We start from the raw sequence: 48954 nt of genomic DNA, 5'->3' as shown, positions 1-48954 counted from the left end.
GGGCGGGAAGGCAGGGCTGGGAACTCTGCGGCCGTGGCCTTCGTGAAAGAGGTCAGCGGCATTCCTGCCCGCGCCGGTTTTTCAGGGAGACCTATGCTGATGGATCTTGTTGCGGCATGGCGCACTCAGCTGCGCACCACGTTCACCGCGGGTGATCCTGCAATTCCGCAGTGGCAGTTGGATCTGGAAGAGGGCGACGACGTCGGCTACTTCGTTCCCGGATCCGCCGTGTGGGCGGTGAACGGGTCAATGACACCGCTGGTCGCGGGGATCCGCGCACTGCTGCTCCAGGCCCTACATCCCGGCGCCATGGCAGGGGTCCATGCGCACTCATCCTTCCGCGAGGACCCGCTGGGGCGGCTGGCGAACACCATCCGGTGGATCTTCACCGTCACCTACGGATCCCGGCGCACAGCGCAGGAGGGATCCGCCTTCGTCCAGCGGCTGCACCAACGGGTCCGGGGGACGTACGTCGACAGTCACGGCACCATCCGCGAGTATTCCGCTGCTGATCCTGCGCTCGTTCGCTGGGTCCACCTCGCCTTCACCGATGCGTTCCTCGCCGCGCACAAGGCCTACGGGGGGCCCATTCCCGGCGGCGGCGACCAGTACGTCGCCGAATGGGCGCAGGCCGGTGAGCTCATGGGGGTCGAGTCGCCACCGCGTTCGGAAGCGGAGCTGACAGCACAGCTGAGCGCTTTCGACCCTGAGCTGACGAACAGCGACCAGGTCCAGGAGGCCCTCGCGTACATCAGGCGCCCTCCCCTGCCGGCCTCGCAGCGGCTCGGCTATCGGGTGCTGTTCGCTGCGGCGGTCGCGACCCTTGAGCCGCACCACCGGGAGATGCTCGGGTTGCGGGTGCCTGCCCTCGGGCCGATCCCGCTTCCGGTCAAGGCGGCAACCCATCTTGTCCTGAAGGTGGTGCGTCTCGGGCTGGGGCCGGAGGGGCCAAGCGAGGCCGCCGCCCGCCGGCGGATCGCGCGGGTACGGGCAGCGGGATCCAGCCGACGAACGGCGTGACCGAGACTCGTGATGACGGCTTCAGAACCGGGCCGGACACCGGGCCGAGGCCTTCAGTCCCGGACGCAGGCCACGATCGCAGGTTCGGGAGCAAGACTCCAGCTTCCCGGCTCCCGGCTTCCCAGCTTCCCGGCTTCCCGGCTCCCAGCTCCCAGCTCCCAGCTCCCAGCTCCCAGCTCCCAAGGATCTTCTCCCGAGGGCATGAAAAAAGCCCCGGCCGTTGAAGACCGGGGCTTATTTTCTGCGGAGGATGGGGGATTTGAACCCCCGAGGGCGTTAACCCAACACGCGTTCCAGGCGTGCGCCATAGGCCGCTAGGCGAATCCTCCTAATTTGGAGCAGATACCAGAATACCTAAACATGGGTCAGGTTCCGAATCGGCGCCCTCCGCCTGTTTTGTCAGAGGGAGGTGATGGACTATAGCCATGGTCCAGCCAGCACCGGAAACCAAGGCCGAAGAAGCCTTTGATCCCGAGTGGACGGCGCCCGATTCAGCCCTCGGCGACGGCTTGTTTTCCTCTCTCGAGGACGGCTTGTTCTCGCACCTCGAAAACGAGCCGCTGTGGCTCGCGCACGAGCTGACGGCTCTCGACCCTGCCGCCATCGCTGCACTGAATGCCGGTGAAACTGTGGACACCCTTGAGAAGGTTGCACGGTTGGAGAGGTGGCTTTCCGCCCTGAAGGCCCGGATCGTTCACCGCGTCGGCACCTCGATGACCGAGCGCGCACGCTCCGGAGTCGAGCACAGCCTGGCGTCGATGAACGCGGTCAGTGAGACCGCGTGCGTTCTCAACATTCCTGAAGGTACTGCCGGATGCCTCCTTAATGAATCCACCGCCCTGGTCAATGACTTCCCGCAGTCACTTGAGGCGTTGAATTCAGGGACGATCAACTACCAGCACGCGCAGGTGATCATCCGCGAAAGCACCGGCGTTCCTGCTGACGAGCGGGCCGGGTACGAGGAATCGCTGCTGAAGGTGGCCCCGGACCTGACCCGTCCGCAGCTCGCGGTCCGGGCCCGGCGGCTGCGCGAGAAAATGTGCCCCGGGGCAGCCGCCGAGCGACGCACGAAGGCCGAGGCCGATCGGGCCGTCTGGCTGGAACCGGCTCCGGACGGCATGGCCTACCTCGGCGCGTTCCTGGGTGCCGAAAACGCCGTCGCCATGTTCGACCGGCTGACCCGTGCCGCACGCGCCGCACAGGGGCCGAACGAGGCGCGGACCTTGGCCCAACTGCGTGCGGATGCGCTGGCGGGCCTGGTGATCCAGGACAACCCCTCGCTGCAGGAGGACGGGATCCTGAGTGGCATTCGGCCCCAGGTGCTCGTAACGGTTCCGGTGCTGTCCCTGCTGGGAGAGAGCGGAACGCCCGGCGACCTCGAGGGGTACGGCCCGATTCCGGCAAGTATCGCCCGGAGGCTCGCGGCGAATGCGCCTTCCCTGCTGCGGCTGCTCACCGATCCGGTGGATTCGGCGGTGCTCGACGTCGGCCGGCGCCGGTACCGGGTACCGACGGATCTGAAAACCTATCTGCGCGTTCGCGACAAGACCTGCAGGTATCCGGGATGTAACCGGTCAGCGGCCACGGCGGACCTCGACCACACGATCCCCTGGGAACACGGCGGAAGCACCCGGCACGGGAATCTCGCCTGCCTCTGCCCCAAACACCACCGCATGAAACACGAGGCCGGGTGGTCGGTGCGGCAGCATCCCGGAGGGGTGCTCGCCTGGACGTCGCCGACCGGGAGGAACTACTCGACACGACCGGAGGATCCCCCTGCCGCAGTGCCGTCCAATGCCGCGCAAGCACGGGTATCAGCGTGGGCCTCGGGGCGGACGCCCGGGCCGGCCTGGCGGCCACCGCCGTCGGCTGACGATCCGCCGCCGTTCTAGCCTCGTCACCCTCCGGAAGCGTACGGACGCCCGGCCTGGCGGTCACCGCCGACTGACGCCCGCCACAGTTCGTGTGTCCGTGCCCCCCGGAAGCGCATGGACGCCCGGCCTGGCGGTCACCGCAGTCTGACGCCCGCCACAGTTCGTGTCTTCGTGCCATTCCGAAGCACATGAACACCCGACCCGCGGTCACCGTCGGCTGACGCCCGTCACCGTCTTGGTTCTCGCTCCCGGTGGAAGAATAAAAACGCGCGTCCATGCCGGCGTCCGCGTTGCCCATTGAGGTGTCCGGATTGAATCGCAACGCGGGCCAACCCGGGGCTCAGGAGCAGTCCTGAAGTTCCTGTAGACTATTTCCCGGCCCCTCATGTGGTGTCATCCTGTGAACTCCCCCAGGACCGGAAGGTAGCAAGGGTAAGCGGGCTCTGGCAGGTGCATGGGGGGTCTTTACTTTAACCGTCGGCTGGATGGGCCGACCCCTTGGCAGGGAATGCGGCGAGGGAGCTAGACCATGGATACGATCTCAGGGGCGGGACGATTCGCGCCCAGCCCTTCCGGCGAACTGCACCTCGGCAACCTCCGGACGGCGATCCTCGCTTGGCTATTCGCCCGGTCCACCGGACGCGGTTTCCTGCTCCGCATCGAGGATCTCGACACTGCCCGCGCCGGCGCCGAGGAAGCCCAGATCAGGGAACTCTCGGACTTGGGTCTGGATTGGGACTCACCCCCCATCCGACAGAGCGAGCATCTGCCGCGGTACGAAGCAAGCATCGCGTCTCTGGGACAGGCAGGCCTGCTGTACGAGTGCTTCTGCACCCGCCGGGACATCGCAGAGGCGGCCACCGCTCCCCACGCATTACCCGGCGTCTACCCCGGAACCTGCCGGAACCTCACCGACGCCCAGCGTGAGCTTCGCCGCCGTGAGCGGCCGCCCGCGCTCCGGCTGCGCGCCGGCGTCGAAGCCCTCACCATTCAGGACCGGCTGCATGGCGAATACACCGGCCCTGTGGACGACTTCGTGGTGCGGCGGAACGATGGCGTGCCCGCCTATAACCTCGCGGTCGTCGTCGACGACGCCGCGCAGGGAATCGACCAGGTGGTGCGCGGCGGGGACCTTCTCAGCTCGGCCCCGCGCCAGGCGTACCTCGCGGGCCTGCTCGGAGTTCCGGTCCCCCTGTATGCGCACGTGCCGCTCGCGCTGGGCAAGGACGGGCGCAGGTTGGCCAAGCGGGACGGGTCGGTGACCCTTGAAGCGCTCGGTGCGGAGGGGCTCCCGGTCGAGGCCGTCCGCGCCGTCATCATGAAATCGTTGGACCTGCCGCCCGGTCCGCTGAGTTCCGTCCTTGAGGAATTCGACCCGGACCTGCTCCCGCGCGATCCGTGGGTCGTCGAGCCTTCCCTCTTCTCCTCCACCGGAATGCGTTCCGTCACCCCCAACCGATAAGGTTCATCTGTGAGTACAGCCCTTTACCGTCGGTACCGCCCCGAGACCTTCGCGGACGTGATCGGCCAGGAGCACGTCACCGACCCGCTGATGGCCGCCATCGAAAAGGGCCGGGTCAATCACGCCTACCTGTTCTCCGGTCCCCGCGGCTGCGGCAAGACCACCTCGGCACGCATCCTCGCCCGCTGCCTGAACTGCGCGCAGGGCCCGACGCCGACGCCCTGCGGTGTGTGCGACAGCTGCGTCGAACTGGCCCGCAACGGCTCCGGCAGCCTCGATGTCATCGAGATCGACGCCGCGAGCCACGGCGGCGTCGACGACGCCCGCGACCTCCGCGAGCGCGCTACTTTCGCCCCGGTGCGCGACCGCTACAAGATCTTCATCATTGACGAGGCCCACATGGTGACCTCGGCCGGCTTCAATGCCCTGCTCAAGATCGTCGAGGAGCCACCGGAGCATATCCTCTTCATCTTCGCGACGACCGAGCCTGACAAGGTGATCGGGACGATCCGCTCGCGGACCCACCACTACCCCTTCCGGCTGGTGCCGCAGGAACCGCTGATGGCCTACCTTGAGCTGCTGTGCCGGCAGGAGAACGTGCCCGTCGCTCCGGGCGTGCTCTCCCTGGTGGTGCGGGCCGGCGGCGGTTCAGTCCGCGACTCCCTCTCCGTGCTCGACCAGCTGATGGCGGGTGCCGGTGAGTCCGGCGTCGACTATGAGCTGGCCGTCTCCCTGCTCGGCTACACCCACGCGACCCTGCTTGACGACGTCGTCGACGCCGTCGCTGCCGGGGACGCTGCGACCGTCTTCACCGCAGTGGATCGGGTGATCCAGACCGGTCACGACCCGCGGCGGTTCGTTGAGGATCTCCTCGAGCGTTTCCGCGACCTGATCGTCATCAACGCCGTTCCCGAGGGGGCGGCCTCCGTCCTGCGGGGTATCCCCGAGGACCAGCTGCACCGCATGCGGACGCAGGCGAACCAGCTTGGCGCCGGGGAGTTGTCCCGTGCCGCCGACATCACCAACACCGCGCTCACCGAGATGACCGGAGCCACGTCGCCGCGGCTGCACCTTGAGCTGCTGTGCGCGCGGATTCTGCTGCCCGCCGCCGATGAGTCGGTCCGCGGAACCCTTGCCCGGGTCGACCGGATCGAGCGCCGGCTCGCCTACGCAGGAACCGAACCGGCGCCGGCAACGGCAGCCCCGCCGGCACGTCCAGCTGGTCAGGGCTCGGGCCGTCCCGCTGAGCCCGCCGCGGATGGCGCACAGAGTGCCGCGCGCGTGTCGGCCGGTGCGCCGTCGGCCCCGACCGGGGCTGCAACCCGCCCGGCAGCCGGTTCGCCGCCCGTCCCGGCATCACATACCTCAGCGCCAGGCTCTCCCGCACCGGGCAGTACGACACCGGGTGACCGCCCTTCGGACAGCCGGAATGCCGCTGCGGCGCCGGCCGCCCCGACGCCGGACACGGCGTCACCGGCGGCAGCGCACGGAGATGCAGCCCGAGCCGGTTCCGCGCCCGAGCCACGGCGCGGGCAGGACAATGACGCCGCGCCCGACGCGACGCCCACCGGAACCGCCCCTGCGGCTGCTTCGCCTGCACCGGCCGCCGCGTCGGCTGACTGGGGCAACAGCTGGGGCAGCGAACCACCCGCGCCAGCAGCGCCCGCAACTTCTCCCGCGGCACCCGCGGCTGCACCCTCCGCTGACCGCGCACCGGCGAATCGCTCCGCTGCAGACCCCGCCGCCCACGGTCCGGCCCCCGCCGTCGCTCCGGGCACCGGGACTCCTCCTGGAGCTCCGGGGCAGCCAGCCCAGGGCGCGCCAGCCGAGGCGCCTTCCGCCCCGGGCGGTTCAGGACAGATTGAGATGGTCCGCCGCGCCTGGCCGGAAATCATGGACGAGCTCGCGAAGATCAAGCGGATCACCTGGCTCAATGTGAATGTTGATGCGAAGCCGCGGTCGATGGAGGGCAATAAGCTCATCCTCGCCTTCACCACTCCGGGGAATGCCATAGCCTTCCAACGGGGGCCGCATATGGACAACGTGCGCCAGGCCATCCAGAAGGTCCTGGGGCTCGACTGCATGATCGAGGCCATCCTCGACGGTCCGGGCCGGGGTGAGTCGGACCCAAAAGTACCGGCCAGCCGGCCAACGCCGGCTAAGGGCACTCCGGCCCCCCCATCGAGTCCCGGGTCGAACCCCGGGGTTGGGTCGCCTTTGGCCGCAGCACCACTCCCCCAGAGTTCGGGCGCGCCCGTAACATCGCCGGCCGGCCCTGCAGCCGCGCCCAACCGCTCCGAGGCACAGCCTCCTGCGCAGTCGCCTGAGCAAGTCGCGCCAACGAGCAGCGCTCCGCGCCCGGCAGCCCCATCGGCGGGTCCCGCCGCGCCTAGTTCGCCGGAAGCCTCTGCGCGCCCCCAGCAGCCACGGGAGCAAGCGAGTCCGGTTGCCAACCCCGCAGGCCCTGCCGGTGGCGCAGCCGGCCCCGGCCCTCGACTACAGACATCGGACTCATCTGCACCGGGTTCACGCCCGCCTGTTTCACGTGCACCGGACTCAATCGCGCCTGGTTCGCCCACGCCGCCCCCACCCGCGCCCAGTTCACCCATGCCTGGTTCACCCGTGGCTGGTTCACCTATGCAGGGCTCGCCTAAGCAGGGCTCACCCTCACCGGAATCACCCACGCCAGGCTCGGCCGAGCCGGGTACGCGCATGTCGGACTCGCCAGCACCCGGTTCGCGCATGCCTGCTTCACCCGCGCCGGGTTCGCCCACGCCAGGTGCGCAGACGCCCGATTCACGCATGCCAGATTCGCCCATGCCAGATTCGCCCATGCCTGGTGCGCCTGTGCCCGGTTCGCCCGTGCCTGGTGCGCCTACGCCCGGTTCGCCCGTGCCTGGTGCGCCTACGCCCGGTTCGCCCGTGCCTGGTGCGCCTGCGCCCGGTTCGCACATGCCCGATTCACGCATGCCTGGTCCGCCCGCTCCCAGTTCACCCACACACGGCTCACCCCGAACCAGCGACATGCCTTCCCGGGGAACACGTCCGTCGTCTGGAGCCCCTGCGGTTCCGGCCGGCGACCGCACGGGTCCAACCGGCGGCCGCGCTGTTGCGCCGACCGGCCAGGGAAGACCGGCCGCAGGTCCGGGCGCGGGACAGCAGGGGAATTCCGCCAGCGGACCTTCCGCACCCCAGAGCGCACGGGATGACAGCGCCCCGTCATCGAGTCCTGAGCCGCCTCCGTACTGGCAGAACGCTGACCCCGATGACGACTCCTGGGCTTTGATCGAACCCCCCGAGGATGCTTACGATCCGGGTCCCGGACACTACGGAACCCCTGGTGCTCCTGGTGCTCCCGCCTCGCCGTCGCTGTCTCAGGAACCATCGTCAGCCCGCCGTGCACCGGCAGGATCACAGGCCCAGGCGCAGACCGCTGGTGCGCATGCCTCAGCCCACGCTCCGGCGCAGGGATTCTCCGGCACCCCGGCACGGTCGCAGTCACCCGCCCAGCCAAAGGATCAGGCGCGGGTGAGGACGCAGGTAACGCCGCAGGCAGCGCCCCAGGCACAAGGGGTACCGCCGCAGGCGCAGGGCCATCAGGCTCAGGCTCAGGCTCAGGCTCAGGGCCACCAAATGCAGGGATACCAGACACCGAATCGGCCACAGCCAGCCGTGTCGGCCCAGGCTCATGCCGGCGCCCCGGCGCGGACTCAGGCAGGTGCGCCATCAGAGGCACCGGCTTCGGCTTCAACAGCAACCTCCTTCTCTGGACCAGGCCACGGCCGGCCGCACGAACCAGCGCAGGGGGCAGTCCAACTCCAGACATCGGCCCAACCGCAGGCACCGGCACCGGTCCAGCCGCAGGCACTCGTCCAGCCTCAGGCTCCGGCCCAGCCACAATCACCAGCCCCGGCACAGGCCCAGCCACCGGCACAGCAACAGCCACAGACACCAGCGCCGGTACAGGCCCAGCCACAGTCGCCGGGCGCCGCTTCGCGTGGTTCCCAGGACGCCCCCGCCTCGGCCGGTGCATCCTCGGCCAAACCCATCAGCCGGTACCAGCGGTTGCTCGATGAAGCGGCCCGGAAGCGGGCCGAGGAGGCCGCGGCCGGGTCCGGAACCGTAGACTTGAGGTACGTCGAAGATGTACCCAGCGCCGACGATGAGACGATCGAGGAAACCGGTCTGGTGGGGCGGTCGGCGATCGAACGGATCCTGAACGGCCGGCTCGTCGAGGAGCGTAGAATCGACGCCCAGTAGCGGGCGCCGCACCCAGAAGATTCGGGGCGTAACAATGCATCGTTCGCCCACCCGCAACATCCAACAATGAAGAAGGTCACGTGTACGAAGGCGCGGTTCAAGAGCTTATCGATGAGCTCGGTCGCCTCCCCGGTGTAGGACCGAAGTCCGCCCAGCGGCTCGCCTTCCACATCCTTGAGGCCGACGGAGACGACATGAAGCGGCTCGTCAACGCCATCACCACCGTCAAGGAGCGCGTGAAGTTCTGCGCAATCTGCGGAAACGTCGCCGAGCAGGAAACCTGCGGAATCTGCAGGGATACCCGCCGCGACCCGTCGATGATCTGCGTCGTTGAAGAGTCCAAGGACGTCATCGCGGTGGAGCGGACCCGCTCCTTCCGCGGCCGCTACCATGTGCTCGGCGGCGCCATCAATCCCATCGCGGGAGTCGGACCCGATCAGCTGCGCATCCGGGAGCTCCTCAACCGACTGACGGACGAGCAGATCAAGGAAATCATCATCGCCACTGACCCCAACCTTGAGGGGGAGGCGACGGCGACCTACCTGGTGCGGATGCTCAAGACCATCGGCATCCCGGTGACCCGGCTCGCCTCCGGCCTGCCGGTCGGCGGAGACCTCGAATACGCGGACGAAGTGACCCTCGGGCGCGCCTTCGAGGGCCGCCGCTCCATGTCCTAGCCAGAACCAGGGAGCGTCCGGGTTCCGGCGGTCCCTGCGGGAGGGACCGCCAGAATCGTCAGGCGATCCGGGTGCCCTGCGCCAGTCTCCGTACCGGCGTCCGCAGACGACGGTACCCCAGCCCCAGCAGGCCCCCGGCCAGCAGCGACTGCAGCAGGAGCCCCAGCGGCCAGATCGGGAACTTGTCGTCGACGTCGCGGGCCAGTCCCTGCGACTCCGCACAGGTGACGTTGTAGTCGGGGCCCGCCTGGAAATCCCGGACCTGCTGGCTGATTCCCTCCATCACACCGGGAGGACGGTAGTTTTCGACGTAGCCGAAGTCACCGGACTGACCGGCATCCGGGGTGCTGCGCGAGTAGGGAACCGCGTCGGCCACCACCACGAAGGGGTTGGCGGCAAGCATCCACGTAATCCGTTCGGTGTGGGCCACCGGCTGCACGAAGGTTTCGGTGATGCATTCCGGGTCCCCGGGCTGCGGCTCCGGACTCTGGTCGTTGAACTCTTCATTCTGCATGGGGTAGCTGTAGTAGGAGGAGGTTACCTCGGCCTCCTCCATCACCAGCGCGGTGCTCAGCCCAAAGGTGATGAGCGTCCCCAGGGACAGCAGCGCCACCAGCATGTAGGTGGCCACAATGGAGAAGAGCGGCCGGTTCGCGATAGCGGAAACCCCGACGCCGATGGCACAGACGAGACCCAGCTCAAGGGCGAGCATGCCCAGCGAAATGAACGCCTCGGAGGCGGGCACCCCGCCCAGGGCCAGCGCCCAGAAGATGAACGGCGCGCTGAGCACGAGGAACGCCAGGGAACCGACCCAGGAGGCCAGCCACTTCCCGGCGAGCAACTGGCCCGGGGTCAGCAGGGTGACCTGCAGGACCGCCAGCGTCCCGGCCGCCCGGTCACCGTTGACCGCATTGGCGGAGAGTCCGGGCGCCACGAGCAGTCCGAAGAACAGCACGAACCCGACCACCAGGTCGAAGAGCATCGCGCCGATGTCCATATACGAGCCCATCGTGGCCAGGGCGAGGAGGAAGACCGCCCCGATCACCACAAACCACACGGCGAGCATGATGTACCAGGCCCGGCCTCGGAGGCGCTGGCGCATCTCAAGGCCAAACACCGTCCCGACGGCGGACCGGGTGGACAGGGTTCGTTCGTCCGCCGTCTGCGGCGGCTGCTGCATCTTCACGCTCATCGTCTGTCCGTATCCAGGCTCATGTAGGTTTCTTCGAGCGCGCCACCGGCAGGCGCGAAGGCGGTGACGGCGACGTCGGCAAGCACGAGGGTGCGCAGGAGCCACGCCGCCTGCTGGGTGCTGTCGAGCATCACCTGGTACTCGACCCGCCGGGAGTCCCCGCGCTCCTCGAACCGCATCCCATGGCCGGAGAGCTCCGCGGCGAGGGCATCCATCGGCTCAGCCTGGATGTTGTAGCGCCGCACCTGGTGTCCGGCCTCGTCAAGGGTCTGGCTGCGGACCGATTCGCCCCTGCTGACGAAGACGGCGCGGTCGGCGATCTCGTCGAGTTCCGATAGCACGTGGCTTGAGACAACAACCGTCTTGCCCGCGGCGGCCAGGGTCCGCAGCAGGGTCCGCAGGTCCACCCGGGATCCGGGGTCGAGGCCCGACGCCGGTTCGTCGAGCAGGAGGACCTGCGGGTCATGGATCAGGGCGCGGGCCAGGCTGAGCCGCTGCTGCTGGCCTCGGGAGAGCACCCGTGCCGGCTGGCGGGTGTACTCGGTGAGGCTCACCGTTTCAAGCAGTTCGTGGGCGCGGGCGGTCCGTTCCTCCGGAGACATCCCGTAGAGCGCACCGGTGGTGGTGAGCACCTCGAGCGCCGAGAGGGAGTCCCACCTGCCGAGGGAATCGGGCATCCAGCCGACAAGCCTGCGCACCCCCTGCGGGTCGGCCACCGGGTCGATCCCGCCCACGCGCACCGAGCCGGAGTCGACGGCAAGGAGTGATGCGAGGATCAGCAGGAGGGTTGTCTTGCCGGAGCCGTTGGGTCCGATCAGGGCGGTTACTTCACCGGGTGGGGCCTCGAAATCGATGTGCCGGACGGCCTGCACCGAGCCAAAGCTCCGTGCGGCGGCGTGCACAACGATTCCCCCAAATTCGTTGGTCATCCCGTGACCCTATGCCACCCGGCGCTGAATCGGTGGAGGTTCGCCGAGTTATTTTGACGGGCCGTCCATATTCGGTCATGCAATTGGGGAGCCGCTTCGGCCCGCCGCTAGACTGGCAGCGTGTGGCACTCCGCGGGCGAGGGCCGGCCCGGCCGATGTGCCGTGCACCGAAGCGCCGCACTGCAGCAGATTCCGACGATGTCAGTGAGCGAGTGCATGAGCCTTCTAGTCCAGAAGTTCGGTGGGTCATCGGTGGCGGACGCCGAAGGAATCAAGCGCGTGGCCCGGCGTCTCGTGCAGTCCCAGGCGGCCGGCAACCAGGTCGTCGCGGTGGTCTCGGCCATGGGCGACAGCACCGACGAGCTTCTCGACCTTGCCTCCCAGGTCTCGGAAACCGCTGATCCGCGCGAAATGGACATGCTCCTGAGCGCCGGAGAGCGAATCTCCATGGCACTGCTGGCCATGGCAATCCATGGCCTCGGCGCGTCCGCCCAGTCCTTCACGGGCAGCCAGGCCGGCATGATCACCGACGCCATCCACGGCAAGGCGCGCATCATCGACGTCTCACCCCACCGGATCCGCACGGCCATCGAAAAGGGCGACATCGCCATCGTGGCCGGCTTCCAGGGCATGAGCCGGGAGAGCAACGACATCACGACGCTCGGCCGCGGTGGCTCCGACACGACCGCCGTCGCCCTGGCTGCGGCCCTGAACGCGGACGTCTGCGAGATCTACACCGACGTCGACGGCATCTACACCGCCGATCCGCGCGTGGTGCCGTCCGCCCAAAAGATCGACACGATCTCCAGCGAGGAAATGCTCGAAATGGCGGCCTCCGGGGCGAAGATCCTTCACCTGCGCAGCGTCGAGTACGCCCGCCGGTTCGGGGTTCCCCTGCACGTGCGGTCCTCCTTCAGCGACCATGAGGGGACCTGGGTCCTGCCCAGCCCCGACGACCAGATCAAGATTCAAGAGGGAGAACCCTTGGAACAGCCAATCATTTCAGGCGTCGCACACGACCGCTCGGAGGCCAAGGTCACCGTCGTCGGCGTTCCCGACATCCCCGGCAAGGCCGCGGAAATCTTTGGGATCATTGCGGGCGCCCACACGAACATCGACATGATCGTGCAGAACGTCTCGACGCACGGGTCGGGCCGCACCGACATCTCCTTCACGCTGCCCATCGTCGATGGTGCGCAGGCCCTCGCCGCCCTGGGTGAGGCGCAGGCGGGGGTCGGCTACGAGTCCGTCGAATACAACGAGCAGATCGGGAAGCTGTCGCTGATCGGCGCCGGCATGCGGTCCAACCCCGGGGTGTCCTACAAGTTCTTCAAGGCGCTCTCGGACGCCGGCGTGAACATTGACATGATTTCCACGTCGGAGATTCGCATCTCGGTGGTCACGAGCGCCGAACTGCTCGATACCGCCGTCCGAGCCGTCCACGCGGCCTTCGAGCTCGACGGCGAAGCCACCGCCACTGTGTACGCGGGCACCGGGCGCTGACGGCCCGAACCGGACTGTCCTGAGCGGGGCATCCGCACTGTCCTGAGCGGGGCGCTGGGTTTTCTGCCGCGGCCCTACGTCTCGTCGGTCACGTCTCGTCGGTCACGCCTCGTCGGTCACGCCTCGTCGGTCACGTTTCCTCGGTCGGCCTCCGCACCGCGTAGTGGTGGCCTTCCGAGTCCTCCATCATCTCGATGCCGGCCAGCTGCTTTTCGCTTTGGTCCTCGGCTGCGTCGTGTCGATGGACCACCGGGGTTTCCGATCCGGTGCGGTCGGCGGGGCCGAGGAACAGCCGGACGAACGAGTCGAGGCGGCTGTAAGGGGGGCGCCGGACCCGGCGTCGCTTCTCTGGTTCCGGAAGATTTTCCATGATGCACCTTCTTCTGAGGTACATCTCATTTTACGCCGGGTGGGTGCGGAAAGCGCCGGTCAGGACGGCCGGCGGGGAACGATGTAGGTCGAGCCGTCGGCCCGGGTGATCGTCTCCCACTGATCCGCCTCGGACTGCCTTTGCTTCAGCAGCTCCTGGTTTTCGGCAGTCATTGGATGGTCGAGGGAGCTTGACTGCGCCGGGCCGAAGAAGGCCCGCGCCCGGCCGGTGAGGCGCATGAAGCGCTCGATGAAGCCTTCTCGATTCGGCATGCCCGTCCCTCCTGCATCTCTGCTGTCTCCGGTATTTTCCCACGGCCCAGAAAAAGGCGGGCGGGGCCGGCGGCCGAAGCCGCCGTCCCCACCCGCCGGTGGTTCGGTACTACCCGCGGTCAGCGGAGGGTCGAACCTCCCGCGGCCGGAGCGCCCGCGGCGTCCTCAACGAGGACCGGTGACCCGGTCGGCGTCACCGTGGTGGCACCATTGGCGCCCACCTCGAGGCTCACCGCCGTCGAACCGGCGTCTCCGAAGAACACCCGTCCCACGTAGCTGCCCGGCTCGAGGCCGGTCCAGGACAGGCTCACCGTGGATTCCTTGCCGTTCTTGAACTGGATCGGGTCCGGGGAGACCTTGAGGTTCCCCTCGTCGCCGCCCAGCACGACAGCATCGACGGTGGCCTTGGTGGGCCGGTTGTCGGGGCTGCTGTAGAGGTTGGCGACGATCGTGTAGGTTCCCGGGGCCGGGTTGTTCAGCAGCACGGACTCGCTTGCCGACGCCGTCGCTGCGGCGATTTCCCCATTCGAAGGAGTGATGACGAACAGGTCGAAGTCGGCATTCGCGTCGGCCGAGTTCACAGCGAACCGGGCCAGCGAGGTACCTGCGGGAACCTCGACCTCGGTCACGCTGTTGCTCGCGTCGGCGGTCCCGTTGGCAGGGCCCGGAACCAGTTCGACGGCGGTGCTGTCGGCCTTGGTCAGCCCCTTGACGGAGAGGTCGACGGTGCCCGTCGTCCCCGCCGTGACGTTGAAGGTCCCGGTTCCGGTTCCTGCCGCCGATGTGAAGGACACCGCAGCGGGCATCACGGCGGTGACCGGACGAACGGCGATCGGTGAGGTCACCGTGGCGCCCTTCGCTTCGGTCCAGGTCAGCGAGCCCATTGCGAAGGCGTCAAGCGCCGCCGACTTGTTCTCGAAGGTCACCTTGAAGCTCTTGGACTCGCCTGCCGCGGCGAAGTCGAGCCGGGCGGGCGACACCTTGGTGGCGATGCCGGGGAGGTCCACCGTGGCGGTGTAGCTTCCCGGTGCGGTGGCGGTGACCGTGCGGGTCACCGTGACCTTCCCGGTCAGCTTGCCGACGGCGATCGAGGGAACGTTGACGTCCTTTGCTCCGACAACCTGCGGCTTCCGGAGCCCCAGGGGTGCGCCGAGGCTCTGCAGGAAGCCGTTCCAGTGGGCGGCATCCGCGTCATACACGAGCCCGGGGCTCAGCATCGCGGCGGGGTTCACATGGCCGGCACCGACGGCGAAGACGTCGTTGTTGGCCGCGCCCTCCTCGGTCAGCACATCACCGGCGGTGGTCATCAGCGCCGACTTCACGGCGGCCGGGGACCAGGCGGGGTTCTTCGCCAGGACCAGGGCGCCGAGGCCGGCGACCTGCGGGGCAGCCATGGACGTACCGGAGAGGAATCCGAAGTTCTCACCGGTCCCGACCGGTGAGACACCGGCCAGGACGTTGACGCCGGGAGCCGTGATGTCGGGCTTCAGGAAGTCCGAGTTCACTGCCAGCGACGGTCCACGCGAAGAGAACGCAGCGATCTGCGGGTCCTTGGGAGTGGGAAGGCCGGTGGTGTCCTCGTCGACGAGAGCCGCGGTGAGCGCCGGGTTGGCCTTGAGCTTCTCCTTGACTTCGACGCCGTCGATGTGGACGGTCGGCACTGCGTGGAGGTCAAGGTCGAGTGACCCGGGCACCACGTTGACGAGGATCATGCCCACGCCGCCTGCCTTCTCGACGGTTGCGCTCTTGAGCACCCGGTCGACCACGCCGCGGTCGCAGACGACGATCTTGCCCGTCACCTTGGCGGCATCGAGGCTGTCTTTCTTGCACAGGGCCGCGTCGGCCGCTGAAACTCCGGCAGCTGCGGCATCGGCCGCGAGGACGACGGCGGTCTGCGGGACCTCGCGGTTCATCACCGACGTGCCGCGGTACTTGCTGCCGTCGGAGAGTTCAACGGTGCCCTGCAGCTCATGGGAGAACGTGCTTGCGGCCACCGTGGTGAGCCACGGGGAGCTGTGGTTCACGGTGCTGACGGTCGGCCCGGAGTTGCCTGCCGAGGTGGAGACGAAGATCCCCGCCGAGGCGGCCGAGAGGAACGCGAGCGCCACCGGGTCGGTGGTCGAGTTGTTGTTGCCGGAGATGGAGTAGTTAAGGACGTCCACCCCATCAAGGATCGACTGCTCGATCGCCTCCACCGCGGAGGAGCTGTAGCAGCCTCCCGAGCCGGGGTCGTTGTCCTCCCAGCAGATCTTGTACACGGACACCGCGGCGGCGGGGGCCACACCGGCGCCCTTGCCGAAGCTCCTGCCGTCGACAGTGGCCTCGACGTCGGCGTTGCCCGCCGCAGTCGAGGCGGTATGGGTGCCGTGGGAATCGATGTCGATGGGGGAAATCAGCTCATCGGGCGAACGGTCCTTCTCGGGCACGGAGCCGAGGAAATCGTCCGCGAAGTAGCGGGCGCTGAGGACCTTGGAGTTGCAGGCGCTGCCGTCGAAGTCCTGCCCGGTCTGGCACTCGCCCAGGAAGGTGCTGCCGTCGGCCTTCAGCATGGCGATCTTGCCGTCGGGGGTGAGGTAGGGCTCGCCCACCACGGGATCCCCCTGGAGCGGCTTGACCTCAGGGCCGGTCAGGAAGGCGTTCTCCGGGCGGTACCCGGTGTCGATGACGCCGACGACCGTTCCCTTGCCCGCGTTGGCGGCTCCACCGAGCTGGGTGGCCCAGAGTCCGTCCTCGCCGGTCAGGCCGAGGAAGTCGGCGCTTGAGTAGTCGGGGCTGTTCTGGGTGTCCGGGGCGACCACGTAGACGTTCGGGTTCTTGGAAAGCAGTGCCGCCTGCTCGGCGGTGAGGTTCGAGGTGAACCCGTTGAGGGCCGTGGTGAAGGACTTGCCGACCTCCGCATTGACCGCGGCCGCAACATCCGTCTGGCTCTTCTTCAGCCGGGCCTCGTAGGCGCGGGCGTTCGGGGACTCCTTCGTGAGCTTTTCGCCCTTGCCCGGCTTCGTTGCCGGGATACCGTCGGCGCCGCCCTCGTACATGGCAAGGGGGTGTTCCTTGAGGACCACGATGTAGCGGCCATCTGTGAAGTTCGATGGGGAAACGCCTGAGAGCTGCGTTGAAGTCTGCGCGGGCACCTGGGCCGCGAAGACGGCGGGGGTCACTGCCGCAGATGACATCAGGAGCGGCACCCCCAGCGCGATCGCCGTAACGCGGCGGAGCCGTGGGCTCCGCAGTCCGGCTTGTCCTCGTTGGATCATTAGGAGAAGAGCCTTTCATTCAATGCGGGCTCGGCGGGAGTAACCGGGTGCCCCTCATGCTGTGGGCTTCCGCCACCGGATCCCCATCTGTGACAGGAGTCACAAACGCCACAGCAGTATTAATTTACCCGAGGCAACACTCGCTTGGATAGCAAAAGAAATCACTTTCCCGGCGTGGCTTGACAGGACGCCCGACGCCGTTGCTAAGGCTGATAATAGAACCATGGCGCCGGTACCCCAACAAGTTCTCGAGCAGGAGGAATGGCTCCCCCTGCAGGAGGAGTATTCGGCGCGCGTCCGGCGCTTCACCGAGCCCTACCTTCAGCGCCGGTCCGCCGGGGAAAAGCACCCGGTGGAGGACTTCCTCTTCACCTACTACAACCACAAACCCGGCCAGCTGCTGCGCTGGCACCCGGGAGCCGGCACCGCCCTGCGGGGCCCGCTCGCCGGGGAGCGGCGGAACTGGAAGTACTACGCGCCCCTTCCCGACGGCGCCGTCACCGTCGACCTCGATGCCTTCCTCTCGGAGCGGGCCGAGACCCTGGCTTTCGTGCGTGTCATCCTCGCGGGGACCCTGCGCCGGCCGGGCCAGTTCGGCTGTTTCGGACTGCACGAGTGGGCCATGGCGTACAAGTCGGAGCTCAACGGCGTCCGCCACGACTACCTCGGCCTGCGCCTCGGCGCGGACGGCACCGACGCCGTCGTCGAGGACGCCCGGATCCGCTGCTCCCACTTCGACGCCTTCCGCTTCTACACCCCGCAGGCCGTCCCGCTCAACGAGCTGGCCCCCACCCGGGAGAATCAGCGCCACCTGGAGCAGCCCGGCTGCCTCCATGCCAATATGGATCTTTATAAGTGGGCCTACAAGCTCAGTCCCCTCCTGCCCAGCACCCTGATCCTCGACTGTTTCGAGCTGTCCTGGCGCATCCGGATCCTCGATATGCAGGCCTCGCCGTACGACCTCAGCGGCTGGGGTTACCCGCCGGTCCGCATTGAGACGCCCGAGGGCAGGGCCGCCTACGTCCGGGAGCAGCGCCGGTTCTCCTCCGAATCCCAGCAGCTGCGCTCCCGGCTCCTTGAGCACCTCGACGCCGCCGAAGCCGTCACCCGCCGGGTCACCACCCGGAACGGAGGCACCCCGTGAGGCCGCATCTGACGGCCGCGGCAGCCATGGCCCTGCTCCTTGCCGCACTCACCGGCTGCACCGGCGGTGGAACCGGCGACGAAACCACCACTGCTCCGTCGACCACTGCACCCTCGGCCACTGCACCGGCGGCCACTGCACCGGCGTCGCCCGCCCCCGGCTCCGCTGCGCCCACTCCGCCCGGGCCGTCTGCGCCCGCCCAGCCGTCCGCAAGCCCGAGCCCGACTCCCACGGAGGCACCGACAATGACGCCGAAAACCCCAGTACCGCCGCCATCGGCGGATGGAACCCGCCTTGCCGTCACCATCCAGGAGTCCGCCGACGCCGAACCGGTCGAGTACATCCTCGAGTGCGTCGAGGGCCGGCCCGGCCCCGGCACGTCCCTGCCCAACGCCGAGGCCGCCTGCACGGTCGTGTCCCGGCTCGGGGTGAAATTCTTCACGGCCATCCCGGACAAGAACATCGTGTGCACGGAAATCTACGGCGGACCGCAGACCGCCTCGATCACGGGCACCGTCGACGGCAAGCCCGTCCGGGCGCGCTTCGCCCGCACCAACGGGTGTGAAATCTCCCGCTGGGACGCCGTCAAGGAGATCCTCGGCACCGGCGGGGCGTTCTAGGGCCCGCCCGCTGCTTCGGCGCCCCGGACGCGGTTCGGGCCGGGCACCCCGGCCCGGTAGACTGAAGGGGCAAGCTCGCGGAGCGCCGGACCTGTCGACCCCTGGTCCACCCGGCGTGAGACGGCACTTCCGGGCCCCTGCATTTAATGCTGGCACCCCCAGCACTTGCCGCTTCACTCACAGGAGTTGCCGGATGCCCCGGATCGTTGTTGACGTCATGCCCAAACCCGAAATCCTCGACCCGCAGGGCAAAGCCATTGCAGGCGCGCTCCCCCGGCTTGGCCTTACCGGTTTCGCCGGTGTCCGCCAGGGCAAGCGGTTCGAACTCGAAGTCGCCGGGGAAGTCACCCCCGAACTGCTCGAGCAGGCCCGCAGCGCGGCCAGCACGCTGCTGTCGAACCCGGTGATCGAAGATGTGACCCGCGTGGAGGTCATCCAGGAGGACGCCGAGTGAGCGTCGAAACCCCCCTGATCGGCGACTTCCAGCCGTTCCCCTCGGCCTCGACCGAGGGAAGCCTCGCCGGAATACGGGTCGGCGTCGTCACCTTCCCGGGCACCCTCGATGACCGGGACGCAATGCGGGCCGTGCGCCTGGCCGGCGGGACCGCCATCTCCCTCTGGCACGGCGACCACGACCTCCGGGGAGTCGACGCCGTCATCATCCCCGGCGGTTTCTCCTACGGCGACTACCTCCGCGCCGGGGCCATCTCCCGCTTCGCGCCCCTGATGGAACAGATTACCGCGGCGGCCACCGGCGGACCGGGCGCGCTGCCCGTCCTCGGCATCTGCAACGGCTTCCAGGTCCTCACCGAGGCACACCTGCTGCCGGGCTCCATGATCAAGAACAACTCCCTCCACTTCCTGTGCCGCGACCAGCGCCTGCGCGTCGAGAACGCCGACACCCTGTGGACCTCCGACTACGCGGCCGGCGAGGAGATCGTGGTGCCGCTGAAGAACCAGGACGGGCAGTTCGTCGCCGACGAGCACACCCTCGACGAGCTCGAAGGCGAGGGCCGCGTCGTGTTCCGCTATGTGGGAGAGAACCCGAACGGCTCGCGCCGCGACATCGCCGGAATCTCAAACGCGGCAGGCAACGTCGTCGGGCTCATGCCGCACCCCGAACACGCCGTCGAGCCCGGCTTCGGCCCCGACTCCTCGGCACGCGGCGAGGTCGACCTCCGCGGCGGCACCGACGGCCTCGGCATCTTCACCTCGGTACTCAAGAAACTGGTTGGCTAAGTGACTGCAGAGACAATGTCCAAGAAGTTCAATATCGACACCGTCGCCAACGCCGAGGCAACGCCCGGCCAGGCGCTGCCCTGGGCCGAACTCGGGCTGAAGCAGAACGAGTACGACCGCGTCGTCGAGATCCTCGGCCGCCGCCCCACCGGTGCCGAACTGGCGATGTACTCGGTGATGTGGAGCGAGCACTGCTCCTACAAGTCCTCCAAGGTCCACCTGCGCCAGTTCGGCGACAAGGTCACCGACGCCATGAAGGAACACCTGCTCGTGGGCATCGGCGAGAACGCCGGCGTCGTGGACATCGGCGACGGCTGGGCCGTGACCTTCAAGGTCGAATCCCACAACCACCCCTCATTCGTCGAGCCCTACCAGGGCGCAGCGACCGGCGTCGGCGGGATCGTCCGCGACATCATCTCCATGGGCGCCCGCCCGGTCGCCGTCATGGACCCGCTGCGCTTCGGCGCGATCGACCACCCCGACACCGCGCGCCTGGTCCACGGCATCGTGGCGGGCATCGGCGGCTACGGCAACTCCCTGGGCCTGCCCAACATCGGCGGTGAGGTCGTCTTTGACTCCTCCTACCAGGGCAACCCGCTGGTCAACGCGCTCGCCGTCGGCGTCCTGCGCCACGAGGACATCCGCCTCGCCAACGCCTCGGGCGTCGGCAATCGAGTCGTCCTCTTCGGTGCGCGCACCGGGGGCGACGGGATCGGCGGGGCATCGGTCCTCGCCTCCGAATCCTTCGACGACGCCAAGCCCTCCAAACGCCCCGCCGTGCAGGTGGGCGACCCCTTCGCTGAAAAGGTGCTCATCGAGTGCTGCCTCGAACTGTTCAAGGCCTCGGTCGTCGAGGGCATCCAGGACCTCGGGGCGGCCGGTATTTCCTGCGCCACCTCCGAGCTCGCCTCGAACGGTGACGGCGGCATGCACGTCGAACTCACGAAGGTCCTCCTGCGCGACCCGACCCTGACCCCCGGCGAAATCCTGATGTCGGAGTCCCAGGAGCGGATGATGGCCGTCGTCACCCCGGCCAATGCCGCGGCGTTCGAAGCCATTATGGACAAGTGGAACGTCGAGTACTCGTGGCTCGGCGAGGTCACCGACACCGGCCGGCTGGTCATCGAGTGGGACGGTGAGACCATCGTCGACGTCGACCCGCGCACCGTCGCCCATGACGGACCCGTCTACGAGCGGCCCTACCACCGCCCGGTCTGGCTCGACGGCGTCCAGGCGGATTCCTTCAAGGGCTCCGCACCGGATCTGCGGGCCGCGGTGCTCGAACTGATGTCCTCCCCCAATATGTGCTCGAAGGACTGGGTCACCAACCAGTTCGACCGTTACGTGCAGGGCAACACCGCGCTGGCCATGCCCGACGACGCCGGCGTGATCCGCGTCGACGAGGAGACCGGCCTCGGCGTCGCCCTCTCGACCGACGCCAACGGCCGCTACTCCTACCTGAACCCGTACGAGGGCGCCCGCCTTGCCCTGGCGGAGGCGTACCGCAACGTCGCCACCTCCGGCGCCAAGCCGCTGGCCGTCACCGACTGCCTCAACTTCGGTTCCCCTGAGGACCCTGAGGTGATGTGGCAGTTCGCCGAGACCGTCCGCGGACTCGCCGATGCCTGCCAGGAGCTCGGCGTGCCGGTCACCGGCGGCAACGTCTCGCTCTACAACCAGACCGGGGGCGTGGCGATCCACCCGACGCCCGTGGTGGGCGTGCTGGGCGTGTTCGACGACGTCGCCCGCCGGACCCCCTCCGGCTGGCGCGAGGACGGGCAGGCCATCTACCTGCTCGGCACCACGCGGAACGAACTCGATGGATCCGAATGGGCCAACCTGCGCGGCCACCTCGGCGGCACGCCGCCCGTGGTGGACCTTGCGGCGGAGAAGACCCTTGCCGCGGTGCTGGTTAACTCCTCGCGTGACGGCATGATCGACGCCGCCCACGACCTCTCCGAAGGCGGCCTCGCCGCCGCCCTGTCCGAGGCGGCACTGCGGTTCGGCGTGGGGGCGCGCATCGGCATCGACGAACTGTGCGAGCGCGACGGCATCAACGCGTTCACCGCGCTGTTCAGCGAAAGCCAGGGCCGTGCGATTGTCAGCGTCCCCCGTTCCGAAGAGGTGCGCTTCAACGACATGTGCACCGCCCGGAACTATCCGACGCTCCGGATCGGCGTCGTGGACACCGAAAACTCAGCTCTCGACGTGCAGGGGCACTTCACCCTGCCGCTGGCCGAGCTGAAGGAAGCCCACGAGGGAACCCTGCCGAAGCACTTCGCCTAAGGACAGGCGCTTTATAGGACAGGGCTTCCTAAACAGGACGAGGGCCGGGACCGGGGCGGAAACGCCTCGGTCCCGGCCCGCCCTGATTAACCCCCGAGTGCAAGCCTCCGGGCCGCCCGGACGTACCGGGCGGTGACGTACCGCTGCACGAGCCGCAGCGCCGGAGCCCCGAGCCGGTAGAACGGTGAAGCCGGGACGCTGTAGGCGCTCACCCGGAAGACCAGCTTCCCCTCCGGGGTGAGTTCGGCATAGAACCCCTCCTCGCCGCGCACCGGGTGGCCCTTCCGCGTGCCGTAGCCGAACCCCGCCCGCTGGCCCGCCACCGGCCGGCCCGAGCCGTCCCGCAGCACCTCCCGGGACCACAGCACTGTGCTCGGGGCAGGCAGCCGGAAGGGACCGACCCCGAGCGCGGTGCTGACCTCGGCTCCGGGAACGGCGCGCGGGGCGACGGTGTCGACCCGCAGGCCCGCGCCGCGGTGCAGCTGCCAGGTAAGAATTCCCTCGGCCAGGGCCTCGAAGGCCGCGGAAGGGTCCCCCGCCTCCAGCGGGTACTCCCTCACCGCCACCCGATAGCCCTCCGGCCAGCCGCCCTTCATCGGCTCCGGGAAGGGGCGGTCCGTGCCGCCCTGCTCCGCGTAGCTCAACCCGTTCATCCGCCCGTCTCCCGCCGCCATTTCCTGCCACCGTTTCGCGCCACCATCCGGCCCCACCGGAGGGAGCCGCCGCTTCGAGCGTAGCCGCTTCCAAGTCCTCCCTCACCGGCACCGCCGGAGGCCGGCAAAGGTGGGAGGATGGTGCCACACACCTGCAGGAGGAAATCATGGGCGAGGCAAAACGCCAGGCAACGAAGGCGGCCGACGCCGCCGAGGACGTTGCAGACTCGAAGGGCTTCCAGCTGGCCGCGCGCGCCGGTTACATCGCGGCGGGGCTGCTTCACCTGCTGATCGGCATCATCGCCCTGCGGATCGCCACCGGCGGTTCGGGCAAGGCGGACCAGAGCGGGGCGCTGCAGCAGCTTGCCGGCGGGCCCGGAGGCCGGATCCTCCTGTGGGCGTGCTTCCTGGGCTGCATCGCCCTTGCGCTGTTCCTGCTGAGCCAGGTTTTCTTCGGCGTGAAGCACGCCAGCGGAAAGGAACAGACCAAGGAGCGGCTGAAGTTCGGCGGACAGGCCGTTGTCTACGCGGCGATCGGCGCGGGCTTCGGGCGCTATGCCCTCGGCGGGACGAGTGACAGCGGCCAGTCGACGCAGTCGACCACAGCTTCCCTGATGTCCTCCCCCGCCGGGGCGGCCCTGTTGATCGCCATTGGGCTGGGCCTGCTCATTACCGCCGGCTACTTCGTCTACAGCGGGGCCACCAAGAAGTTCAAAGACAATCTCTCCCGGCTTCCCTCGGGGCAGGCCGGTTCGGCGGTCGTCAGCCTGGGCCGGGTGGGCTATATCGCCAAGGGCGTCGCCCTCGCGGTTCTCGGTTTCCTGCTCATCCTCGCGACCGTCCGGAACAACCCGGAGGAGTCAACGGGACTCGACGGAGCCCTAAAGACCCTCGCCGGGCAGCCGTTCGGTATCTGGATCCTTGGCGCTGTCGCCGTCGGGCTGATCTGTTACGGGCTCTTCCTGATGGTCCGCTCGCGCTACCAGCGCATGTGAGCGACCGCGTCAGAGTCCGAAGCGGGGACTTTCGGTGACCGGGCAGGTGTCCATCACGACGTCGAGCCCGGCGTCCTTGGCGCGCTGCGCGGCCGCCTCGTCGATGACGCCCTGCTGCAGCCATACCGCCTTGGCGCCGGCGGCGATCGCCTGATCCACCACGTCGCCCACCCGGGACGAGTTTACGAAGCAGTCGACGACGTCGATCGGGCCCGGGATCTCGCCCAGGGTGCGATAACCCTTCTGGCCGTGCACGTCGTCGCCCTTGAGGCTCACCGGCACGATCTCCTTGCCCAACCGGTCCATCAGGAACCGGGAGACCCCCAGCGCCACCCGCCGCGGGTTGTTCGAGAGGCCGACGACGGCCCACCGGCCCGGCTCGCTCAGGAGCCGCCGGATCACTGCAGGATCATTGGAGTGCTTCACCGTTGCCCTTCCCTTCCGTGGCCTCAAGCCTATGCGAACCCCCAGCGTGCGGGAGCCGTCAAGGGGGCCGGCGCGTGTCTGTTTATTACGGGGGGAATTTGCCGCTTCCGCGGGGATGGGCGTTTAGTGGTGCTTGACCATCCCGAGCGGCTGAGAGACCTGGATCGATGAAGCCGCAGCAACCCTGGTTGTCCGTATCCCCCTGATACCGGGCAATAACGAGGAGCAGGCCGCGGGTGCCGGGCGCCGAAAGGCGCCGGGCTAAGGCGTGTTCCGTAGGGTGCTACTGCCAGGATCGATGGAGACCTCTATGACTGCTGTTCTGGCATCTTCGACAACCGCCGACCCGCGCCGCAGGCCGCCCCTTCAGGTGAGCTTCAGCCGCCTGGGGCGCAGTTTCGGCACCTCAAGCGACCGGCGGGTGGTGCTGCGGGACGTCACCGTGGACATCCGGCCCGGTGAAGTCCTCGCCATCCTCGGCACCAGCGGCTGCGGGAAATCAACGCTCCTGCGTGCCGCTGCGGGCCTCGACACCCCCGACGCGGGCAGCGTGCTGATCGATGGCACCGAAGTCCGCGGCATCGACGAGCGCTGCGCCGTTGCCTTCCAGGAACCCCGCCTGCTGCCCTGGCATACGCTGCAGGCCAATGTCGCCATTGGCCTGCCCAAGTCCTCGAGTGCGAGCGCCGGCAAGGCCAAGGTCGCCGAACTGCTGAAACTTGTGGGCCTCGACCGCTTCGCCAAGCACCGTCCCCGCGAGGTCTCCGGGGGAATGGCCCAGCGGGCCTCTCTCGCTCGCGCCCTGGCCCGCACCCCCGGCGTCCTGCTGCTCGATGAACCCTTCGGCGCCCTCGACGCGCTGACCCGCCTCAAGATGCAGGACCTGCTCCTGGAGATCCACGCGGCGCAGCCCACCACGGTGCTGCTGGTGACCCACGACGTCGACGAGGCGCTCCAGCTCGCCGACCGCATCCTCGTGCTCGGCAGCAGCGGCGATGGGCCGGGGTCAACGGTTAAGGACCTGATCCCCGTCCCCGGGGCGCGGCCCCGCGACCGCAGCTCCCGCGAACTGGCGGAGCTGCGCCGGCACCTGCTCACCCTGCTCGGCGTCGCCGCGCACTGACTGCCGGCTGACCGGCAGGGGCTGATCGACAGGGGCTGACCTGCAGGGCCGACCCGCCCGCCTCAGGCTCCCCTCCGGTTCCTCCCGCACTCCCGCTCCGCCATACCCTCCCCCTGCCCCGCTCTCCTCAGGCCGTACCCCTGCGGCTCTGCGCCGCACTACTCCGCACCCTAATTCCGCACCAAACGAAGGAACCCCATGACCCGTCTCACCCTTCTCCGCACCGCCTCCGTTGCCGCAGCCCTTTCCCTGGGCCTGAGCGGGTGCATGGCCGGGGAGAACACCGCCACCGGCGGCAACGCAGCGGAGGCCGCCACGACAGGCGGCACGCTGAACATCGACTTCGCCACCTACAACCCCCTGAGCCTCGTGATCAAGGAACAGGGCTGGCTTGAGGAGGAACTCGCCGACCAGGACATCACGGTGAACTGGGTCCAGTCTTTGGGCTCAAACAAGGCCAACGAGGCCCTGCGGGCCGGGGCCATTGACGTCGGATCCACCGCAGGGTCGGCGGCGCTGCTCGCACGCTCCAACGGTTCGCCGATCAAGACCATCGAGATCTACTCGCAGCCGGAGTGGGCGGCGCTCGTCGCCTCCGCCGATTCGGGAATCACCGCGGTGGAGGACCTTCGCGGCAAGTCGGTCGCGGCCACCAAGGGCACCGACCCCTACTTCTTCCTGCTCCAGGCCCTCGAGTCCGCGGGAGTCGATCCCGCCGAGGTGACGGTGCAGAACCTTCAGCACGCCGATGGCCGGGCGGCCCTCGCCAACGGTGCCGTGGACGCGTGGTCGGGACTCGACCCCATCATGGCGGCGGCCGAACAGGACGGCGCCGAACTGTTCTACCGGAACATCGACTTCAACAGCTACGGGTTCCTCAACGCCACCGAGAGCTTCCTCGAGGAAAAGCCCGACGTCGCACAGACCGTGGTGAACGCCTATGAAAAGGCCCGCGAGTGGGCCTCGGAGAACCCCGAGGACACTGCGGCGATCCTCGCGGAGGTCGCCGCGATCGACCCGGCGGTCGCAAACTCTGTGATCCTTGAACGCACCAACCTCGACGTGGATCCCGTACCCGGTGACGCGCAGCGGGAGGTCCTCGAAAAGATTGGCCCGGTCTTCGTGGAGTCCGGGGATGTCAGCTCCCAGGAGCAGGTCGATACGGCCCTGGACTCCCTGTTCGATGACTCCCTGGTGAAGAAGGCCGACGCCGGCGCCGTCGGGGCCTCCTCATGACAGCGCCCTCCACGCCGGCGGTGGCGGCGCCGCCGCGGTCAAGGAACCGCGGCTCCGGCAGCGCCCGGCGGGTGCGGGGTGCCCTGCTGGGGCTGATTGTCCCAGCGCTGCTGCTTGGCACCTGGCAGCTGAGCTCGGCCACGGGGACCTTCAGCGCCGTCCAGCTGCCCCCGCCTGGCGCGGTCGCGGCCGCCGGGGCCGAACTTCTCGAGCGCGGCGAACTCGGCGTCCACCTCGGCATCAGCACCCAGCGCGTCCTGCTGGGCTTCGCCGCCGGAGCCGCGCTCGGCCTGACCGCGGGGGCGGTGCTTGGGCTCTCCCGCACGGCGGACGCCCTCCTCGGCCCCACGATCGGCGCCGTGCGCGCCGTCCCGTCGCTGGCATGGGTTCCCCTGCTGATCCTCTGGATCGGCATCAACGAGGACTCGAAGGTCACCCTGATCCTGATCGGAGCGTTCTTCCCGGTCTTCACGACGGTGTCCCTCGCGCTGCGCCACGTCGACCGGAACCTCGTCGAGGCCGGTCGGGCCTTCGGACTCACCGGGTTCCGGCTCCTCACCACCGTCCAACTGCCCGCCATTATCCCGGCGGTGTTCTCCGGACTGCGCCTTGCCCTGGCCCAGTCCTGGCTGTTCCTCGTCGCCGCCGAACTTATCGCGGCCTCGATGGGCCTGGGCTGGCTGCTGAGCGATTCGCAGAACAACGGCAGGGTCGACCGGATCTTCCTGGCCATTGTGCTCCTCGCCGTCCTCGGCAAAACCACCGACGCGCTTCTGGGCCTCGCCCAGCGCTGGGCGGTGCGGCGGTGGGCGTGAGCGCGATCGACCCCTACGCCGTCCCGGCGGCGGACCCGGACCCGGATCTGAATGTGGATCTGAATGTGGATCTGGACCTGGACCTGGATTCCGACACCGACCGCATCCGGTTCTGGGAGGAGCAGGCCCGGCGCCTGGACTGGGAGGCGGGCTGGCACACGGCCCACACCTTCGAGCCGGCCCGGCCAGGCCCGGACGGCGAGCTCTCGGTACCGCGGATCGAGTGGTTCGCCGGCGGCCGCCTCAATGTCGCCGCCAACTGCGTCGACCGGCATGTCGCCGCCGGCCACGGCGCCCGGACGGCCCTTCACTTCGAGGGCGAGCCGGGGGACCGCCGGAGCGTCTCCTATGCCGAACTGCTCGAGGAGGTGAGCCGGGCGGCCAACGCCCTGCTGGCCCTGGGTATCGGCAAAGGGGACCGGGTGGTGATCTACCTTCCGGTGCTCGTGGAGACGGTCGTCGCCGCCCTCGCCTGCGCCCGGATCGGCGCGGTCCACTCCCTCGTCTTCGGCGGGTTCTCCGCTGAAGCCCTGCGCTTCCGGGTGCAGGACACCGGGGCGAAACTGCTCATCACCAGCGATGGCCAGTTCCGCCGCGGAACCGCCGTCCCGGTCAAGGACATCGCCGATGCCGCAGTTGAAGGAATCGCGGGCCTCGACTCCGTGCTCGTGGTCCGGCGCACCGGCTCGGACATCGCCTGGACCGCAGGCCGCGACGTCGACTGGCACGAGGCCCTCGCGGCAGCCTCGCCGGAGCATTTCCCCGAGGCGTTCGACGCCGAAACCCCGCTGTTCATTCTGTACACCTCGGGAACCACCGGCCGGCCCAAGGGACTCCTCCACACCTCGGGCGGCTACCTGACCCAGGCGTCGTGGAGCTTCCAGCACCTCTTCGGCCCGCCGGAGGGCGAGCGGCGGGGCGGCGAGGTCCACTGGTGCACCGCGGACCTCGCCTGGGTGACGGCCCACACCTACGTGCTGTACGGGCCGCTGTCCAACGGTGCCACGCAGGTCCTCTTCGAAGGGACTCCGGACACCCCGCACCCGGGCCGGCACTTTGAAATCATCGAACGCTACCGGGTCACCAGCTACTACACCGCGCCCACGCTCGTGCGCGCGCTTCGCTCCTGGTTCCCCGAAGGCGTCCCGGACTCCTCTGACCTCTCGAGCATCCGCGTGCTCGGCACGGTCGGTGAGGCGGTCAACCCGGCGGCGTGGCACTGGTTCCGGGACCAGCTCGGCCGGGGCACGGTGCCGGTGGTCGACACCTGGTGGCAGTCCGAGACCGGTGCCGCGCTCCTCTCCCCGAGCCCGTCGGACTCCGCCTTCAAGCCCGGGTGCGCTGCCCGGTCCCTTCCCGGAGTCGGAACCCGCATCGTCGACGAGGAGGGCGCCACCGTGCCCCCCGGCGTGCCGGGGCTCCTGGTGGTCGACCGTCCCGGCCCGGCGATGGCCCGCACGGTGTGGGGCGACCCGCGCCGCTACCTGGACTCGTACTGGCGCAGATTCGCCCGCCAGGGCTGGTTCCTTTCCGGCGACGGCGCCCGCTACGACGACGACGGCGACACCTGGATCCTGGGCCGGGTCGATGACGTCATCAACGTCTCCGGGCACCGGCTCTCGACGATCGAGATCGAGTCGGCCCTCGTCGCCCACCCGCTGGTCAGCGAGGCCGGGGTCTGCCCCGTGGCCGACCCGATCACCGGCCATGCCATCGCCGCCTTCGTGGTGCCCGCGCCGGGCGCGGCCGGCACGGCCGGCATCGAGGAAACGCTGCGCCGGCACGTCGCGGCCCGGATCGGCCCGGTCGCCCGGCCCGCCGCCGTCGTCGTGGTGAAGGACGTGCCCAAGACGCGCTCGGGAAAGATCCTGCGCCGCGTGCTGTCCGAGCTGTACGAGGGCAGTTCGCTGGGGGACACCACGTCCCTGCAGAACGAGGAGTGCCTGCCCGGCATTGCCGCGGCACTCGCCGCCCGCCGCTAAGCGCCCCGGTGAGCACTCCCCCGGCGACCCCTCCCGCCCCGGCGGCACTCCCCCATGAACCCGCCCGCTCCGGCGATCCCTTACGCCGAGACTGCAGCTCACCACGCTCTGCCGGCGCCGAAGCGTGGTGAACTGCAGTCTCGGCGGGACGGAGAGGACTACCGGAGGTCGTCTATAGGAGGATCGCCAACGAGTGTGCAGCTCACCCCCTTGTGACGTCCGGAAAGCGTGGTGAGCTGCAGTTTCGGCCGGGCAGGCGGGGTGGACCAGCGCAGCCCGGGCGGAGGACCTAGCGGTCCAGCGGCTCCGCCCGCGGCCACGTCCACGCCTCAAGGGCCGGGGTGGGGATGTGCACGTGTTTCATGTCGTCGGGTTTGGGCGTGCTGGGGATGTGCGCCACGGGCGAATCGCCGTCGGCGGCCGCGGCGGCTGCGTCGACGAGGCCGAACCGGTCCCGGACCCGGCCGAAAAAGTCGGGTTCCTGAAGCCGGAGCATCCGCACCTCCGTGGGCCGGGCGTAGACCGACACCCAGTCCCCCGGGTCGAGGACTCCGACGATCCGGCCGTCGATGGACATCGAGACCTGTCCGCTGCGCTCGAGCACCCGCACCGAGACCAGCTCATCGGCGGCGACGATCAGGCTCCGGTCGAAGACCATGTGCGCGGCGACCGGGGTGAACACCAGGACCTGGGCCCGGGGCGACACCACCGGGCCTCCCGCCGCGAAGGAATAGGCGGTCGAACCGGTGGGCGTGGCGATGATGAGCGCATCGGCCGAGTAGGAGACGAAATGGCGGGACCCGACGTAGACCGCCACGCTCGCCTGCCGGTCGCGGGTCAGTTTTTCGAACACGACGTCATTGAGTGCGGTGACGTCCATGCCGATGCCCCAGCCGGTCTCCTGGGCGGCGTCGGCGCGGACCTCGGGCGGCTCCGTCGTCGGCCCCCGCTCATAGTGGAGCAGCGCCCCGAGTTCCTTGGGGATCCGCAGCGGCCGGCTTGAGCGCATGGTGAGGGTGAGGCGATGCTCTTCGAGTGCCTCGTTCGCCATGACCGCGTTCAGGGCTTCGATCAGGTGTTCCGGTTCCACCTCGGTGAGGAAGCCCACCCGGCCCACGTTGACGCCGAGGATCGGGGAGTTCGAGGCCTGAGCCACCGCGACCCCGCGCAGGAACGTCCCGTCGCCGCCGATCGTGACGACGAGGTCGAACGTGCCGGGCGGGGAGTGCTCAATCCGTAAGTGTCCGTGTTCGTCCGGGGACCAGACGTCGATCTCGGCGACGTCGATGCCGTGCTCGCCGGCCCAAGCCGTCAGCCCTTGAGCCGCCTCGATGGCCCGTCGCTTGCCCCCGTGCACCACGAGCCCCAGCCTGCGTAATTCCACCGGCAGCTCCTTCGAATCGTCCGCGTGAGCAAACCTTACCTGCAATGCCGCGACCCGCAACGACACATTTCTTGGTTCCTACGCCGCGTCCCTGTCACACTCGGGGGGAACCATCCCGAGCGGCCGAGAGATCTGGCTCTATGACGCCGCAGCAACCCTGGCCAGCGCCTCCAGCGCTGACAGTAGGGTGCTACCGCCAGAATCGATGGAGGAATAGTGAGCACTGCCGATTTTTCGCAACCCCTGAAGTTCGCCTACTGGGTGCCGAACGTGAGCGGCGGGCTTGTCGTCTCAACGATCGAACAGCGCACCGGCTGGGACTTTGAGTACAACCGGAAACTTGCGCGCATCGCCGAGGACGCCGGATTCGAGTACGCGCTGTCCCAGACCCGGTATGCGGCGTCCTACGGTGCCGACAAGCAGCACGAGGCCACGGCCTTCTCCCTGGCCCTGCTCGCGGCGACGGAGAAGCTCAAGGTCATTGCGGCCGTCCACCCGGGCATGTGGCATCCGGGGGTGCTCGCGAAGTTCATCATCACCGCCGACGTCATCTCCAACGGCAGGGCTGCGGTCAATATCGTCTCGGGCTGGCTGAAGAGCGAGTTCACCGGCTTCGGACTCCCCTGGCTGGAGCACGATGAACGGTACGTGCGGACGGAGGAGTTCATCCGCGTGCTGCGCGGCCTGTGGACCCAGGAGCGCTACAGCCAGGCCGGAAAGTACTACAACATCACCGACTTCACGCTGAGCCCGCCGCCGGTCGAGGTGCCCGGACGGGCGCACCCCGAGATCTTCTTCGGCGGAAACTCGACGGCGGCGCAGGCCACCGCCGGCCGGGTGGCCGACTGGTACTTCTCCAACGGCAAGGACCTCGAGGGCTTCCGGGAGAACATCGCCGGCGTGCGGGCCTCGGCCTCGTCCGCCGGGCGGCACCCGCGCTTCGGCCTCAACGGGTTTGTGATCGCCCGGGACTCCGAGAAGGAGGCCCGCGAGACCCTCCGCGAAATCGTCGCCAAGGCGCACCGGCCGGCCGTTGAAGGGTTCCGGGACGCGGTCCAGGAGGCCGGACCGGCCACCCGGGACGGCAAGGGCATGTGGGCGGACTCCAGCTTCGAGGACCTCATCCAGTACAACGACGGCTTCCGCACCCAGCTGATCGGCACGCCCGAGCAGATCGCCGAGCGGATCATCGAATACAAAAAGCTGGGCGTGAACCTGATGCTCACCTGCTACCTGCACTTCCAGGAGGAGGTCGAGGCGTTCGGCCGGGATGTCCTGCCGATCGTCCGCTCCCTCGAGGCGGACCTCGCGGACCGGGCCGGCGTCGACTTCCACCTCCCCACCCCCTCAACCGTGAAAGCAGGGCTCTGATGGCCGAGCGAACTTTTGGATTCCGGACCCGGGCGCTCCACGCCGGCGGGACCCCCGACGCGGCGCACGGCGCCCGCGCCGTCCCCATCTACCAGACGACGTCGTTCGTCTTCAAGGACACCAACGACGCCGCCAGCCTCTTCGCGCTGCAGAAGTACGGCAATATCTACTCCCGGATCGGCAACCCCACGGTTGCGGCGTTCGAGGAGCGCATCGCCTCCCTCGAGGGCGGCATCGGCGCGGTGGCGACGGCGTCGGGCATGAGCGCCGAGTTCATCACCTTCGCCGCGCTGTGCCAGGCCGGTGACCACATCGTCGCCGCCTCCCAGCTGTACGGCGGAACCGTGACCCAGCTCGACGTCACGCTGCGGCGCTTCGGTATCGACACCACTTTCGTTCCGGGGACGGATCCGGCCGACTATGCGGCCGCCATTCGGCCGAACACGAAGGCCGTCTATGCGGAGGTCATCGCCAACCCCTCCGGCGAAATAGCCGACCTCGAGGGCCTCGCGGCGGTGGCCCACGACGCAGGGGTGCCGCTGATCATCGATTCCACCCTCAGCACCCCCTACCTGATCCGGCCCATCGAGCACGGCGCGGACATCGTGATCCACTCGGCCACCAAGTTCATCGGCGGCCACGGGACGACCCTTGGCGGTGTCGTCGTCGAGAGCGGGAGGTTCAACTGGGGCAACGGCAAGTTCCCGGGCATGACCGAGCCCGTTCCCTCCTATGGGAACATCCAGTGGTGGGCAAACTTCGGTGAATACGGCTTCCTCACCAAGCTGCGCACCGAGCAGCTGCGCGACATCGGACCGTCGCTGTCGCCGCAGTCGGCCTTCCAGCTGCTGCAGGGTGTCGAAACCCTTGCCCAGCGGCTCGATGAGCACCTGAAGAACGCCAAGGCCGTCGCCGAATGGCTGCAGGCCGACCCGCGCGTCGCCTACGTCAACTACGCCGGGCTGCCCAGCCACCCGCACCACGGGCGGGCGGGAAGGTACCTGCCCCAGGGGCCGGGATCGGTGTTCAGCTTCGGAATCCGCGGCGGCCGCGAAGCCGGCCAGCGGTTCATCGAGGCGCTGCAGCTCGCCTCGCACCTGGCGAACGTTGGGGACTCGCGCACGCTCGTGATCCACCCCGGGTCGACGACCCACCAGCAGCTCTCGCCCGAGCAGCTCGCCGCGGCGGGCATCCCGGAGGACCTGGTCCGCATTTCGGTGGGCCTTGAGGACCTCGAGGACATCCTGTGGGACCTCGACCAGGCACTGACCGAAGCCGTCGAGCGCGATGGCTCCGTGACCCTGCCGCAGGTACCTCCGGAGGGCGGCGCCGGGAACTCCGCCGACGGGCAGGCCCCGACGTGCGCAGTGGGAGTCGGGGCATGAGCGCGGCAGAGCGGACGTGGGAAGGCCCCTCCGCACCGGAGCGGCTGGCCCTGCTGCGCGGCACGAAGTCGGTGGCGATCGTCGGGGCCTCGGACAAGCCCTCGCGCGCCTCGTACTTTGTGGCGGCCTACCTTCAGTCCTCGTCGCCCTACCGGCTGTACTTCGTCAATCCCGTGGCCACGCAGATCCTCGGCCAGCCGGCGTATGCCTCGCTTGCCGACCTGCCGGAGGTTCCCGATGTGGTCGACGTCTTCCGCAAGCACGACGACCTCCCCTCCGTGCTCGAGGAAACCCTCGACGTCGGAGCTCAAACGCTGTGGCTGCAGTTGGGGTCCTGGCATGAGGACGTGGCCCGGCGGGCCGAGGGCGCTGGCCTATCGGTGGTGATGGACCGCTGCCTGAAGATCGAGCACGCCCGCTTCCACGGTGGACTGAACCTCGCCGGGTTCAACACCGGCGTCCTCTCCTCGAAGCGGCAGGTCCTCGCCTGACAGCGGCGAGGGCGAGGGCGGTGACGGCGACTGCGACGGGGGCTGCAGCGCTGGATCCGGCGGCAGCTCCGGCTCTGCTGGATCCCCGGCCGGGGGCAAGGGTCCTCCGAGAACGGCGGGGGCTGAAACCCCGTCGGTAGACGGCTCCGGGCCTGACGTATTTGGGACTAAAGTTTCAGTGCTCGAAGTATCCGAGCCCGGAACTTCCCGGCCCGATGGCTCCGGTTCTGACGGTTCCGGTGAATCGGGGTCCGGGGCCCCGGTATCCATGTCGGGCCCGTTCCCGCTTTCCGGTCCTGCCGGCGTCTGCGGAACCGCCTGGTAATCGACGCCCGGGTCTACTTCGGCCTCGGGTTCCTTCGACGCGGGCGGCGCCGGACGTTTCCGCACCCACTCCGGCGCCTCCCCGGGCGCCTCGGGCTCCACTCCGGCTTCTCGTCCGGCTCCTTGTCCGTTCTCGGGCACACCTGGCCGCGGTTTGGCCGGCTTCGACTTCGCCGGCTTGGGCTTCGACGGGCTCCCTCCCGCCGGCTTCGTCCCGGGTGGTAACAGGTCCGCCGGCGTGGATTCCGCAGGCTGGGAAACCGCAGGCCGGGATTCCGACTCGGATTCCGCAGGCACAGATTTCGCAGGCCCGGACTTCGCCGGCCCGGATTTCGCTGGTCTCGGCCCCGGGGTGGAATTGCCCTGGTGCCCCGCCGCGGGCGCTGACCGGCGGCCTGGCGCCGCTGCAGGGGTGGTGACTTCCCGGTCGGCGCCCGTTCCACCGGCTCCACCGGAGGAGGGGCGTGTCGACTTAACCTCTGGTTCGGCGGCTCCAGTCACTCCCGCGGTGCCTGCGGCTTCCGCGCCGGTCTGCCCGATGACTCCCGCCGCCTCCGTCCCGGTCTGCCCCGCCGCACCGGCATATCCGCTTCGATCGGCAGCGTCCTGGGACGCCGTGCCGCCCTGAGGCCCGGCGATGCCCTGCAGGTCCGATGGAGACGGCGGCTGCGCGGGGTCAATGGTTGCGGGGCCCGCCGCCGTTCCGCCCTGCCCGCCCAGAACGGAATGGACCGCGCTGCCGAGGTCGTCCGCGAAGGTGCCCGGCCCGGCGGCCACGCCGGACATGCCCAGGCCCATCGACACCGCGAGGGTGCCGCCGATGATTGGACCCCGCAGCCGCTTCCGGCGTCCGCGGTCCGGCGCATCCGCTGGAGCAAAAAAGGCAAGAAGGTCCGCTCCCGGAGCGGGAACCGGCCGGTCCCCCAGGCTCTTCACGCACCCCAGCACGCCGAGGAGTTCCGGGGCCACGGGCAGCGCTGCCTCATCGAACAGCTGCGAAAGGCGCTCGTCATCGGCCGGTGGCTTGCCCGCCGTCATGACGCCTCTTTCTGGTTGAGTTCCACAAGTTCCTTCAGACGGAGCAGTCCCCGCCGCTGTAGCTGCTTGATCGAGCCTGTCGACCTGCCCATCACGTCCCCGACCTGCTCAAGCGAAAGCCCGGCAACGATGCGCAGCAGCAGGACCTCCCTGTGCTCGTCCTTGAGCGCCGTCAGGAGTTCCTCGATATTGCCTTCACCGAACCGGTCGAGTGCCACAGATTCGGCCGACGCGCTGGTGCGGGAATCGGCGTCGGGCTCGTACCCGGTCAGCAGGGGGCTGCGCGCCCTCCTGCGGACCTCATCGACCCACCGGGCATGGGCGACCGAGAAGACGAACGTCCGCAGCGCCCCCGGCCCGCCCTGAAGCGACGTGAGCTTGGTGAAGACCGTGAGGAAGACCTCCTGGGTCAGGCCTTCGGGATCCTCGGCACCCCGGCCCGAGAAGTAGCCGAGCACCAGCGGGCTGAGCTGCGAGTAGATCCATTCAAAGGCTGCCGGGTCCCCCTTCTGAGCGCGTGCGAGCGCTTCGTCGGGCAGCATGCGAACCATGGATTTCCTCGCGAAAGGTGGGTGGAGAGGTCAGCTTATCCGCTGGGTACGGCAGGGGGTGGAAGGCCTGCCGCGCTTCGGCGGGCGCGTCGCGCTGCGCGGAAGGAAGAACGTTCCGCATTGGTTGGCCTGGGCGGGCTCAGAGGCATCTGCCGGTCCGCGCTGGGGGGGTTGTACCTGCCGGGCTGAGTCGTCCGGGCTGTGTCGTCCGGGCTGTGTCGTCCGGGCTGTGTCGTCCGGGCTGCCGAACAGGCGGGGCGGCGGTGGCCCCCAAGAGAAAGGCCGCACCGAGACCCAATGGGGGATAAGCCTCGGTGCGGCACTTACACACGGGTAATCGTCGGCGGGACCGGAAAGGTTACGCGGTCCGCCGGCTTTTTTATTTGAGTGCGCTCGATGCCCGCCGCTTGTTGAAGACGTCGAAGCCAACGGCCAGCAGGAGCACCATTCCCTTGATGAACTGCTGGTAGTCACTTCCCACCCCGAGCAGGGACATGCCGTTATTGAGCACGCCCATGATCAGCCCGCCCGTGATGGCGCCGATCACCGTTCCCACCCCTCCGGTGACCGCCGCCCCGCCGATGAAAGCTGCGGCGATCGCGTCGAGCTCGAAGAGGTTTCCGGCACCGGGACCCGCCGAGTTGAGGCGGCCCGTGAAGATCAGCCCCGCCAGCGCGGCAAGCACTCCCATGTTCACGAAGAGGTAGAAGTCGATCTTCTTGGTGTTGACCCCCGAGAGCTGTGCTGCCTGGAGGTTGCCGCCCCGGGCGTAGATGTGGCGGCCGAAGACGCTGTTGCCCATCACTGCGCTGTAGGTGACCACCAGGAGTCCCAGCACCACGAGGACGATGGGGGTTCCGCTGCGGGAGCTGGCCAGCAGGTAGGTCAGTCCGAGGATGACGACGGCGCCGAAGGCCAGCTTCGTCGCGAACCAGGCCATCGGCTCGTCATCGAGCTTCAGCTTGGCACGCGTCGCCCTTCCGCGCAGTTGGCTGCCGATGAGCAGCCCCGCGGCGAGGAGACCGAGGCCCACGGTGGTCCAGTCGAGGATGTTCGTGTCGGCCGGGAAGAGTCCGGGGAAGAGGAACCCGCCGCCCAGCTGCCGGTACTCCGCGGGGAACCCCGTGATCCGCCGGTTCTCGAGGGTGATCTGCGTGAGACCGCGGAAAACGAGCATCCCCGCGAGGGTCACGATGAACGCGGGGATCCCCATATAGGCGACCCAGAAACCCTGCCACGCCCCGACGAGGCCGCCGATGACGAGCGAGGCGGTGAAGGCGAGCCACCAGGGCATGTTCCAGTCCTGGATCATGATCCCGGACATGGCCCCCACGAATGCGGCGACCGAACCCACGGAGAGGTCGATATGCCCGGCGACGATAATCATCACCATGCCGATCGCGAGCAGCAGGATGTAGCTGTTCTGCACGATGATGTTGGAGACGTTGTCAGGCTGCAGCAGCTTGCCGGCGGTCAGCAGCTGGAACAGCGTGACGATCACCAGGAGCGCTACGAAGATGCCGATCTGACGGAGCCTGCTCGCAAGGAACCTTCCGGCATCGGTCAGAGTGGGCGCCGCGGGTTTGAGAGCGGCGTCGGTAAGGGTCGAAGCCATGGGGTTCAGTCCTTTTCCTTTGTCATGTGCTGCATGAGGAGCTCGGGTGTCGCCTCGCCGATCGGTACCTCGGCGGTGATTGAGCCCTCAGCGAGGGTGTAGATGCGGTCGCAGATGCCAAGCAGTTCCGGCAGCTCCGAGGAAATGACGACCACCGCCTTGCCCTGGGCCGCGAGCGAATTGATGATCGTGTAGATCTCGTACTTGGCGCCGACGTCGATCCCGCGCGTGGGCTCATCGAGAATGAGCACATCCGGATCGGCGAACATCCACTTGGAGAGCACCACTTTCTGCTGGTTCCCTCCCGAGAGCTTCCCCGTCACGGAGGTGACCGAGGGTGCCTTGATGTTCATCGAGGTCCGGTATCCCCCGGCCACGACCGCTTCGCGTCCGCTGTCCACCCAGCCGCGGCGGGCGAGCTTGCCCAGCGCGGCGCCGGAGATATTGCGCTTGATGTCGTCGAGGAGGTTCAGCCCGTAGCGCTTGCGGTCCTCGGTGGCGTAGGCGATGCCGTGGCGGATGGCCTCGCTGACCGTGCGGACGGAGATCTCCTTCCCGCCCTTGTACAGCTTCCCGGTGATGTTCGAACCGTAGCTGCGCCCGAAGATGCTCATCGCAAGTTCGGTTCGCCCGGCGCCCATGAGGCCTGCGATGCCGACGATCTCGCCGGCCCGCACGCTGAGGTTGGCGCGGTCCACGACGACCCGTGAGTGCTCCTGCGGGTGGTGTACGGTCCAGTCTTCGACCCGAAGGATCTCGGCCCCGATCGAGGGCGTGCGCTCCGGGTAGCGGTTCTTCAGCTCGCGGCCGACCATGCCCTTGATGATGCGGTCCTCGGTGACCGAACCGTCATGCAGGCTCAGCGTCTCGATGGTCCTGCCGTCGCGCAGGATCGTCACGGAGTCGGCAATGGCGCGGATTTCATTGAGCTTGTGGCTGATGATGATGGAGGTGACCCCTTCATCACGCAGCCCCTTCACCAGACCCAGCAGGTGTGCCGAGTCCTCGTCGTTGAGCGCCGCGGTCGGTTCATCGAGGATGAGCAGCTTCACGTTTTTCGAGAGCGCCTTGGCGATCTCCACGAGCTGCTGCTTGCCGACCCCGATATCACCGGCCCGCACCACTGGATTGAGCGTCAGCCCGACGCGCTTGAGCAGCTTGGCCGCCTCGACATTGGTTTCATTCCAGTCGATGAAACCCCGGCTTGAGCGCTCATTGCCGAGGAAGATGTTTTCGGCTACGGAGAGGTACGGCGACAGCGCCAGCTCCTGGTGAATGATCACGATGCCGCTGTGCTCGCTGTCCTTGATGTCCTTGAAGGAGACCGCTTCACCGTCGAAGCTGATGTCACCGTCGTAGGTGCCGTGCGGGTAGACGCCGGACAGCACCTTCATGAGGGTCGACTTGCCGGCGCCGTTCTCACCGCAGATCGCATGGACCTCGCCCCGCGACACCGCCAGGTTCACGTCGGAGAGGGCCTTGACCCCGGGGAAGGTCTTGCTGATCCCACGCATCTCAAGAATGTGCTCGGTCATTGAGCGTCCTTTGGAAGTTGGAGTAATCGATGTGCTGTACAGCAGGCCGGGCGGCAGTACCGCCGCCCGGCGCTGTGCTTACTTCAGGCCGCGCCTACTTCAGGCCGCGCCTACTTCAGGTCGTGCCTACTTCAGGTCGTCTTCGGTGTAGTAGCCCGTTTCGATCAGGCTCTTTTCGTAGTTGTCCTTGGTGACGATCTCCGATTCGAGCAGGTAGGAGGGCACGATTTTCTCGCCGTTGTCGTAGGTCTCCTCGTCGTTGACCTCCGGCTCGTCGCCCTTCATCAGCGAATCCACCATGGTGACGGCGCGCTTGCCGAGCTCCCGGACGTCTTTGAAGATCGTCGAGTACTGCTCGCCGGCCATGATGGACTTCACCGATCCGACCTCGGCGTCCTGGCCTGTGACCACGGGGAGGTCGTCCTTGGAGTACCCGCCGGAGGTCAGGGCGGAGATGATGCCGATTGAGAGGCCGTCGTAGGGCGAGAGGACGCCGTCGAGGCGCTTGCCTTCGCCGACGGTGAGCAGGTCCTCCATGCGGTCCTGGGCGGTGTCGGGGAGCCAGCGCAGGATCGCGGCCTGCTCGAAGTCGGTCTGGCCGCTGGGAACGCTCAGCACGCCGCTGTCGAGGTGGGGCTGCAGGACTTCCATCGCGCCGTCCCAGAAGAAGGTGGCGTTGTTGTCATCGGGGCTTCCGGCGAAGAGTTCGACGTTGAAGGGCCCCTTTTCGCCGGTTTCCTCGCCGTTTTCGTCGAGGACGCCGAGCCCGGTCAGCAGGGAGGTCGCCTGCTGGACGCCGACCTCGAAGTTGTCGAACGTCGTGTAGTAGTCGACCGTGTCCGAACCGTTGATCAGGCGGTCGTAGGCGATGACGGGGATGTCCTGGGATTCGGCGGTGTCGAGGACGCTGGTGAGGGTGGTGCCGTCGATCGAGGCGATAACGAGGGCCTTCGCCCCGCCGTTGATCATGTTTTCGATCTGGGAGACCTGAGTGGGAATGTCGTCGTTCGCGTACTGGAGGTCGACCTCGTAGCCGAGTTCCTCGAGCTGGCTCTTGACGTTCTCGCCGTCGGCGATCCAGCGTTCTGACTGCTGAGTGGGCATCGCGACGCCGATCTTGGCACCTTCGTTCGAGCCTTCGCCGCCTTCTGCTCCGGCGTCCGCGCCACGGCTGCCGCCGCAGGCGCTCAGGCTGAGAGCGAGCACGCCGGCTGCGGCGATGCCCTTGAGGAAGTTCTTGTTCATAGGGGTTCCCTTTCGTCGGCCCGGGCGCCATCGCCCGGGTTGCTGCGTGGATTTACAGTTTTGAGGCGAGCCGGTAGTAGGCCGAGTTCCAGCGCAGTTCACGCTGGAAATCCCGCAGGATCGTCGAGTCGTCGATGCGCAGGAGTTCGGTCTCGGCGATCACGGCGAAGTCCTCGAAGACCTCCAGGCCCACCGCCGTGCTGAGCACCGTGTGGTGGGCGGCGCCGGCGCTGAGCCAGGCCGCGGCCGAGGTCGCGAGGTCCGGTGCCGGCTTCCAGACCGCGCGGGCTACCGGAAGGTTCGGCAGCGGCGCGTCCGGGGGTACGACGTCGACGGCGTTGGCGGTGAGCCGGAAGCGGTCGCGCATGTCGGAGAGGGCAACGACGACGCCGGGCCCGGGGTCCGTGTCGAACACGAGCCGCACCGGGTCCTCCCGGCCGCCGATGCCCAGGGGGTGCACTTCAAGGGAGGGACGCGCCGTCGTCAGGGTGGGGCAGATCTCGAGCATGTGGGCGCCGAGGATCTTCTCCTCCCCCGGAACGAGGTGGTAGGTGTAGTCCTCCATCAGCGAAGCGCCGCCGGGCAGGCCCGCACCCATGACCTTCGCGGCGCGCACCAGGACCGCGGTCTTCCAGTCGCCTTCGGCGCCGAAGCCGTAGCCCTTGGCCATGAGCCGCTGGACCGCGAGGCCGGGGAGCTGCCGCAGCCCCCCGAGGTCCTCGAAACTTGTCGTGAACGCACCGAATCCGCCGGCCTCGAGGAAGGAGAGAAGGCCCAGCTCGAGGCGGGCGCCGTAGCGCAGCGACTCGTGGCGGTCGCCGCCGCGCCGCAGTTCCGGTGCCACGTCGTAGCTTTCCTCGTACTCGGCAACGAGCTCGTCGATGAGGTGTTCAGGCTGGGCGTCGACCACGTCCACGAGGTCGTTGACGCCCCACGTGTTGACCGAGACGCCGAAGCGCAGCTCAGCCTCGGTCTTGTCCCCCTCGGTGACGGCGACGTAGCGCATGTTGTCACCGAAGCGGGCCACCTTCAGCCCGTGCACCGCGGCCCAGCCGGCGCAGGCGCGCTGCCAGCTGGAGACCTGGCCGGTGACCGATGGATTGGTGACGTGCCCGACGACGGTCTTGCGGGGAACGCCGAGCCGTGACTGGATGTATCCGAACTCCCGGTCGCCGTGCGCGGCCTGGTTGAGGTTCATGAAGTCGAAGTCGATCTCCGCCCAGGGCAGGGCGACATTGATCTGGGTGTGGAGGTGGAGCAGCGGCTTGCGCAGCGCGTCCAGGCCCGTGATCCACATCTTGGCGGGGCTGAAGGTGTGCATCCAGGCAACGACGCCGATGGCGTTGTCGGCCGCGTTGGCCTCAAGGGCCATCCTGCGGATCGAATCCGAGTCCTTGAGGGTCGGCTTCCAGACGATGTTCACGGGCAGCCCGGAGTCGTTGAGGATCTTGACGATCTCCTGGGACTGCACCTCCACCTGGGCAAGGGTCTCCTCCCCGTAGAGGTCCTGGCTGCCGGTGAGGAACCAGATTTCGTAGCTGTCGAGGGTGGTGCGAAGGGAGGTCATCGGGTGGCTCCTGCCTGGGTTGGGGCCTGCGCGGCGGGCTGACCGTAGACGTTCTGGTAGCGCTCGAAGAGCGAATCGACGTGGGCGTCGGCGATGGCTGCGGGCTCCCCCAGCTGGCGGGAGAGGTGCACGGTGCGGGCGACGTCCTCGGTCATGACGGCGGCCTTGACGGCGTCGCGGGCGTCCTTGCCGATGGTGAAAGGGCCGTGGTTCTTCATCAGCACGGCCCGGGAGCGGTGCCCCGCCAGGGTGTCGACGATGCCCCTGCCGATGGAGTCATCGCCGATGACGGCGAAGGGGCCGACCGGCACCTCTCCGCCGAACTCGTCGGCCATTGCCGTGAGGACGCAGGGAATCGCCTCGCCGCGGGCCGCCCAGGCGGTGGCGTAGGGCGAGTGGGTGTGGACCACCCCACCGACCTCCGGAAGATGCCGGTAGACATAGGCGTGGGCCGCGGTGTCGCTCGAGGGTGAACGTTCACATCCCGCGGTGCCCGCGACGACGGAGCCGTCGAGGGTGCACAGGATCTGGTTTTCGGCGCACAGGTCCTCGTAGCCGACGCCGCTGGGCTTGATGACGAACAGGTCCGCCCCGGGCACGCGGCCCGAGACGTTTCCGCCGGTCCACACGACCAGCCCGTAGCGCACGAGTTCGGCGTGCAGGTCGGCGACCTCCTGGCGGGTGCGTGCGATCGCCTCCTGAAGGGCGGCACTGTTGCCGCTCATGCCGACACCGCCTGCACCGGAGCCGAAAGGGCGGAGCGCCGCATCGCCTTGAGCCGGCGCATCACATTGTTGCCGCCGCGGCCGAAGTAGTCGTGAAGCTCCCGGTATTCGGCGTACAGCGCGGTGTAGGCCTCGGCCCTGCCGGGATCGGGGGTGTACGCGGCGCGCTGCAGACGGCCCATCGCCCGGGCGGCTGCGGAGATGTCCGGGTACTCTCCCGCGGCGACGGCGGCATGGATGGCGGAGCCGAGTGCCGGCCCCTGGGCGCTTCCAATGACGGAGATGGGCAGATTCAGCACGTCCGCGTAGGTCTGCATCAGGAAGGAGTTCCGGATGAGCCCACCCGCCGCCACGAATTCGGTCACCGGGACGCCTGAGTCGTTGAAAGCCTCGACGATCCTCCGGGTTCCGAAAGCCGTCGCCTCGAGGAGCGCCCGGTACACCTCGTGCGGTGCGGTGGCGAGGGTCAGCCCCACGACCAGGCCGGAGAGCTCGTGGTCAACGAGGACCGACCGATTGCCGGAGTGCCAGTCGAGGGCGATCAGGCCCGAGGCGCCGACGGGGTCGTGCCGGGCCTGCTCGGTCAGGTACTCGTGCACGCTGAGCCCGATCCGTGCCGCCTCCGCGGAGATGTCGGCGGGAACCTGGTTCGCGACGAACCAGGCGAAGATGTCTCCCACCCCTGACTGTCCGGCCTCGTAGCCGTACAGTCCCTCGACGATCCCACCGTCGACGACGCCGCACATCCCGGGCACCTCCCGCAGCGCCTCGGAGTTCATCACGTGGCAGGTCGAGGTTCCCATGATGGCGACCATCTGCCCGGGGTCGGTGGCCTGCGCCGCGGGCGCCGTGACGTGGGCGTCCACATTGCCGACGGCGACCGCGATACCCTCAGGCAGCCCGGTCCAGCCGGCGGCCTCCGCGGAGAGGGTGCCGGCGGCGGAGGCGAGTGCACCGATGGGGTGCTCCACCTTGTCCTCGGCGAAGGAAGCGAAGTCCGGGTTCAGCGCCGCGAGGAACTCCCGGGTGGGGTAGGCGCCGTCCTGCAGGATGCCCTTGTAGCCGGCGGTGCAGGCGTTGCGGACGTAGCGGCCGGTCAGCTGCCAGACGATCCAGTCGGCCGCCTCGACCCAGTGGTCCATGCGGGAGTAGAGCTCGGGGTCCTCCTCGAGGAGCTGCAGCCCCTTGGCGAACTCCCATTCGCTGGAGATCAGCCCGCCGTACCGGGGCAGCCAGGTTTCACCGCGCTGCCGGGCGAGTTCGTTGATGCGGTCGGCCTGCCCCTGTGCGGCGTGGTGCTTCCAGAGCTTGACGTAGGCATGGGGGCGGGAGGCGTAGCCGGGCAGTTCGTTGAGCGGCGTCCCGTCGGCGGTGGTCGGAATCATCGTGCAGGCAGTGAAGTCCGTTCCCACGCCGACGACGTCCTGGGGTGAGATGCCGGCGTCGCGCACCGCTGCGGGGACGGCGGTGCGGAGCACCTCGACGTAGTCCGCGGGCACCTGCAGCGCCCAGTCGGGGGGAAGCGGTGCGCCGGTGGCGGCAAGGACCGTGTCCATGACGGCGTGGGGGTATTCGGTGACTGCCGAGCCGACCTCGGCGCCATCGCTTACGCGCACCACGACGGCGCGGCCCGAGAGCGTGCCGAAGTCGATACCGATCACGTATTTCGGGCCGGCAGGGGACCCGGGCCGGGCCGCCGGTGAGCCGGGCGTTTTGCGCGCTGCGGCCGGAAGGGTGGGGGAAGCTTCGCTCACGAAAAAACCTCATTGTCTTTCGGGTGATGCCTGCGGGCAACGGACACCTTCGCCACCGACCCGCAATGTGAACGGTCACATTTATTGTGGATGCCACGATACACGCTTGGCACCGGCTCGGGTTCGAAGATTTCGGTAACGCTTCCATAACGGGAGTCGGACCAGGCTGCCCGCAGGGTGAGGCAGGGGTCAGGGGGGTGGCGCGGTAGTGGATCGGCGCACGATCAATTCCGGCGCGATGTCTCCCTGCGGCAGGGAGGGCCCATGGCCGAGCATCCCCAGCAGGGCGGCCACACAGCGCCGCCCAAGCTCAGGAAAATCCTGGCGCACCGTCGTGAGCGGCGGAAGGTAGTGGGCGGCCTCCGGGACGTCATCGAACCCAACGACGCTGACATCGCGCGGGACCCGCAGTCCGGCCTCCGCAAACGCGTGGATGAGCCCCAGCGCCATCTGGTCGTTCGACGAGAACACCGCACTGAAGCCGCCGGCCCGCATCGCGGCCTTCCCGGCGCGGTACCCCGACTCGGCTGTCCAATCGCCGTCCGGCGCGTCAAGGGGCGGGACATTCCACGCCGCCATCTCTTCCCGGTAGCCCTGAAGCCTCGCCGCCGATTCCACCCAGCCTTCCGGTCCGGCCAGATGCAGGACACGGCGGTGTCCAAGCTCCAGCAGGTGCCTGGTCGCGAGTCGTGCACCGGACAGCTGGTCGACGGAGAGCCGGTGGTCGGAGAAACGGCCCGTTGAATGCACCGTGACGAAGGGCAACCGGATTGCGAGATCCTCTATCACCTTGAGGGACCGGGACTGGGGTGCGAGGATGACCAGTCCCTCCACCGCATGGTCCATCAGCCGGTCCAGCGCCGCAACGATCGAGCCGTGGTCGGTGCGTTCAAGGTTGGCGACATCGATCCAATAACCCGCGTTGGCGGCCGCCTCGTGGATGGCCTGCAGGCTTGCCGCGGGACCGTACTCGACGCCGTGTGAGACGAGCACCCCCAGGATGCCCGACCTGCTGGTGACGAGGGCGCGTGCGGCCCGGTTTGGCCGGAATGAAAGTTGCTCCATCGCCTCAAGGACGCGCCTCCGCGTTCCCTCCCGCAGGCTGGGGTGATCATTGATCACCCGCGAGACCGTCTGGTGGGACACCCCCGCGGCGCGGGCGACGTCCCGGATATTTGCGGCACGTTCCGGCCGCGCCGTTTTTCCGGAATTGTTGTCCGTCATGGCGGACACGCTACTGCACTGCGCCGGCCCCGGCCGCCCGTGCGAACCTCCCCGCGAATGTCCCTAGAGTGGTCTTGGTGGTGCTGTCACCCGGTGACGGCACGGTTGCCGGTGAAACGTGGCGATGAAGAAGGAATGGTGACCGATGACGACCGAATTCAACTGGGCAGGCAACCTGGGCTACCGGCAGGAACGCCTTGAACGCCCCACTGAGGTGCGCGCCCTCCAGGAGATCGTCGCCGCGGCGTCCTCGGTGCGTGCGCTCGGCAGCCGCCATTCCTTCAGCGACATCGCGGACACCACCGGCACGCTGGTATCCCTTGAGAACCTGCCCTCCACCATCAGCGTCGACGGCGCCGGACGAACCGTGAGCGTCGGCGCGGCCACCCGCTACGGGGAACTCGCCGCTGAACTCCAGCGGCAGGGTTTCGCAATCGCCAACCTCGCCTCCCTGCCCCACATCTCCGTGGCCGGAGCGGTCGCCACGGCCACCCACGGCTCGGGGAACGGCAACGGAAACCTCGCCACCGCCGCGGCGGCCATCGAGTTCGTCACAGCGTCCGGTGACCTGCGCACCGTGCGGCGGGGCGAGGACCCGGATTTCGAGGGCATGGTGGTGAACCTTGGGGCGCTCGGGATCATGACCCGGCTCACCCTCGACATCGAGCCGTCCTTTACGGTGCGCCAGGACGCCTACACCGGCCTGCCGTGGGACCGGGTCCTCGGAAACTTCGAGGAGATCACCGGCGCCGCCTACAGCGTCAGCCTCTTCACCGACTGGGCCGGTGACACCGTCAGCCAGGCCTGGCTGAAGTCGCGGACCTCGGCGGACGACGACGGCCCGGCCGCATCGGCCTTCTTCGGCGGAACGAGGGCCGAGGAGCCGCTGCACCCGGTCCCCGGCATGTCACCGGTGAACTGCACGCAGCAGCTCGGCGTGCCCGGGCCCTGGTCGGACCGCCTCGCCCACTTCCGGCTCGCCTTCACCCCCAGCAGTGGAGCGGAGCTGCAGTCCGAATACCTGGTCGGCTCCGAGCACGCCCTGGCGGCCATCGACGCGGTCCGCTCCCTCGCACCGAAGCTCGCACCGCTGCTCCAGATCTCGGAGATCCGCACGATGGCGGCCGACCGCCTGTGGCTGAGCAGCAACTACGGCCGTTCGGGGATCGGCCTGCACTTCACCTGGAAACCCCTGCAGGCCGAGGTCGAGGCGTTCCTTCCCGAGCTCGAGTCCAGCCTTGCCCCCTTCGCGGCCCGGCCGCACTGGGGCAAGCTGTTCACCGGGCAGGCCGGCCCGCTCGAGTGCCTGTACCCGCGCCTCCGGGATTTCCGGGCCCTGGCCGACGCCTGGGATCCCGAGGGCAAGTTCCGCAACGGCTTCCTTGAGCGGACGGTGTTCGCGCCGGCCGCCTCCCCGGCGTCCTGAGCGGAAGCTCCGATCCTAGTGCGCGTCGACGATCTCCTCGTTGGGCCCGAAGCGGCGGTTGCGCAGCACGGGGAGGAACTCGCGGACGTCGTCGACCCGGTGCCGGGTGACCTCAGTCGTCACGACGGCCTCGGACTCATGTTCGAGGAAGGCGTGCGCGACGCCCATAGGGTCAAGGATGGCCGAGTGGCCGATGGTGTGATCGCTCGAGGTGCCGGCCGCGGCGATCCAGACCGTGTTCTCAATGGCGCGGGCCTTGAGGAGGGTCTCCCAGTGCTCGATCTTGTGCTCGCCCTGAAACCAGGCCGCGGGCACGCAGATCAGATCGGCGCCGGCGTCGGCGAGCGCCCGGGCCTGCTCCGGGAAGCGGACGTCGTAGCAGGTCATCAGCCCCACGGACATCTCCCCGAGCGGCACGACGGTGAGGCCGCCGTCGCCGGGTTTGATCCGCTTCGACTCCTGGTAGCTGAACGCGTCGTAGAGGTGAAGCTTCCGGTAGGTGTCGGTGATCCGGCCGTTCCGGTCGATCAGCACGAGTGTGTTGTAGGGGCGTTCCTCCCCGCTTGACTCATAGCCGCCCGCAACGATCGCCAGATCGAGCTCCGCGGCCAGGAAGGAGAGCTGCTGCACGAAGGTGCTCCAACTGCCCTCGACGGCGGCCTGCAGCGGGCCGGTGACCTTGCCGATGGTGAACATCGACTCTTCCGGGAACACGATGAGCTCGGCGCCGTCGGACTTTGCCTTCCGGGCCAGCTTCCGCATCACCAACAGGTTCGCCCGCACGTCCCCGCCAGGCCGGAACTGTCCTACGCTGACTTTCATATTCCCCGCCTCCGCGTCGCTGTCCCCTGCGCACCAGCCTACAGACTGCGCGGCGGGTTGCTAAAGGCTAGCGTTGGGCCATGAGCATTCGACGCGCAGTCCCCGGTCCCGGCCAGGAATCCGTCTGGGACTATCCGAGGCCACCACGGGTGGAAGCGAGCACCGAGCAGATCGTCGTGCGGTTCGGCGGCGAGGAGATCCTGCGGACCTCCTCGGCCCTGCGGGTGCTCGAGACGAGCCATCCGCCGGTGTACTACCTGCCGGCCGCGGACTTCGCGCCCGGGGCGCTTGAGGCCGCGGAGGGGAGTTCCTTCTGCGAGTTCAAGGGCACCGCGGGCTACTTCGACGTCGTCGGCGGCGGGAGGCGCGCGTCGCGGGCGGCCTGGACCTATCCCTCCCCCGCGGCCGGCTATGAGGAACTGGCCGGCCGCGTGGCCGTGTATCCAGGGGCGATGGATCTTTGCACCGTGGACGGTGAACAGGTCACCGCGCAGGCCGGTGACTTCTACGGCGGCTGGGTCACCGCGCGGATCGTCGGGCCGTTCAAGGGCGGGCCGGGAACCCGGGGCTGGTAGCGCCCCGGGGCTGGTGACGCCCGGGCCGGGGGCCCGGGGTGCCGGGTCAGCCGGTGATGAGGTCGTTCACCACGATGGTCTGATCGCGGTCCGGGCCGACGCCGATGGCCGAGAACCGGGTCCCCGACATCTTCTCGAGCGCCCGCACGTAGACCTGTGCGTTGTCCGGCAGGTCCTCGATGCTGCGCGCACCGGTGATGTCCTCGGTCCATCCCTCGAAGTATTCGAAGATCGGCTTCGCGTGGTGGAACTCGGTCTGAGTCATGGGCATCTCGTCGTGGCGTACGCCGTCGACGTCGTAGGCGACACAGACGGGGATGCGCTCGATCCCCGTGAGCACGTCAAGTTTCGTCACAAAGTAGTCGGTGAAGCCGTTGACGCGGGCCGCGTGGCGCGCCAGCACGGCGTCGTACCAGCCGGTGCGGCGCGGACGCCCGGTGTTCACGCCGAACTCCCCGCCGGTCTTCTGCAGGTAGAGGCCCATGTCGTCGAAGAGCTCGGTGGGGAACGGTCCGGCGCCCACGCGCGTGGTGTAGGCCTTGATGATGCCCACGGCCCGCGTGATGCGGGTCGGGCCGATGCCCGAGCCG

General features: G+C 68.4%; 39 protein-coding genes, 1 tRNA gene, 1 other RNA gene, 1 pseudogene and 1 riboswitch. Of the genes and pseudogenes, 23 read left to right on the top strand and 19 right to left on the bottom strand.

The annotated features are described in order from the left end of the window. Nucleotides 1–99 precede the first annotated feature (99 nt). On the top strand, nt 100–1020 hold the full coding sequence (locus QZX79_RS05105; protein WP_294565520.1) for an oxygenase MpaB family protein: 921 nt from the start codon (nt 100–102) through the stop codon (nt 1018–1020). A 244-nt stretch (nt 1021–1264) separates the two neighbouring features. Here QZX79_RS05105 and QZX79_RS05100 read toward each other — a convergent pair. Next, nucleotides 1265–1349: transfer RNA gene (locus QZX79_RS05100), tRNA-Ser, on the bottom strand. Nucleotides 1350–1445: 96 nt separating this feature from the next. Here QZX79_RS05100 and QZX79_RS05095 point away from each other — a divergent pair. From QZX79_RS05095 to recR, 6 genes and pseudogenes are all read left to right on the top strand, one after another. Next, the gene (locus tag QZX79_RS05095; RefSeq protein WP_294565518.1) at nt 1446–2912 is read left to right on the top strand and encodes an HNH endonuclease signature motif containing protein; all 1467 of its coding nucleotides are present in this window, start codon (nt 1446–1448) and stop codon (nt 2910–2912) included. Between the two features lie 356 nt (nt 2913–3268). After that, nucleotides 3269–3364: signal recognition particle sRNA small type (ffs, locus tag QZX79_RS05090), an RNA gene on the top strand. Between the two features lie 59 nt (nt 3365–3423). Continuing rightward, entirely contained in the window at nt 3424–4356 is a 933-nt protein-coding gene (gene gluQRS, locus QZX79_RS05085; protein ID WP_294565517.1) for a tRNA glutamyl-Q(34) synthetase GluQRS, read from the top strand. A 9-nt stretch (nt 4357–4365) separates the two neighbouring features. Continuing rightward, nucleotides 4366–5907: pseudogene (locus QZX79_RS05080) on the top strand (DNA polymerase III subunit gamma and tau); the annotation flags it as partial. Between the two features lie 2577 nt (nt 5908–8484). Next, entirely contained in the window at nt 8485–8616 is a 132-nt protein-coding gene (locus tag QZX79_RS05075) for a hypothetical protein (protein ID WP_294565531.1), read from the top strand. Nucleotides 8617–8696: 80 nt separating this feature from the next. Then, nucleotides 8697–9293, top strand: a complete 597-nt coding sequence (gene recR, locus QZX79_RS05070; protein WP_133404456.1) for a recombination mediator RecR — start codon at nt 8697–8699, stop codon at nt 9291–9293. Nucleotides 9294–9351: 58 nt separating this feature from the next. Here recR and QZX79_RS05065 read toward each other — a convergent pair whose 3' ends face one another. Both QZX79_RS05065 and QZX79_RS05060 read right to left on the bottom strand, forming a co-directional pair. Next, on the bottom strand, nt 9352–10485 hold the full coding sequence (locus tag QZX79_RS05065) for an ABC transporter permease (RefSeq protein WP_294565514.1): 1134 nt from the start codon (nt 10483–10485) through the stop codon (nt 9352–9354). Next, the gene (locus QZX79_RS05060) at nt 10482–11414 is read right to left on the bottom strand and encodes an ABC transporter ATP-binding protein (protein ID WP_294565512.1); all 933 of its coding nucleotides are present in this window, start codon (nt 11412–11414) and stop codon (nt 10482–10484) included. Before QZX79_RS05060 ends, QZX79_RS05065 begins: the two co-directional genes overlap by 4 nt. A 216-nt stretch (nt 11415–11630) precedes the next feature. Between QZX79_RS05060 and QZX79_RS05055 the strand changes: the two genes are divergently transcribed. Beyond that, the gene (locus tag QZX79_RS05055) at nt 11631–12917 is read left to right on the top strand and encodes an aspartate kinase (RefSeq protein WP_294565511.1); all 1287 of its coding nucleotides are present in this window, start codon (nt 11631–11633) and stop codon (nt 12915–12917) included. A gap of 130 nt (nt 12918–13047) precedes the next feature. On the opposite strand, the gene QZX79_RS05050 is transcribed toward QZX79_RS05055, so the two are convergent. From QZX79_RS05050 to QZX79_RS05040, 3 genes are all read right to left on the bottom strand, one after another. After that, a complete protein-coding gene (locus QZX79_RS05050; RefSeq protein WP_294565509.1) occupies nt 13048–13287 on the bottom strand; it encodes a hypothetical protein in 240 nt (79 codons plus the stop codon). 59 nt (nt 13288–13346) lie between these two features. Then, nucleotides 13347–13559, bottom strand: coding sequence for a hypothetical protein (locus QZX79_RS05045; RefSeq protein WP_120165744.1), 213 nt, complete (start codon nt 13557–13559; stop codon nt 13347–13349). A gap of 119 nt (nt 13560–13678) precedes the next feature. Further along, nucleotides 13679–16732, bottom strand: coding sequence for a S8 family serine peptidase (locus tag QZX79_RS05040; RefSeq protein ID WP_294565505.1), 3054 nt, complete (start codon nt 16730–16732; stop codon nt 13679–13681). A gap of 304 nt (nt 16733–17036) precedes the next feature. Between QZX79_RS05040 and QZX79_RS05035 the strand changes: the two genes are divergently transcribed. From QZX79_RS05035 to purL, 5 genes are all read left to right on the top strand, one after another. Continuing rightward, entirely contained in the window at nt 17037–17957 is a 921-nt protein-coding gene (locus QZX79_RS05035) for a 3-methyladenine DNA glycosylase (RefSeq protein WP_294565502.1), read from the top strand. A 245-nt stretch (nt 17958–18202) separates the two neighbouring features. Continuing rightward, nucleotides 18203–18577 carry a hypothetical protein gene (locus QZX79_RS05030; protein ID WP_294565499.1) on the top strand — a complete coding sequence of 125 codons (375 nt, stop codon included), beginning with the start codon at nt 18203–18205 and terminating at the stop codon, nt 18575–18577. Nucleotides 18578–18770: 193 nt separating this feature from the next. Next, nucleotides 18771–19031 carry a phosphoribosylformylglycinamidine synthase subunit PurS gene (gene purS, locus QZX79_RS05025; protein WP_133404448.1) on the top strand — a complete coding sequence of 87 codons (261 nt, stop codon included), beginning with the start codon at nt 18771–18773 and terminating at the stop codon, nt 19029–19031. Between the two features lie 14 nt (nt 19032–19045). After that, nucleotides 19046–19816, top strand: a complete 771-nt coding sequence (gene purQ, locus QZX79_RS05020; protein ID WP_294565528.1) for a phosphoribosylformylglycinamidine synthase subunit PurQ — start codon at nt 19046–19048, stop codon at nt 19814–19816. After that, nucleotides 19817–22102, top strand: coding sequence for a phosphoribosylformylglycinamidine synthase subunit PurL (gene purL, locus QZX79_RS05015; protein WP_294565497.1), 2286 nt, complete (start codon nt 19817–19819; stop codon nt 22100–22102). An 86-nt stretch (nt 22103–22188) separates the two neighbouring features. Here the strand turns inward: purL and QZX79_RS05010 are convergent, their stop codons facing one another. Continuing rightward, the gene (locus tag QZX79_RS05010) at nt 22189–22755 is read right to left on the bottom strand and encodes a DUF1990 family protein (protein WP_294565495.1); all 567 of its coding nucleotides are present in this window, start codon (nt 22753–22755) and stop codon (nt 22189–22191) included. A gap of 167 nt (nt 22756–22922) precedes the next feature. Here QZX79_RS05010 and QZX79_RS05005 point away from each other — a divergent pair, with 167 nt between their 5' ends. Continuing rightward, entirely contained in the window at nt 22923–23750 is an 828-nt protein-coding gene (locus QZX79_RS05005) for a DUF1206 domain-containing protein (RefSeq protein ID WP_294565493.1), read from the top strand. A 9-nt stretch (nt 23751–23759) separates the two neighbouring features. Here QZX79_RS05005 and QZX79_RS05000 read toward each other — a convergent pair whose 3' ends face one another. Next, nucleotides 23760–24176 (bottom strand): CoA-binding protein, encoded by a 417-nt coding sequence (locus QZX79_RS05000; RefSeq protein WP_294565491.1) that lies wholly within the window; start codon nt 24174–24176, stop codon nt 23760–23762. 310 nt (nt 24177–24486) lie between these two features. Between QZX79_RS05000 and QZX79_RS04995 the strand changes: the two genes are divergently transcribed. The 4 genes from QZX79_RS04995 to acs all read left to right on the top strand — a co-directional run bounded on the left by QZX79_RS04995 (nt 24487) and on the right by acs (nt 29332). Beyond that, complete coding sequence (locus tag QZX79_RS04995; RefSeq protein WP_294565489.1) at nt 24487–25299, top strand: ABC transporter ATP-binding protein; 813 nt, start codon at nt 24487–24489, stop codon at nt 25297–25299. Between the two features lie 198 nt (nt 25300–25497). Continuing rightward, a complete protein-coding gene (locus QZX79_RS04990) occupies nt 25498–26535 on the top strand; it encodes an aliphatic sulfonate ABC transporter substrate-binding protein (RefSeq protein ID WP_294565487.1) in 1038 nt (345 codons plus the stop codon). Then, nucleotides 26532–27350 carry an ABC transporter permease gene (locus tag QZX79_RS04985; RefSeq protein ID WP_294565485.1) on the top strand — a complete coding sequence of 273 codons (819 nt, stop codon included), beginning with the start codon at nt 26532–26534 and terminating at the stop codon, nt 27348–27350. Before QZX79_RS04990 ends, QZX79_RS04985 begins: the two co-directional genes overlap by 4 nt. A gap of 53 nt (nt 27351–27403) precedes the next feature. After that, entirely contained in the window at nt 27404–29332 is a 1929-nt protein-coding gene (gene acs, locus QZX79_RS04980) for an acetate--CoA ligase (RefSeq protein WP_294565525.1), read from the top strand. 289 nt (nt 29333–29621) lie between these two features. Here the strand turns inward: acs and QZX79_RS04975 are convergent, their stop codons facing one another. Beyond that, complete coding sequence (locus QZX79_RS04975; RefSeq protein WP_294565483.1) at nt 29622–30716, bottom strand: NAD(+)/NADH kinase; 1095 nt, start codon at nt 30714–30716, stop codon at nt 29622–29624. Nucleotides 30717–30823: 107 nt separating this feature from the next. Then, nucleotides 30824–30928, top strand: a riboswitch (SAM riboswitch). A 4-nt stretch (nt 30929–30932) separates the two neighbouring features. On the opposite strand from QZX79_RS04975, the gene sfnG reads away from it, so the two are divergent. Genes sfnG through QZX79_RS04960 form a run of 3 tightly spaced genes read left to right on the top strand, consistent with a single transcriptional unit; the run spans nt 30933 to nt 33963 of the window. Next, nucleotides 30933–32087, top strand: coding sequence for a dimethylsulfone monooxygenase SfnG (gene sfnG, locus QZX79_RS04970; RefSeq protein WP_294565481.1), 1155 nt, complete (start codon nt 30933–30935; stop codon nt 32085–32087). After that, nucleotides 32087–33472, top strand: coding sequence for an O-acetylhomoserine aminocarboxypropyltransferase/cysteine synthase family protein (locus QZX79_RS04965; protein ID WP_294565478.1), 1386 nt, complete (start codon nt 32087–32089; stop codon nt 33470–33472). Before sfnG ends, QZX79_RS04965 begins: the two co-directional genes overlap by 1 nt. Beyond that, nucleotides 33469–33963, top strand: coding sequence for a CoA-binding protein (locus tag QZX79_RS04960; protein WP_294565476.1), 495 nt, complete (start codon nt 33469–33471; stop codon nt 33961–33963). The genes QZX79_RS04965 and QZX79_RS04960 overlap by 4 nt, the downstream gene beginning before the upstream one ends. A 1358-nt stretch (nt 33964–35321) precedes the next feature. On the opposite strand, the gene QZX79_RS04955 is transcribed toward QZX79_RS04960, so the two are convergent. The 8 genes from QZX79_RS04955 to QZX79_RS04920 form a co-directional block, all read right to left on the bottom strand. After that, nucleotides 35322–35876 (bottom strand): RNA polymerase sigma factor, encoded by a 555-nt coding sequence (locus QZX79_RS04955; protein WP_294565473.1) that lies wholly within the window; start codon nt 35874–35876, stop codon nt 35322–35324. Between the two features lie 379 nt (nt 35877–36255). Beyond that, nucleotides 36256–37491 carry a multiple monosaccharide ABC transporter permease gene (mmsB, locus tag QZX79_RS04950; protein ID WP_120165760.1) on the bottom strand — a complete coding sequence of 412 codons (1236 nt, stop codon included), beginning with the start codon at nt 37489–37491 and terminating at the stop codon, nt 36256–36258. Nucleotides 37492–37496: 5 nt separating this feature from the next. Continuing rightward, complete coding sequence (gene mmsA / locus QZX79_RS04945; protein ID WP_294565469.1) at nt 37497–39026, bottom strand: multiple monosaccharide ABC transporter ATP-binding protein; 1530 nt, start codon at nt 39024–39026, stop codon at nt 37497–37499. A gap of 126 nt (nt 39027–39152) precedes the next feature. Continuing rightward, the gene (gene chvE / locus QZX79_RS04940; RefSeq protein WP_294565466.1) at nt 39153–40271 is read right to left on the bottom strand and encodes a multiple monosaccharide ABC transporter substrate-binding protein; all 1119 of its coding nucleotides are present in this window, start codon (nt 40269–40271) and stop codon (nt 39153–39155) included. Between the two features lie 52 nt (nt 40272–40323). Next, nucleotides 40324–41838 (bottom strand): L-arabinose isomerase, encoded by a 1515-nt coding sequence (araA, locus tag QZX79_RS04935; RefSeq protein WP_294565463.1) that lies wholly within the window; start codon nt 41836–41838, stop codon nt 40324–40326. Then, nucleotides 41835–42563 carry an L-ribulose-5-phosphate 4-epimerase gene (locus QZX79_RS04930; protein WP_294565460.1) on the bottom strand — a complete coding sequence of 243 codons (729 nt, stop codon included), beginning with the start codon at nt 42561–42563 and terminating at the stop codon, nt 41835–41837. The genes araA and QZX79_RS04930 overlap by 4 nt, the downstream gene beginning before the upstream one ends. Beyond that, nucleotides 42560–44224 carry a ribulokinase gene (gene araB / locus QZX79_RS04925; protein ID WP_294565522.1) on the bottom strand — a complete coding sequence of 555 codons (1665 nt, stop codon included), beginning with the start codon at nt 44222–44224 and terminating at the stop codon, nt 42560–42562. Before araB ends, QZX79_RS04930 begins: the two co-directional genes overlap by 4 nt. Before the next feature lie 282 nt (nt 44225–44506). After that, a complete protein-coding gene (locus tag QZX79_RS04920; protein WP_294565456.1) occupies nt 44507–45541 on the bottom strand; it encodes a LacI family DNA-binding transcriptional regulator in 1035 nt (344 codons plus the stop codon). Nucleotides 45542–45686: 145 nt separating this feature from the next. On the opposite strand from QZX79_RS04920, the gene QZX79_RS04915 reads away from it, so the two are divergent. Then, a complete protein-coding gene (locus QZX79_RS04915) occupies nt 45687–46967 on the top strand; it encodes an FAD-binding protein (RefSeq protein ID WP_294565453.1) in 1281 nt (426 codons plus the stop codon). A gap of 15 nt (nt 46968–46982) precedes the next feature. Here QZX79_RS04915 and QZX79_RS04910 read toward each other — a convergent pair whose 3' ends face one another. Beyond that, nucleotides 46983–47789, bottom strand: coding sequence for a carbon-nitrogen hydrolase family protein (locus QZX79_RS04910; protein WP_294565450.1), 807 nt, complete (start codon nt 47787–47789; stop codon nt 46983–46985). A gap of 80 nt (nt 47790–47869) precedes the next feature. On the opposite strand from QZX79_RS04910, the gene QZX79_RS04905 reads away from it, so the two are divergent. Then, nucleotides 47870–48364: a DUF427 domain-containing protein gene (locus QZX79_RS04905; protein ID WP_294565447.1), complete on the top strand. Its 495-nt coding sequence runs from the start codon at nt 47870–47872 to the stop codon at nt 48362–48364. A gap of 46 nt (nt 48365–48410) precedes the next feature. On the opposite strand, the gene QZX79_RS04900 is transcribed toward QZX79_RS04905, so the two are convergent. Beyond that, the coding region (locus QZX79_RS04900; RefSeq protein ID WP_294565445.1) for an adenylosuccinate synthetase at nt 48411–48954 on the bottom strand (544 nt) is incomplete at its 5' end.

It is taken from the genome of uncultured Arthrobacter sp., from assembly GCF_902805515.1.
Taxonomy (GTDB): Bacteria; Actinomycetota; Actinomycetes; order Actinomycetales; family Micrococcaceae; genus Arthrobacter_D.
The sequence above is the reverse complement of the archived record's forward strand: the minus strand, read 5'-3'. Positions and strand labels throughout refer to the sequence as shown.

Coding starts and splice junctions, on each gene's coding strand:
- QZX79_RS05030 (WP_294565499.1), top strand. CDS start 18,203: ATGACGCCGAAAACCCCAGTACCGCCGCCATCGGCGGATGGAACCCGC.
- QZX79_RS04965 (WP_294565478.1), top strand. CDS start 32,087: ATGGCCGAGCGAACTTTTGGATTCCGGACCCGGGCGCTCCACGCCGGC.
- QZX79_RS04990 (WP_294565487.1), top strand. CDS start 25,498: ATGACCCGTCTCACCCTTCTCCGCACCGCCTCCGTTGCCGCAGCCCTT.
- QZX79_RS05040 (WP_294565505.1), bottom strand. CDS start 16,732: ATGTCATCTGCGGCAGTGACCCCCGCCGTCTTCGCGGCCCAGGTGCCC.
- QZX79_RS04955 (WP_294565473.1), bottom strand. CDS start 35,876: ATGGTTCGCATGCTGCCCGACGAAGCGCTCGCACGCGCTCAGAAGGGG.
- QZX79_RS04905 (WP_294565447.1), top strand. CDS start 47,870: ATGAGCATTCGACGCGCAGTCCCCGGTCCCGGCCAGGAATCCGTCTGG.
- QZX79_RS05005 (WP_294565493.1), top strand. CDS start 22,923: ATGGGCGAGGCAAAACGCCAGGCAACGAAGGCGGCCGACGCCGCCGAG.
- QZX79_RS04985 (WP_294565485.1), top strand. CDS start 26,532: ATGACAGCGCCCTCCACGCCGGCGGTGGCGGCGCCGCCGCGGTCAAGG.
- QZX79_RS04995 (WP_294565489.1), top strand. CDS start 24,487: ATGACTGCTGTTCTGGCATCTTCGACAACCGCCGACCCGCGCCGCAGG.
- QZX79_RS05010 (WP_294565495.1), bottom strand. CDS start 22,755: ATGAACGGGTTGAGCTACGCGGAGCAGGGCGGCACGGACCGCCCCTTC.
- mmsA (WP_294565469.1), bottom strand. CDS start 39,026: ATGACCGAGCACATTCTTGAGATGCGTGGGATCAGCAAGACCTTCCCC.
- mmsB (WP_120165760.1), bottom strand. CDS start 37,491: ATGGCTTCGACCCTTACCGACGCCGCTCTCAAACCCGCGGCGCCCACT.
- QZX79_RS05065 (WP_294565514.1), bottom strand. CDS start 10,485: ATGAGCGTGAAGATGCAGCAGCCGCCGCAGACGGCGGACGAACGAACC.
- chvE (WP_294565466.1), bottom strand. CDS start 40,271: ATGAACAAGAACTTCCTCAAGGGCATCGCCGCAGCCGGCGTGCTCGCT.
- purS (WP_133404448.1), top strand. CDS start 18,771: ATGCCCCGGATCGTTGTTGACGTCATGCCCAAACCCGAAATCCTCGAC.
- QZX79_RS04960 (WP_294565476.1), top strand. CDS start 33,469: ATGAGCGCGGCAGAGCGGACGTGGGAAGGCCCCTCCGCACCGGAGCGG.
- QZX79_RS04910 (WP_294565450.1), bottom strand. CDS start 47,789: ATGAAAGTCAGCGTAGGACAGTTCCGGCCTGGCGGGGACGTGCGGGCG.
- QZX79_RS04920 (WP_294565456.1), bottom strand. CDS start 45,541: ATGACGGACAACAATTCCGGAAAAACGGCGCGGCCGGAACGTGCCGCA.
- araA (WP_294565463.1), bottom strand. CDS start 41,838: ATGACCTCCCTTCGCACCACCCTCGACAGCTACGAAATCTGGTTCCTC.
- QZX79_RS04915 (WP_294565453.1), top strand. CDS start 45,687: ATGACGACCGAATTCAACTGGGCAGGCAACCTGGGCTACCGGCAGGAA.
- gluQRS (WP_294565517.1), top strand. CDS start 3,424: ATGGATACGATCTCAGGGGCGGGACGATTCGCGCCCAGCCCTTCCGGC.
- QZX79_RS05045 (WP_120165744.1), bottom strand. CDS start 13,559: ATGCCGAATCGAGAAGGCTTCATCGAGCGCTTCATGCGCCTCACCGGC.
- QZX79_RS05050 (WP_294565509.1), bottom strand. CDS start 13,287: ATGGAAAATCTTCCGGAACCAGAGAAGCGACGCCGGGTCCGGCGCCCC.
- QZX79_RS04930 (WP_294565460.1), bottom strand. CDS start 42,563: ATGAGCGGCAACAGTGCCGCCCTTCAGGAGGCGATCGCACGCACCCGC.
- QZX79_RS05060 (WP_294565512.1), bottom strand. CDS start 11,414: ATGACCAACGAATTTGGGGGAATCGTTGTGCACGCCGCCGCACGGAGC.
- QZX79_RS05095 (WP_294565518.1), top strand. CDS start 1,446: ATGGTCCAGCCAGCACCGGAAACCAAGGCCGAAGAAGCCTTTGATCCC.
- QZX79_RS05105 (WP_294565520.1), top strand. CDS start 100: ATGGATCTTGTTGCGGCATGGCGCACTCAGCTGCGCACCACGTTCACC.
- QZX79_RS05035 (WP_294565502.1), top strand. CDS start 17,037: ATGGCGCCGGTACCCCAACAAGTTCTCGAGCAGGAGGAATGGCTCCCC.
- QZX79_RS05055 (WP_294565511.1), top strand. CDS start 11,631: ATGAGCCTTCTAGTCCAGAAGTTCGGTGGGTCATCGGTGGCGGACGCC.